The organism is Spirosoma sp. KCTC 42546 (assembly GCF_006965485.1).
Classification (GTDB): domain Bacteria; phylum Bacteroidota; class Bacteroidia; order Cytophagales; family Spirosomataceae; genus Spirosoma.
The window spans coordinates 8,203,200-8,260,870 of the sequence record NZ_CP041360.1; the positions used below are offsets into that span (position 1 = coordinate 8,203,200).

General features: G+C 46.2%; 43 protein-coding genes (2 of these 43 cut by a window edge). 20 read left to right on the forward strand and 23 right to left on the reverse strand.

Going from position 1 to position 57,671, the window contains the following annotated elements; all coding sequences use genetic code 11:
- The 5 genes from EXU85_RS33385 to eno form a co-directional block, all read right to left on the reverse strand.
- A protein-coding gene (locus EXU85_RS33385; protein ID WP_142776223.1) for a glycoside hydrolase family 88 protein crosses the window boundary here: on the reverse strand, nucleotides 1-120 show its 5' portion. 1,278 nt of this gene lie to the left of the window's left edge; 120 of the gene's 1,398 nt are visible here — the first part of the coding sequence; its start codon is at nucleotides 118-120; the stop codon falls past the left edge of the window.
- Between the two features lie 200 nt (nucleotides 121-320).
- Nucleotides 321-1,898 (reverse strand): 2,3-bisphosphoglycerate-independent phosphoglycerate mutase, encoded by a 1,578-nt coding sequence (gene gpmI / locus EXU85_RS33390; RefSeq protein ID WP_142776224.1) that lies wholly within the window; start codon nucleotides 1,896-1,898, stop codon nucleotides 321-323.
- Between the two features lie 62 nt (nucleotides 1,899-1,960).
- Nucleotides 1,961-2,479 carry a low molecular weight protein-tyrosine-phosphatase gene (locus tag EXU85_RS33395; RefSeq protein ID WP_142776225.1) on the reverse strand — a complete coding sequence of 173 codons (519 nt, stop codon included), beginning with the start codon at nucleotides 2,477-2,479 and terminating at the stop codon, nucleotides 1,961-1,963.
- An 81-nt stretch (nucleotides 2,480-2,560) separates the two neighbouring features.
- Complete coding sequence (locus tag EXU85_RS33400) at nucleotides 2,561-2,872, reverse strand: septum formation initiator family protein (protein WP_142776226.1); 312 nt, start codon at nucleotides 2,870-2,872, stop codon at nucleotides 2,561-2,563.
- Between the two features lie 75 nt (nucleotides 2,873-2,947).
- A complete protein-coding gene (gene eno, locus EXU85_RS33405) occupies nucleotides 2,948-4,228 on the reverse strand; it encodes a phosphopyruvate hydratase (protein WP_142776227.1) in 1,281 nt (426 codons plus the stop codon).
- 253 nt (nucleotides 4,229-4,481) lie between these two features.
- On the opposite strand from eno, the gene EXU85_RS33410 reads away from it, so the two are divergent.
- Together EXU85_RS33410 and recA are read left to right on the forward strand one after the other, a co-directional pair.
- Complete coding sequence (locus EXU85_RS33410; protein ID WP_142776228.1) at nucleotides 4,482-4,973, forward strand: hypothetical protein; 492 nt, start codon at nucleotides 4,482-4,484, stop codon at nucleotides 4,971-4,973.
- 177 nt (nucleotides 4,974-5,150) lie between these two features.
- Nucleotides 5,151-6,245 (forward strand): recombinase RecA, encoded by a 1,095-nt coding sequence (gene recA / locus EXU85_RS33415; protein ID WP_142776229.1) that lies wholly within the window; start codon nucleotides 5,151-5,153, stop codon nucleotides 6,243-6,245.
- Nucleotides 6,246-6,333: 88 nt separating this feature from the next.
- Here the strand turns inward: recA and EXU85_RS33420 are convergent, their stop codons facing one another.
- The 4 genes from EXU85_RS33420 to EXU85_RS33435 all read right to left on the reverse strand — a co-directional run bounded on the left by EXU85_RS33420 (nucleotide 6,334) and on the right by EXU85_RS33435 (nucleotide 10,416).
- Nucleotides 6,334-6,723 carry a transposase gene (locus EXU85_RS33420; protein WP_142776230.1) on the reverse strand — a complete coding sequence of 130 codons (390 nt, stop codon included), beginning with the start codon at nucleotides 6,721-6,723 and terminating at the stop codon, nucleotides 6,334-6,336.
- A 408-nt stretch (nucleotides 6,724-7,131) separates the two neighbouring features.
- Entirely contained in the window at nucleotides 7,132-8,418 is a 1,287-nt protein-coding gene (locus EXU85_RS33425) for a citrate synthase (RefSeq protein WP_142776231.1), read from the reverse strand.
- Between the two features lie 222 nt (nucleotides 8,419-8,640).
- Nucleotides 8,641-9,888 (reverse strand): amidohydrolase family protein, encoded by a 1,248-nt coding sequence (locus tag EXU85_RS33430; protein ID WP_142776232.1) that lies wholly within the window; start codon nucleotides 9,886-9,888, stop codon nucleotides 8,641-8,643.
- A 123-nt stretch (nucleotides 9,889-10,011) separates the two neighbouring features.
- Entirely contained in the window at nucleotides 10,012-10,416 is a 405-nt protein-coding gene (locus tag EXU85_RS33435; RefSeq protein WP_142776233.1) for a hypothetical protein, read from the reverse strand.
- Nucleotides 10,417-10,695: 279 nt separating this feature from the next.
- Between EXU85_RS33435 and EXU85_RS33440 the strand changes: the two genes are divergently transcribed.
- Nucleotides 10,696-11,427 (forward strand): hypothetical protein, encoded by a 732-nt coding sequence (locus EXU85_RS33440; RefSeq protein ID WP_142776234.1) that lies wholly within the window; start codon nucleotides 10,696-10,698, stop codon nucleotides 11,425-11,427.
- A 67-nt stretch (nucleotides 11,428-11,494) separates the two neighbouring features.
- Here the strand turns inward: EXU85_RS33440 and uvrA are convergent, their stop codons facing one another.
- Nucleotides 11,495-14,383, reverse strand: coding sequence for an excinuclease ABC subunit UvrA (gene uvrA / locus EXU85_RS33445; protein ID WP_210422423.1), 2,889 nt, complete (start codon nucleotides 14,381-14,383; stop codon nucleotides 11,495-11,497).
- A gap of 114 nt (nucleotides 14,384-14,497) precedes the next feature.
- Here uvrA and EXU85_RS33450 point away from each other — a divergent pair, with 114 nt between their 5' ends.
- The 8 genes from EXU85_RS33450 (at nucleotide 14,498) to EXU85_RS33485 (ending at nucleotide 19,713) form a co-directional block, all read left to right on the forward strand.
- Nucleotides 14,498-14,734 carry a DUF2281 domain-containing protein gene (locus EXU85_RS33450; RefSeq protein ID WP_142776235.1) on the forward strand — a complete coding sequence of 79 codons (237 nt, stop codon included), beginning with the start codon at nucleotides 14,498-14,500 and terminating at the stop codon, nucleotides 14,732-14,734.
- Nucleotides 14,735-14,913: 179 nt separating this feature from the next.
- Nucleotides 14,914-15,138 (forward strand): PIN domain-containing protein, encoded by a 225-nt coding sequence (locus EXU85_RS35920; protein WP_246859662.1) that lies wholly within the window; start codon nucleotides 14,914-14,916, stop codon nucleotides 15,136-15,138.
- A 175-nt stretch (nucleotides 15,139-15,313) separates the two neighbouring features.
- On the forward strand, nucleotides 15,314-15,592 hold the full coding sequence (locus EXU85_RS33460; RefSeq protein ID WP_142776933.1) for a very short patch repair endonuclease: 279 nt from the start codon (nucleotides 15,314-15,316) through the stop codon (nucleotides 15,590-15,592).
- A gap of 60 nt (nucleotides 15,593-15,652) precedes the next feature.
- Complete coding sequence (locus EXU85_RS33465) at nucleotides 15,653-16,837, forward strand: HNH endonuclease (protein ID WP_142776236.1); 1,185 nt, start codon at nucleotides 15,653-15,655, stop codon at nucleotides 16,835-16,837.
- On the forward strand, nucleotides 16,834-17,160 hold the full coding sequence (locus tag EXU85_RS33470) for a hypothetical protein (RefSeq protein WP_142776237.1): 327 nt from the start codon (nucleotides 16,834-16,836) through the stop codon (nucleotides 17,158-17,160). The genes EXU85_RS33465 and EXU85_RS33470 overlap by 4 nt, the downstream gene beginning before the upstream one ends.
- Nucleotides 17,161-17,430: 270 nt before the next feature.
- Nucleotides 17,431-18,480, forward strand: coding sequence for a ribonucleotide-diphosphate reductase subunit beta (locus EXU85_RS33475; RefSeq protein WP_142776238.1), 1,050 nt, complete (start codon nucleotides 17,431-17,433; stop codon nucleotides 18,478-18,480).
- On the forward strand, nucleotides 18,481-18,885 hold the full coding sequence (locus tag EXU85_RS33480; RefSeq protein WP_142776239.1) for a hypothetical protein: 405 nt from the start codon (nucleotides 18,481-18,483) through the stop codon (nucleotides 18,883-18,885).
- A 150-nt stretch (nucleotides 18,886-19,035) separates the two neighbouring features.
- Nucleotides 19,036-19,713, forward strand: coding sequence for a class I SAM-dependent methyltransferase (locus EXU85_RS33485; protein WP_142776240.1), 678 nt, complete (start codon nucleotides 19,036-19,038; stop codon nucleotides 19,711-19,713).
- 97 nt (nucleotides 19,714-19,810) lie between these two features.
- On the opposite strand, the gene EXU85_RS33490 is transcribed toward EXU85_RS33485, so the two are convergent.
- The 4 genes from EXU85_RS33490 to EXU85_RS33505 form a co-directional block, all read right to left on the reverse strand.
- Entirely contained in the window at nucleotides 19,811-20,647 is an 837-nt protein-coding gene (locus tag EXU85_RS33490; protein WP_142776241.1) for an FkbM family methyltransferase, read from the reverse strand.
- Nucleotides 20,648-20,734: 87 nt separating this feature from the next.
- On the reverse strand, nucleotides 20,735-21,670 hold the full coding sequence (locus tag EXU85_RS33495) for a glycosyltransferase family 2 protein (RefSeq protein WP_142776242.1): 936 nt from the start codon (nucleotides 21,668-21,670) through the stop codon (nucleotides 20,735-20,737).
- Nucleotides 21,671-21,767: 97 nt separating this feature from the next.
- Complete coding sequence (locus tag EXU85_RS33500; protein WP_142776243.1) at nucleotides 21,768-22,223, reverse strand: regulatory protein RecX; 456 nt, start codon at nucleotides 22,221-22,223, stop codon at nucleotides 21,768-21,770.
- 86 nt (nucleotides 22,224-22,309) lie between these two features.
- A complete protein-coding gene (locus tag EXU85_RS33505; protein ID WP_142776244.1) occupies nucleotides 22,310-23,308 on the reverse strand; it encodes a nucleoside hydrolase in 999 nt (332 codons plus the stop codon).
- Nucleotides 23,309-23,447: 139 nt separating this feature from the next.
- Here EXU85_RS33505 and EXU85_RS33510 point away from each other — a divergent pair, with 139 nt between their 5' ends.
- From EXU85_RS33510 to EXU85_RS33520, 3 genes are all read left to right on the forward strand, one after another.
- On the forward strand, nucleotides 23,448-24,620 hold the full coding sequence (locus tag EXU85_RS33510; RefSeq protein ID WP_142776245.1) for a glutathionylspermidine synthase family protein: 1,173 nt from the start codon (nucleotides 23,448-23,450) through the stop codon (nucleotides 24,618-24,620).
- Between the two features lie 76 nt (nucleotides 24,621-24,696).
- Nucleotides 24,697-25,044, forward strand: a complete 348-nt coding sequence (locus tag EXU85_RS33515; RefSeq protein ID WP_142776246.1) for a DoxX family protein — start codon at nucleotides 24,697-24,699, stop codon at nucleotides 25,042-25,044.
- A gap of 503 nt (nucleotides 25,045-25,547) precedes the next feature.
- Nucleotides 25,548-26,240: a TetR/AcrR family transcriptional regulator gene (locus tag EXU85_RS33520; protein WP_142776247.1), complete on the forward strand. Its 693-nt coding sequence runs from the start codon at nucleotides 25,548-25,550 to the stop codon at nucleotides 26,238-26,240.
- Nucleotides 26,241-26,354: 114 nt separating this feature from the next.
- Here the strand turns inward: EXU85_RS33520 and EXU85_RS33525 are convergent, their stop codons facing one another.
- From EXU85_RS33525 to EXU85_RS33555, 7 genes are all read right to left on the reverse strand, one after another.
- Entirely contained in the window at nucleotides 26,355-26,882 is a 528-nt protein-coding gene (locus EXU85_RS33525; RefSeq protein ID WP_371731975.1) for a hypothetical protein, read from the reverse strand.
- A 126-nt stretch (nucleotides 26,883-27,008) separates the two neighbouring features.
- Entirely contained in the window at nucleotides 27,009-27,683 is a 675-nt protein-coding gene (locus EXU85_RS33530; RefSeq protein WP_142776248.1) for a hypothetical protein, read from the reverse strand.
- A 93-nt stretch (nucleotides 27,684-27,776) separates the two neighbouring features.
- Nucleotides 27,777-29,132, reverse strand: coding sequence for a vanadium-dependent haloperoxidase (locus EXU85_RS33535; RefSeq protein ID WP_142776249.1), 1,356 nt, complete (start codon nucleotides 29,130-29,132; stop codon nucleotides 27,777-27,779).
- A 102-nt stretch (nucleotides 29,133-29,234) separates the two neighbouring features.
- Nucleotides 29,235-32,648: a VCBS repeat-containing protein gene (locus tag EXU85_RS33540; RefSeq protein ID WP_142776250.1), complete on the reverse strand. Its 3,414-nt coding sequence runs from the start codon at nucleotides 32,646-32,648 to the stop codon at nucleotides 29,235-29,237.
- Nucleotides 32,649-32,739: 91 nt separating this feature from the next.
- Nucleotides 32,740-36,177, reverse strand: a complete 3,438-nt coding sequence (locus EXU85_RS33545) for a VCBS repeat-containing protein (RefSeq protein WP_142776251.1) — start codon at nucleotides 36,175-36,177, stop codon at nucleotides 32,740-32,742.
- Nucleotides 36,178-36,384: 207 nt separating this feature from the next.
- Nucleotides 36,385-37,860, reverse strand: coding sequence for a RagB/SusD family nutrient uptake outer membrane protein (locus EXU85_RS33550; protein ID WP_142776252.1), 1,476 nt, complete (start codon nucleotides 37,858-37,860; stop codon nucleotides 36,385-36,387).
- A 130-nt stretch (nucleotides 37,861-37,990) separates the two neighbouring features.
- A complete protein-coding gene (locus EXU85_RS33555; protein WP_142776253.1) occupies nucleotides 37,991-41,125 on the reverse strand; it encodes a TonB-dependent receptor in 3,135 nt (1,044 codons plus the stop codon).
- 484 nt (nucleotides 41,126-41,609) lie between these two features.
- Here EXU85_RS33555 and EXU85_RS33560 point away from each other — a divergent pair, with 484 nt between their 5' ends.
- Both EXU85_RS33560 and EXU85_RS33565 read left to right on the forward strand, forming a co-directional pair.
- Nucleotides 41,610-44,567: an FAD-binding and (Fe-S)-binding domain-containing protein gene (locus tag EXU85_RS33560; RefSeq protein ID WP_142776254.1), complete on the forward strand. Its 2,958-nt coding sequence runs from the start codon at nucleotides 41,610-41,612 to the stop codon at nucleotides 44,565-44,567.
- Nucleotides 44,568-44,759: 192 nt separating this feature from the next.
- Nucleotides 44,760-47,321 carry a GEVED domain-containing protein gene (locus EXU85_RS33565; RefSeq protein ID WP_142776255.1) on the forward strand — a complete coding sequence of 854 codons (2,562 nt, stop codon included), beginning with the start codon at nucleotides 44,760-44,762 and terminating at the stop codon, nucleotides 47,319-47,321.
- Nucleotides 47,322-47,329: 8 nt separating this feature from the next.
- Here EXU85_RS33565 and EXU85_RS33570 read toward each other — a convergent pair whose 3' ends face one another.
- Together EXU85_RS33570 and EXU85_RS33575 are read right to left on the reverse strand one after the other, a co-directional pair.
- Nucleotides 47,330-48,655, reverse strand: a complete 1,326-nt coding sequence (locus tag EXU85_RS33570; protein ID WP_246859356.1) for an APC family permease — start codon at nucleotides 48,653-48,655, stop codon at nucleotides 47,330-47,332.
- Nucleotides 48,656-48,871: 216 nt separating this feature from the next.
- A complete protein-coding gene (locus EXU85_RS33575) occupies nucleotides 48,872-51,886 on the reverse strand; it encodes a TonB-dependent receptor domain-containing protein (RefSeq protein WP_142776257.1) in 3,015 nt (1,004 codons plus the stop codon).
- Between the two features lie 220 nt (nucleotides 51,887-52,106).
- Here EXU85_RS33575 and EXU85_RS33580 point away from each other — a divergent pair, with 220 nt between their 5' ends.
- From EXU85_RS33580 to EXU85_RS33595, 4 genes are all read left to right on the forward strand, one after another.
- Nucleotides 52,107-53,468 carry a Gfo/Idh/MocA family protein gene (locus EXU85_RS33580; protein WP_142776258.1) on the forward strand — a complete coding sequence of 454 codons (1,362 nt, stop codon included), beginning with the start codon at nucleotides 52,107-52,109 and terminating at the stop codon, nucleotides 53,466-53,468.
- A gap of 197 nt (nucleotides 53,469-53,665) precedes the next feature.
- A complete protein-coding gene (locus tag EXU85_RS33585) occupies nucleotides 53,666-56,662 on the forward strand; it encodes a histidine kinase (protein ID WP_142776259.1) in 2,997 nt (998 codons plus the stop codon).
- Nucleotides 56,663-56,706: 44 nt separating this feature from the next.
- Complete coding sequence (locus EXU85_RS33590) at nucleotides 56,707-57,456, forward strand: response regulator (RefSeq protein ID WP_142776260.1); 750 nt, start codon at nucleotides 56,707-56,709, stop codon at nucleotides 57,454-57,456.
- A 152-nt stretch (nucleotides 57,457-57,608) separates the two neighbouring features.
- A protein-coding gene (locus EXU85_RS33595; RefSeq protein WP_142776261.1) for a LamG-like jellyroll fold domain-containing protein crosses the window boundary here: on the forward strand, nucleotides 57,609-57,671 show its beginning. It continues 2,019 nt past the right edge of the window; the window shows 63 of its 2,082 coding nt (coding positions 1-63); it begins with the start codon at nucleotides 57,609-57,611; its stop codon lies beyond the right edge, outside the window.

A 57,671-nucleotide genomic window follows, 5' to 3' on the forward strand; every position in this document is an offset into this window, starting at 1 on the left:
CGAACCTTTCGTTACGTCGTAGTCTTTGTCAATCAGGTGAATTTTCTGGCCAGAGAGTTCCCAGAAGCGGTTAAGTTTTGCCGATAGATCGGTGGGTTGTAAGGAATGGTCAATCTGCATACTAGGTAAAGGTCCGCGAGGGTTATCGTTTCTCTTTCCTAAAGAGCAAATAGGGTATTGTACTACTATAACTGCTTTGTAAAAGCTTTTTAGCCAGGACCAATCTGGAGCGGTTCGGCGTTCCGATTGGCCCTGACTACATAAAAAAGCCGCGTCCGGTAAAATCGGGCACGGCTTTTTTATGTAGTTCAAGAAACGACTTACTCCTTTATCAAACTCACTCCACCCATTTCGGCTGGTTGTGGTATACCCATCAATTGCAGGATCGTGGGAGCAATATCGGCAAGTTTACCATCATTCATGGCTGGATGATAGTCCTTATCGACCAGAATACAGGGCACTAAGTTAGTTGTATGAGCCGTATTCGGCGTTCCGTCATCATTAGTCATGTATTCGGCGTTACCGTGGTCAGCAATGATAATGGTTGTATACCCATGCGCCAGAGCGGTTTCGGTAACGGCCTGAGCACAGGCATCGGCGGTTTCGGCAGCTTTCACAACAGCCGAAAAAACGCCGGTATGGCCTACCATATCGGTATTGGCAAAGTTCAGGCAAACGAAGTCGACTTCTTCTTTCTCCAGTTCAGGAATAATTGCGTTGCGGATATCATAAGCGGCCATTTCGGGAATCTGATCGTAGGTTTTCACAGGTATGGTAACCTCAACACCTCGATCGTCACGAATCACCATTTCTTTCGGTGAGGGGCAGAGAAGCCGCTTTTCACCCAGGAACGGCTCTTCGCGTCCGCCCGAAAAGAAGAAGGTTACGTGTGGATATTTCTCGGTTTCGGCAATCCGGATCTGCTTCCTGCCTGCTCCAGCAATAACCTCACCCAGCGTGTTTTGTAGATTGTCTTTGTCGAAAATGACTTTTACCCCCACAAACTCATCGTCGTATTTGGTCATGGTGATGTAATCCAGATTGAGCTTTTTCATACCCTGTTCTGGAAAATCTTTCTGCGTCAATGCCTGCGTAATTTCACGGCCCCGGTCGGTACGGAAATTAAAGCAAAGCACCACGTCGCCATCTTCAATAACCGCAACGGGCGAACCATCGGCCTTGGAAACGATAAGCGGCTTAATAAACTCATCCGTTACACCCGCATCATACGACGCCTGCAATGACTTGGTAATATCAGCAGCGGCCACTTTTTCGCCTTCACCGCGTACCATCGCATCGTAGGCAACCTTAACGCGTTCCCAGCGATTATCGCGGTCCATTGCATAATAACGACCGATGACGCTGGCGATCTGGCCCGTTGTAGCAGTCATATGCGCCTGCAAGTCAGTTAGATACCCAACGCCCCCCTTGGGATCTGTATCGCGGCCATCCGTGAAAGCGTGGACGAATACGTCCGTTAAACCGTACGTTTGTGCGATAGATAGTAATCCTTTTACGTGTTCAATATGCGCATGAACGCCCCCATCGGAAACTAAGCCGATAAAATGGACTTTCTTACCGTTGGCTTTCGCATACGTCAGGGCATCGACCAATACAGGCTCTTTATCAAGGGTATGCTCTTCAACCGCTTTATTGACTTTTACCAAATCTTGATAGACAACCCGACCGGCACCGAGGTTCATATGCCCTACTTCGGAGTTACCCATCTGACCCGCAGGTAAACCAACCGCTAATCCCGAAGCCTCCAGCTTACTGTTTGGATATTTGGGATACAACGAATTCATAAACGGTGTGTGCGCCGATTCAATAGCCGACACTTCGGGTTTGAGCGGAATGCCCCAACCGTCGAGAATGATGAGAATGACTTTTTTGTTCATAGGTTCAATGAGTGAATGAGTGAAAGAGCGAAAGGGTGAAAGAGCGAAACCATACGGTAACTTCACTCGTTCACTCCTTCGCTCTTTCGCTCATTAAGATTATGCTGTTGAATTAAGTACGTGAGTAGCTGTCGGCAGCAGCGTAGGGCAATTTGATACACCTCTTCAAAAACCTCTGGGCCTTCATAGTACGGGTCTGGCACATTAGGCTGATCGTTTACATCAGGATCAAACTCACGAAGTAAGAATATGGTGTCGTTGGAGTACAAGCCCGTGCTACGGTAGTTCAGCTTCTCGATGGCTTCGAGGTTAGTTTCATCCATCGCCACAAAGTAATCGAACTGGGCCAGATAGTCGCCAGTTAACCGGCGGGCGCGGTGTGTTAGCGTGAGTCCATGCTCAAGCGCGTTTTCCCGGGTTCTCCTGTCAGAAAGCTGACCAATATGAAAGGATGCTGTCCCGGCCGAATCGGCCTGTATCTGTTTATCGAGCCCTGCGTCGGCGACTAGCTGCCTAAACACACCCTCTGCTACCGGCGACCGGCAGATGTTACCGTAACAGACGAAGAGGACGTTTAGCATGGGGCAGGGAGCGTGGGGCTCGGAGCATGGAGTTCGGAGCTCGGCATGTTACCTACCCTGCTCTATGCTCCTGGCTCCCAGCTATTTTTCAAGTGGTTCATTATGCTCATCGACAATGACGAACACATCTTCACCCGGCTTTTTCATTAGGTATTCTTCACGGGCAAACTTCTCGCGAAGCCGGTCACTACCGAATACTTCCCGGCGCTCTACCTGCAACGCTTTAATTTTATCCTGGTAATAGCTGGTTTCCTCATTCAACTTGTGCAGCTTCCACCAGTTTCGGATTTGTGTTGGCAAGTCGTTCGCATCAAAAAACGTCATCCACAATAAAAGCCCTATGCCAGAAGCGACATAGAAATTACCGAGTTTGCGAAGGATTTTTTGTAGCATGAGAAAAGCGCGGGGCACGGTGCACGGAGCGGGGAATCTAGTAGCTCTTCCCTGCTCCGTGCACCGTGCTCCCTGCTAGAATTTAAGTCCTGGGAAATACGCCGTTTCGCCTAATTCCTCTTCGATACGAAGCAGTTGGTTGTATTTCGCCATCCGGTCTGAGCGCGAAGCTGAACCGGTTTTGATTTGACCTGTATTCAACGCCACTGCTAAATCAGCGATGGTAGCATCTTCGGTTTCGCCCGAGCGGTGCGACATAATGTTCTTGTACGAATTGCGCTTCGCCAGGTTTACGGTATCAATCGTTTCGGTCAACGAACCGATCTGGTTTACTTTCACCAGAATTGCATTGGCAATGCCTTTGTCGATACCTTCCTGCAGGCGGGTTACGTTCGTTACAAACAGGTCATCACCAACCAGTTGAACCTTCGTGCCTTTCAGCTCGTCGGTGTGTAGTTTCCAGCCAGCCCAATCGTCTTCGGCCATACCATCTTCAATGGACAGGATGGGGTATTTAGAAGCCCAATCTTTCCAGAAGCCAGCCATTTCCGCCGAAGTCAGCTTGTCGCCAGTTGATTTTTTGAAATGATAAACACCTGCTTCAGCATCATAGAACTCCGAAGAAGCAGCATCCATAGCAATCCAGACATCTTCACCTGGGCGGTAGCCAGCTTTCTCGATAGCCTGCATAATGGTTTGAATCGCTTCCTCGTTCGACTTGATGTTCGGGGCAAAACCACCTTCATCACCAACGTTGGTAGCCAGACCCATTTTCTTCAATACGCCTTTGAGGGTATGGAAAATTTCGGTTCCCATCCGCAGCGCTTCCGAAAAGCTTGGCGCATTGGCGGGCATAACCATGAACTCCTGGAAGTCAATGGAGTTATCGGCATGCGAACCACCATTCAGGATGTTCATCATGGGCACAGGTAAGGTATTGGCATTAACGCCACCGATGTAACGGTAGAGTGGCAAACCTGCTTCCTGTGCAGCCGCTTTCGAAGCAGCCAGCGATACGCCCAGAATAGCGTTTGCGCCTAAACGGCCTTTGTTTGGCGTGCCATCCAGTTCAAGCATAATTTTATCAATCATGCTCTGCTCAAAAACGGAAATACCGACCAATTCCGGAAAAATAAGTTCGTTGACGTTAGATACGGCTTTCAGAACGCCTTTGCCAACGTAAACCTTTTTGTCATCATCGCGAAGTTCAACGGCTTCGTGAGTGCCTGTCGATGCCCCCGATGGAACGGCAGCACGGCCCAGAAAACCATTTTCGGTGCGGACGTCCACTTCAACAGTCGGGTTACCGCGTGAATCCAGAATCTGTCGGGCATGAATGCTTTGAATGGTACTCATTGCAGAGAATTAAGAAGGGGTTAATAACGAACACGTCTTGGCGTATCGGTATATGGAATTTGACTCCCAAGCCATTAGCCGATTAGCTTACTAGCTGCAAAGTAACGAAATACAGGGCAAAACTTCAGAAAAGGAATGGGATTGGTTCGTTACTTCATGAATAATTAATGGTCTACAGGGTCCCGAAACAGAAGTTATCAGAAAATGTTGTCTATTTGTGTGCTCATAATTCACCACTAAACCAGCCATACCTATGCGAGGGCTCTTATATTTTCTGTTATTTTTATTAGTTGTTTTTGGCGTACTCTACGCACTTACCGGCTGGAGCTATAGCGATGGCGAGCGTGCCGGAACGGTTTCTAAATTCAGTCGGCGGGGTTTTATCTTCAAAACCTACGAAGGTGTTCTGAATGTTGGAGGCTTTTCGGGTGAAACAGGGTCGCTAACGCCCCAATATTTCGATTTTTCGGTAAAGGATGATGCAGTAGCTGCCCAGGTTACAGAGGCCGTTAAAACCGGCCAACGGGTGACATTGCATTACGAAGAAAAGATCCTGAAGTTTCCCTGGAACGGCGAAACTAAGTATTATATCACGGCTGTAGAAATCGTTGGCCCAGCCGCTCGCCCCTATGGCGATGGGTCTGCTTATCCAGGTTATCAGCCTGGGCAAGCCCAACCCGCTCAGCCCCAGGCACAACAGCCTAGCCCGGCTCAGCAACCCGCTACAGCCGACTCAACTCTATAGTTGAACCAATCCCTTAAAAGCCCATCAATCTGCCTGAAAATAAGGCAATTGGCGGGCTTTTTCAGCGTTAAATTTTCTACCTAAATCCGCAGCTAAAAAGCCCCAACTATTTTCAAAAACCGTTTGGTAATCCGGCGATTTTTGGGTAATTTTATCTGTTTAAACAACCATCCTAACATGGCAAAATCAGATACGGCGCAAGCCACAGCATCTGCTAATGACAGTAAATTAAAAGCACTTCAAACCACAATCGAGAAACTTGATAAAGCGTTTGGCAAAGGCACGGTTATGCGCCTGAGCGATACGAAAGTTATCGATGTTCCGGTTATTTCAACTGGCTCGCTGGGGTTGGATTTAGCCCTTGGTATTGGCGGCATGCCACGTGGTCGTGTCGTTGAAATCTACGGGCCAGAATCGTCAGGTAAAACCACCTTAACGATGCACTGCATCGCCGAAGCCCAGAAAGCAGGTGGTCTGGCGGCCTTTATCGACGCTGAACACGCATTTGACCGTGTTTACGCTGAAAAGCTGGGCATCGATACAAAAAATCTTCTTATTTCACAGCCAGACAATGGCGAACAGGCGCTTGAAATCGCTGAGCATCTCATCAGTTCGGGTGCTATTGACATTATCGTTATTGACTCGGTTGCCGCACTGGTGCCAAAAGCTGAGATCGAAGGCGAAATGGGCGAAAGCAAAATGGGCTTACAAGCTCGTCTGATGTCGCAGGCCTTACGGAAACTCACCGGTACCATTAACAAAACGGGTTGCTGCTGTATTTTCATCAACCAGCTTCGTGAAAAGATCGGTGTGATGTTTGGTAACCCCGAAACCACAACGGGCGGTAATGCGCTGAAATTCTACGCATCGGTTCGTCTTGACATCCGCCGGATTGGTCAGATCAAAGAAGGTGCCGATAACATTGTGGGTAACCGTACGAAAGTGAAAGTTGTCAAAAACAAACTGGCAGCCCCTTTCAAAGTTGTTGAGTTCGACATCATGTACGGCCAAGGCATTTCGAAAGTTGGGGAAATCCTGGACTTATCCGTTGAAATGGAGATTGTTAAGAAATCAGGTTCCTGGTTCTCGTATGGCACCAGCCGTTTGGCACAGGGTCGCGATGCGGTGAAAGAACTATTGCTCGACAATCCAGAACTGATGGCCGAAATTGAAGGCAAGATCCGGGCTAAAATCGCAGAAGACGATGACGTTTTACTTGATCCCGTTCTGGCAGCTACCGCGGCCGACGATGAAGGTGAAATCGATGATTAATTTCTTTGTAGTACCGACCGTCCCGGTCGGGTGTGGAAATCGACAGTGATTTGTCTATTCTCACACCCGACCGGGACGGTCGGTTTTACTAGAATTCGTCGTAGATCGGCTTCACATAATTCCATTTCCAAGTCTTCCAATCTTCACATAAACCAGCTTTTACTGGATTCATTAGTACATACCTCACAATACGGCGAAGCTCATCGGTATCTCGAACCAAACGGTCATACGTTTCTTCTTCCCAAAATTCACCATTTAAATTGAGCAATACATTTGCCTTGTGTGCTGTATAGCTTTTGATCGAATGCATTAATCGCTTTAGTGAATTCACTTTTCCTGCTTCAATCTCCTCTCCCGTTAACGTAAAAACGGCATGCACATGATTAGACATAATCGTGTAGGCAATTAAGTTAATACGTTGACCATCCCAGAAATGCAAGGACTCAGCGACTAACTGAGCCACTTCTTGATTCGACAAATAGGCTGGACAATAAGCACATAAATCCAGTAAACCATCAAAACGGCCAAAGTAACGACGGCTTAATTTGTCGGAAACTTTGATTGAATAACTGTCTGACTTGGTTAAACGGAGCTTCTCCGCGTATACTCTTCACGAAGTTGTTGCTTAACAGTAGCTGGTAAAGAGCTATGAAGCCGATAGGTAACGAAGAACGTACTTGATAGTGGCTGAATATGAGGGAGTTTACGGCGATATATCTCTGGTTCCATATCTGTAGTGCCGACCGAGACGGTCGGGTGTGACATAGGACACTGAGACATAGTTATAGTCACCTGCTCGTAAAACGACCGTCCCGATCGAGTGTGAGAATAGACGGATGAATTGCCTAGCTTCACACCCGACCGGGACGGTCGGTACTACAAAAATTTATCGTTTTTCAAGCGGTACGAACTCCCTCAGAGTTTCGCCAGTGTAAATTTGGCGGGGACGACCGATTGGTTCTTTTGTTTCACGCATTTCTTTCCATTGTGCAATCCAGCCCGGCAAACGACCGATAGCGAACATTACCGTAAACATGTTGGTTGGGATGCCCAATGCGCGATAAATAATACCTGAATAGAAATCGACGTTCGGGTATAGTTTGCGCGATACAAAATAATCGTCATGAAGCGCTGCTTCTTCCAGGCCTTTAGCGATTTCAAGTACGGGATCATTAACACCCAGCTTACTCAACACATCGTCGGCAGCCTTTTTGATAATCCGAGCTCGGGGATCAAAGTTCTTATACACACGGTGACCAAAGCCAAATAACCGGAAGCCAGTTGTTTTCGCATTCTTGGCCATTTCTACGTATTTCGACACATCACCCCCGTCGGCTTTGATGTCTTCGAGCATCTCAATGACTTCCTGGTTAGCGCCACCGTGGAGCGGTCCCCACAACGCACTGATGCCCGCCGAAATAGACGAATAAATGTTGGCCTGCGACGAACCAACCAGTCGTACGGTTGAGGTCGAGCAGTTTTGCTCGTGGTCAGCATGCAGAATAAGCAGAACGTTCAGGGCCTCGGCTACTACCGGATCAACTTTATACTCTTCGACTGGCAACGAGAACATCATGTTCAGGAAGTTCGGGATGTAGTCAAGATTATTTTTAGGGTAGTTCATTGGATGACCCAATGCCCGCTTGTACGACCAGGTAGCAATAGTGGGTAGCTTAGCCAGCAGACGGATAATGTGTAAGTCCGTTTTATCTTCTTCTTTCCCAGACTCTAAATCTGGGTAAAACGCACTCATTGCACTCACTAACGACGACAAAACGCCCATCGGGTGTGCTTTGACTGGAAAACCATCGAAGATTTTCCGCATATCTTCGTTAACCAGGGTATGCCGACGAATAGCCGTTTCAAACTGCGTAAACTGTTCCTGGGTTGGCAATTCACCATATATAAGCAGGTAAGCTACTTCCAGAAAGGAAGCCTTTGCAGCCAGGTCTTCAATGGAATAACCCCGATATTGCAAAATACCCTCTTCACCATCTAAAAACGTAATGGCACTTTTTGTAGCACCAGTGTTTTTATAACCCCGGTCTAACGTAACGTAGCCGGTCTGATCACGTAGATTTGAGATGTCGAAGGCTTTTTCATGCTCGGTCCCCTCTAGTGTTGGGAATGAATAGGATTTACCATCGACAGTTAATTCAGCGGTGTTTGCCATACAAAAACGGGGTAGAGTTAATCAGAAGTAACGAATTAGCGGCTTGTTGAGTACCAGGATGAAGTGGCATTAAGTGCGTTGTTCAACGTAGTCCAAACGCCGTAACCAAACTGTCCGGGCGAAATTAGCCCAAAAATCTAAACGACAGATGAAATTGTTGTAAAAAAGCCATGTTACGGTTGTATTAAGCTGTAACATGGCCTCTCAGGGTACAATTTCTCCTTATCGTTTGTAAAAAACGCCCCCTTTCAGCACCGCCCGAACCCGATATAAATCAGCGATTGTTTTTGAGGGATCACCTTCTACTGCCACCAAATCAGCCAGTAAGCCGGGTCGAACGCGTCCCCGGTCGGCCAGGTGAAAAACGTCGGCGTTTACCGACGTAGCCGAACGCAACACATCAATAGGTTTCATGCCATAATCTACCATCATCACCAGCTCACGCGCATTATCGCCGTGACTGAACACGCCTACATCGCCACCAGCGCAGATTGTTACGCCTGCATCTAATGCCTGTTTAAACGTCACACGCTTTTGTTTGATTCGTTCCGGTTCAGATTCCTGCCCTTTTTTCCAGCCTCGATATTGGCTCACGGCATCACCCGCAGCCAGTGTCGGGCAGAGTGCGGTGCCGTGCTGCTTCATAAGCGCGAAGATTTCGGGAGTTCCGGCATCGCCATGTTCAATCGTTTCGCAACCGCCTAAAATAGCCCGGCGCATTCCCTCGGCGGTACCTGCATGCGCAACGACTGCCCGGCCACTACTTTTAGCAACTTCAACAATGAGTTTAATTTCGTCAATGGTGTAGGTTGGACGTGCTTCAGCCATTAAGCCCCAGCGGTAATCGGCGTAGATTTTTATGGCATCGGCCCCTTTACCAATCTGCCGACGGACGGCCAGAATGAGCGCATCATGACCATCGGCCTCTTCAGCGCCTTGTGGTACATCGATGTCTGGACTAAATCCTTTAGGGGCATAACTCCCAGTGGCAATGAGCGCCTTCGTGACAACAATCATGCGCGGACCTTGAATAATGCCTTTATTGATCGCCTGCTTTAAGCCTACATCATCATAATCTGCCCCTTCGGTACCAAGATCACGTACGGTTGTAAAGCCTGCTAACAGCGTTTTCTGCGCATGAACGGTTGCCCTTGCTACCCGTAGCGAGCGAGCTTCTTTCAACACCTGATCATCCCAGGGCGTTTCATTATAGGGATGTAATAATAGATGCGAGTGCCCTTCAATCAGACCGGGAGTTAGCGTTGTTCCTTTCAGGTCAATGACTTCAGCGCCCGTTGCCGATACAGAAGATGCAGGGCCCGCTGTTTCAATTTTATCGTCTTTTACACGTACCACCCAGCCCTCATGCATAGTTTCGCCATCGAAGACGCGGTCGGGTTTAAGAAGATAGGTCGATTGCGCAAAAAGTGATACGGGGAGACAGATTAAGAAGAGATATAGTTTGTTCATGAGGAAGTGAGTGAGCAATCTCAAAAATACGCAAAAAAGAGCCAATTGAGGCTCTTTTTGTGTTGTCAGATGTAAGCATCTGACAACACACTACGGTTGGATATCCAATCAATAACTGATAGGTCAGCTACGCTTGTTTGAAATCACATCCCACACACCTTTCCCAAAAACCAACACCACTAACGCCGGGAGCAAAATAGCCCCTGCCCGGAAACCAGCGCCCGTAAGCTTATAAATGCCTGTATTGTACTGAGAAAAACTCTGAAATAAGTAATAAACAGACCCCACCAGTAGTGCAATAGTAATACCGATCGCTACTGGCTGACTCAACCGACCAGCTAACCAGGTTATCAAGATAGACACACTAATTACTATTGAAACGGTTCCGATAGCTTTAGGGAACGTTTCAATAGCGCTGTAATCAAAAAAGAACACCCCAGCCTGACCAATCAGATTGGGGTGTGCCAATAGCCAGCCGTCCAGAACGACGAGCACAAGGAGCAAAATGTAGAAGAATGGGTTACGCATAAATCAATTAGAAAACTAAAGGCCCAACAAAATGCGGCACGTTGATAACGCACAAAAAGCAGTACTCATTATGTGCCATAAAATAACAAACAAGACACAAAAAAAATGGATCAAGTCACTATATTTGAGCATTGTATCCACACAACTAAATACAATCAAACTGGAAATAATATCCTCCATCTGGGTTGTAAGAGACACTTATATCGCTACAATCCAGAAAAGAGAGGCTCAAGTAACAAACCACAGTAACAGAAATAAGAGCAAAGCATTTTCATTAATATGAACAAAAAAAATTGGTATACTTTTATAGATATAACGCTTTGCTGGAATTTGACACTTTGCTTTATCTTATTTACTATTATTGGTACGCTCTCCCACGAAGCTGGGCATTTACTTATCGCTAAATTAATGGGCTTTAAAGGCGGACGGATTACTTATGGCAGTACTTATACGGGTCATACTTCTGCCACCGATTCTCTTGATTATTATTATAAAAAATTCCGACATGAATTAAAAAATAAAGTTATTTTTCCAGAGAAAACGGATATGAATCATTTAGAAAAAAAAATGATTCATATCCGTTGCTATTTTCAGTGGGGAGGTCCATTACAAACCATGCTTACCGGTACTTTGGGGCTACTAATATTATTTCTTATAAACAGAAAAAAACGTGACTTACAGCTTGACTTATCTAATTCAGACTGGCTATGGGTATTCATCGCTCTATTCTGGCTTAGACAGGTTGCCAATTGTTTTATGATGTTTATGCTCCTAATTTTTAAAGGAGTATACGGCCGTGGAGATGAAACTCGCCTGTCAAAATACTACGATTTACCCCCGTGGACATTAAATGTGGTTACGGGTGCGGTAGGCGCTTTTGTCCTACACTACGTCATTTTTAAGTTCATTCCTCCGCATCAGCGATTTACGTTCGTTGTAGCTGGGCTTGTTGGTGGCGTGTCAGGCTATATCTTGTGGCTACATATGTTAGGGCCTATTGTACTACCCTAATAGCAGAACGGCTAGTAGCCCCATCCGTCGTATGGACATGGGGCGACTAGCCAGTCGTTGTCAACGCCTATGCCTTGCTCGCTGTCAACTCCATCTTCAAAAACTTACCCGTATAGCTTCCTTTCACCTCGGCCACCTTTTCAGGTGAGCCTTCAGCGATGATGTAACCGCCTTTGTTACCACCTTCCGGACCCAAGTCGATGAGGTGGTCGGAGACTTTGATCACGTCTAAGTTGTGCTCGATAATCAAAACCGTATTTCCTTTATCGGCGAGTTTATTTAATACGTCGAGCAAGTGGGCAATGTCCTGAAAATGCAGCCCCGTGGTTGGTTCGTCGAGGATATAGAGCGTTTTGCCGGTGTCTTTTTTGGACAGTTCTTCCGCAAGTTTTACCCGTTGTGCCTCGCCACCCGATAGCGTAGTAGCGTGTTGACCGAGCGTGATATAACCCAATCCTACGTCGTTCAGTGTTGATACTTTCCGCAGGATTTTGGGTTGACTGGCAAAGAAGTCTAACCCTTGCTCAACGGTCATGTCGAGGACATCCGCAATGGATTTTCCTTTGAAACGAACCTCCAGTGTTTCGCGGTTGAAGCGTTTGCCTTTGCAGGTTTCGCACATCACATGCACATCGGGCAGAAATTCCATTTCGATCTTCTTCATGCCCGCGCCCTCGCAATCTTCGCACCGGCCCCCTTTCACGTTGAACGAGAACCGACCAGGTTTGTAACCACGAATTTTAGCTTCGGGAAGTTCGGCAAACAGGGTTCTGATTTCGGAAAACATACCCGTGTAGGTAGCCGGATTCGAGCGGGGTGTACGCCCAATGGGCGACTGATCGACCTCAATCACTTTGTCCAGGTACTCCAGCCCTTCCACCGTTTTAAATGGCAGCGGCTCACGCTTCGACTTATAAAAATGGCGATTCAGTACAGGAAACAAGGTTTCATGAATCAGCGATGATTTACCGCTGCCCGATACGCCCGTAATCGTCACCATCCGACCAAGCGGCAATTTCAGCGTTACGTTTTTCAGATTGTGTCCCGTGGCATTCTTGATGATTAGAAATTTACCGTTACCTTTTCGTCGTTCGGCTGGCACCTCAATAGCGCGTCGGCCGCTTAGGTAATCGGCGGTGGTACTGCTACCAGCCACCCCGGCATATTGGTTTTTCAGGAATTCCTCGGGTGTTCCCTGATTAACAACCTGCCCACCGTGCCGGCCAGCGCCGGGACCGATGTCGAGAATAAAGTCTGATTCGAGCATCATGTCTTTATCATGCTCCACAACTAGAACCGTATTCCCCAAATCGCGCAGATTTTTTAGCGAGTCAATCAGTTTCACGTTATCGCGCTGGTGCAGACCGATACTCGGTTCATCCATGATGTAGAGCACACCCACCAATTGTGTTCCGATTTGCGTGGCTAGTCGGATACGCTGCGCTTCACCACCCGATAAAGTACGTAGCGGACGATCGAGCGTCAGGTAATCGAGGCCAATGTCGAGCAGGAAGCCGATACGCTTGCGAATTTCCTTCAGAATTTCTTTCGCAATGACTTTCTGTCGATCAGTCAGACGACTTTCTACGCCTGTAAACCATTCCGTTAACTCGGATATGTCCATGCGAGCCAGTTCAGAAATATTCTTCTGGTCGATTTTGAAATAGAGCGATTCTTTTTTCAGTCGTGCACCCTGGCATTCCGGGCAGGATTTAATGACCATAAAATCCTTGAGCCACTCCTGAATTTTATCCGTGCTGTTTTCCTGCTGCCGTTTCAGGAAGTTAACAATCCCCTCGAATTTAAAGCTGTAATAATCCTCCCCAACGTATTTTTTCGATGGCACGGTTGCTTCTTCCTCTGTACCATACATCAGCGCATGGAGCAGATCTTCGGGAAACTTGACAACGGGTGTGGTCAGGTTAAGCTTGTATTTCTTCAGGATCGCTTCGATCTCCTTGAAAATCCATAATTCGCGGTATTCGCCCAGGGGAGCAATAGCACCCCGGCTAATACTCAGCGACTTATCCGGGATAACAGATTCTTCCGTGATTTCTTCAACGACACCTAATCCATTACAAACTGGGCAGGCTCCATAAGGTGAGTTGAACGAAAACGAGTTGGGCGATGGCTCATCGTAGCTGATTCCCGATTCGGGGTCCATCAGATTCTGCGAGAAATAGATCAACTGCCCTTTCCCATCCAGCATCTGCATGGCACCTTTGCCCTGTTTAAGTGCTGTCTGGATCGACTGACTCAATCGATAGCGATCATCTGCTTTCGGGACAAGCCGGTCAATAACGATCTCGATGTCGTGAATTTTGTAGCGATCCAGTTGCATCTTCGGTGCAATATCCTGGACCACGCCATCCACCCGTACTTTGGTGTAGCCAGTCTTGGCAATCTGTACGAACAGTTCGCGGTAATGGCCCTTCCGGCTTTTAATAATAGGCGACAGCAGGGTTATTTTCTGTCCGGCATATTGCTCCAGAATGGTGTCAATAATCTGGTCCTGAGATTGACGTTCCATTTTCCGCCCCGTAATGTACGAGAACGCTTCGCCCGCACGAGCGTAGAGCAATCGAAGAAAGTCGTAGATCTCGGTGGTGGTCCCCACCGTTGAGCGGGGGTTTTTGGAGGTTGTCTTTTGCTCAATGGAAATTACCGGACTCAGGCCGTTGATTTTATCCACATCGGGCCGTTCCATGTCGCCAATAAACGAGCGGGCGTAGGCCGAAAAACTCTCCATGTAGCGCCGTTGTCCCTCCGCATAAATTGTATCGAAGGCCAGCGACGATTTACCGCTTCCGCTAATACCTGTTACAACAACCAGCTTATTGCGAGGAATTGTAACATCAATATTTTTGAGATTATGTTCACGGGCACCGAGGACCTCAATCTGGTCGTATCCCGTCAGGTCAATATCAGTTAATTGTGGCTTTTCTTCAGTCGTCACGTTGGATTGGCTTATTCCAAGGAACAACGTAAAACGGGTGGGGGTAGTTTCCGGGAAGACGGCTGGTTTTTGCAACTTGCAAAACTGTTATCTTTACGTAAAAACAGGTTCGCTATGCTAACGGCAGTTAAAGGCACTTTCGGCCACGGTCAAATCATATTACATGAAATACCATCCATTCCAGAAGGAACAGAGGTGATTGTGACGTTTTTAGAGAACGAGACAAAAGAAAAGCCTCAAAAAACTGGTATACACGATAAACAGGGTATTCGCTTCGGCTCGCTAACCGGCAAAGTAAGCGTTCCGGCGGATTTTAATGAGCCACTCGATGACCTTAGCGAATACATGTAGGCATAATGAATGTACTTATTGACACCCAAGTATTGATCTGGATTCAAGAGGATAATCCGTCTATCTCTACGTTGGCCCATGCAGTTCTCACTAATTCGGCAAATCAGATTTAGGTATCTCAATGAAGCTTCATTGAGGTAGCCATTAAACTAAAAATCGGTAAGCTGCCTACCTTTCGGATATCTGTAGATGAACTTATTGCTCAAACCAAGCAGGACGGATTCCATATTATTCAGCTTGATAACAGGCATATCGCAACCTACGACCAAATACCACTGTTTGCCGATCACCGCGATCCTTTTGATAGGCTCATTCTAGCCACAGCTTTAGCTGAAAAAATGCCAATTATTTCCGCCGATGAGAAATTTGGGCGGTATCGGGATGTTGTTGACGTGATTTGGTAGATCGTATTTTTAACTCCTGTACGTTTTACAATTCCAGCATACTCAGTCAGGACAGAGTGGCTCTAAGACAATAGCGTAGCAACGTTGTTATAGGTACATAAACTCAATGTTTCTCAACCTATGACCGATGTTCACACGCCTGCTCAGCCGGAACGCCGGACCGTGCAGCTATAACATGAGCCGCGTGCGAAGCAAAGACACTAAACCAGAGCTAATCGTCCGTAAGTTTCTTCACGCACAAGGATTTCGGTATCGTCTCCACGATAAAAAGCTCCGCGGCAAACCCGACTTGGTGTTGCCCAAATACAAAACCGTTATTTTCTTGCATGGCTGTTTTTTCCATGGCCATGAAGGTTGTCGCTTTTTCATAGTTCCTAAAACCCGAACGGATTGGTGGCTTGACAAAATCAATGGGAATAAACGCAGAGATGTTCGCATTAAAACAAACTTTTAGATACCATTTAGTATAAATAATAAATATATTTGATTGTGATTATATCTTTCTCCTCTTTAAATGCATGTTTCTTTCGATTCTATAAAAATAGGCCAAGAATACTCCCGTAAATTTTTAGCAGAGATTTGGAACTATGCAGCCTACCAAGCCCTTGCTCGCGGTGTAGTAGCGCCAAAAGGAGATTCAAAAATTATTCTATTTGTTACTGCTGAGAAGCAGGGTTCTCTAGAGCAGTATGCAGACAAATTAGTAGATGAATATTTACATTGGGAAGGGCCAAACGACCATTTTGCAGAAAACCGGATAGTGTATGCTCGATCAAATGGAGAAGAAATTCATTTATTTTTCAGAGCAATTCATCATACTAATTTCATATACTTTGGAAAAATTGAGGTTGTTAGCATAGAGTTAGAATCCCAATATCCAAGCAAATTTGTATTTCATTTAAATGAGTACTACGCTGACACAACTTATAAAACAGTATCTGATCATTGGACACGGAAACAGCTACTTGCTGTTTTCAATTTATACCTAAAGTTACCACCTGGCAAGCTCGATCCCAGTAACAAAGAGGTAATAAATTTTGCCAGTTTAATTGGAAAAAGCGCCAGTTCAGCCGCGATGCGATTAAACAATTTTGCTTTTGTTGATCCTTACAATAAGCAACATGGCACAATTGGCTTACAAGAAGGTTCAATGCAAATACAGTCAATATGGAATGAATTTATAGCTAATCAGGAAGATTTAATCTATGAAAGTGAAAGCATAATCGCTGATTATCAACACAAGACACTAGAAGAAACAAATTCTGATTTTGATTTTCAAGTTTCTGATTTAAAAGGTGAATATAAAATCAGATCTATCAAAACTAGAGTTAATCAGAACGTTTTCCGAAAAATGGTTTTAAAAACATATGCGAACCGATGTGCCATTTCGGGGCTAAACCAACCTGAGTTGTTAATAGCTGGGCATATTGTGCCTTGGTCTATCAATAAAGAAGAAAGATTAAACCCCGAAAATGGCATCTGTCTATCATATCTATATGACCGTGCTTACGAAACTGGATTAATTTGCATTGATACAGATTATAAAGTATTAATTTCGAAACAATTAAAGGAAGAGATTTCGAAAGATTTTTTTCAGCGATTCTTTGGTCATTTTGAGCATCAGTCGATTCTAGTTCCTAAAACGTATCAACCAAAGAAGGAATTTCTAGAATATAGGCTAAACCGCTTTGATAAATGAAATACAGCACCTTAACAAACCTTATTTATGCTGAAGGCAAAACCGTTGAGCCAAAAATTGGCGACGGAGCTACATTACTTCAATGGTCAGACCGCCACGCTTATACAGTTATTGAAGTTAAGAAAAATTATATTCTCGTAACTCGTGACATTGCAGAACGTGTTGATCAAAATTTTGAAAAGGGGCCACAAGAATATAAATACCAACTTGATCCTGATGCTGCACCAGTCCGTGCTAATCTGCGCAAAGACGGAAAATACTACATTGGCGATCAAGTCTTAAAAATAGGCTACCGTCACGAACACTACGATTATTCTTTTTAGCCCCATAGCGTCGCTATGCAGTTCGCAGCATTAAGCTAACTCCCCAACACTATACTATTCCAAGAACTTCAAATAAGGCCAACGGCTTAATCCTCTGACTATCTTACCCTTATAAAATTACATCATTTATCTCATACCAGTTATCTAGCCAGTCGGGCTTGCAGAAGCGGGCAGAAAGCTTAATTTTGTTAATCCGATTTCAATGTATAAGTAGCCGATCCGTTCAATTAGATCGACTGACTTTTACGCATAAAACCGCACGCCGATACTATGGTACAGAATGATGTAATTGAACCGATCTTAGAAGAAGACAAAGGTCGCTTTGTGCTGTTCCCCATCAAGCACTGGGACATTTGGGAATATTATAAAACCCACGAAGCGTCGTTCTGGACCGCCGAAGAGATTGATCTCGGGCAGGATATGAAGGACTGGAATAGCCTCAACGATGGCGAACGGCACTTCATCTCGCACGTACTGGCGTTCTTTGCCGCGTCGGATGGGATTGTCAATGAGAACCTGGCTGTCAATTTTCTGTCGGAGGTGCAGTATGCCGAAGCCAAATGTTTCTATGGCTTTCAGGTGATGATGGAGAACATCCACTCCGAAACCTATTCGCTACTGATCGATACCTATATTAAAGATCCTAACGAAAAGGATCGGTTGCTGAATGCAATCGACACCATACCCTGCGTCCAGAAAAAAGCCGAATGGGCGTTGCGCTGGATCGACAATGGCTCGTTTGCCGAACGGCTTATTGCCTTTGCCGTTGTCGAGGGTATTTTCTTTTCGGGTTCGTTCTGCTCTATCTACTGGCTCAAAAAGCGCGGCATGATGCCGGGGCTTACGTTCTCGAATGAGCTTATCTCACGCGATGAAGGCCTGCACCGCGACTTTGCCTGCATGCTCTATACCGATCACATTGTTAATAAGCTACCAGAGTCGGAGATTTACGACATCATCCGCAATGCCGTCGACATTGAGCAGGAATTTGTAGCCGATGCGCTACCGGTATCGCTCATTGGCATGAACGCCGAGCTGATGAAGCAGTACATTGCCTTTGTGGCCGATCACCTGCTGGTGACGCTTGGCTTGAAGAAAATCTACAACGTAACGAACCCATTCGATTTCATGGACATGATTTCGTTACAAGGCAAGACCAATTTCTTCGAGAAACGGGTGGGTGAATACCAGCGTGGCGAAGTAATGTCCAAGTTTAAAGCGATGAAAGCATCCGCCTTACAGCCACAGGATGCTGAGAATCCAACGCCTGTTGTGGTAGCCGAAGAGCCCAAAGGCATTACGTTTGATGCTGATTTTTAAATGAGTCAAGTACATTGGAATGGCCGACGCTGGGTATTATTACTACTCACCGTCGGCCTTTTAGTTGTATCAGTAGGACTGTTCAATTTCTACCGACAGGTTGAGCAGATTAAACGAACCGGGCAGGCAATCCAGGTTCAGGTAATTGGCAAAGAGCGCGGTGGAGGCAAAAACCCGAATAAGGTGATTGCTTTAGTTGGCAAACAACCAGTCCGTATAAGCACGCGTAGTAAATCGTTTTTCAGGAGTAGTGCAGTTGGTCAGGTTGTAACTGTACTAAAGCGCCCCGATAGTGATCTATATGTGCCTCCAGGTGAGCCAACAACGTTCAGTCTTGTTATGATGGTAGTCATATGGGGCGTAGTGATTATGTTGCTGTACCAGATTTTTACGAAAAAACTCTAACAGAGTAGCCAGATTCAGGCCTGTTGGTCAGAAACTACCTCCTTTTTAGGTATAACTACTCCGTTTATTAGAAAAGTCCCGGTTCTGAGCCGGGACTTTTCTAATTTTAGACAATATCTCCTCCTTTATACCACTACTCTTACTTTCCGAATGAATCGACTAGACGTTATCCAGGCCCTGATGCGCCAGAAAGGTCTCAAGAATTACCTCGAAATTGGGGTTGAGAACGGTCATATTTTCTTTCGCATCAAGAGCTCCTTTAAAGTTGCTGTCGACCCGAAGTTTATTTTCGATGCCAGTCGCCGATTCGGGAAGGCCATCCTTAACCCGTATAATCTGACCAATAAGTATTTCGAGAAAACGAGTGATGATTTCTTTGCGCAGGATGCCCAGCAGGTTTTTGCGGGCATAACGCTTCAGTTAGCGCTGGTTGATGGCATGCACGAGTATCTGTTTGCCCTTCGCGATGTAGAAAATACGCTTACCTATATGGGCGATGATGGTGTGATTATTATGCACGACTGCAATCCGCAAACGGCTGGCGCGGCCGGGCGATTTGAGGATTGGGAAGTGGGCGAGTGGAATGGTGACGTCTGGAAAACGATTATTCACCTTCGTAGTCAGCGTCCCGACCTGAACATATTTGTGCTCGACTGCGACCAGGGCCTTGGGATTGTGACCCGAAGAAAGCCAGAATCAAAGCTAGATTTTACGCCTGCTCAAATACAGTCCTTAACCTATGACGATTTGGTCAAGGACCGTAAAAAGTTGATTAACCTAAAACCAGCTGACTATTTCTACGAGTATTTTGGCTTGAAAGCACAGTAAGTTAATGAACACAGAGCCACAGAGGACACAAAATTTATGACGTTAAGTTTACCTCCTTTGTGTCCTCTGTGGCTCTGTGTTCATTAAATCTGTCTGATTATTTCTTACTGTTTGGAATAGCGTAAAAATTGAAGTTCTTCCAACGATTCATATCATGCGGACTGAGTTGGATGATCTCGGTGTTCTCATCAAAATCACCGAAATAATAGAGCGTGTAATCATGGTCGGCCACGATCTGGTACAGTTCGAAACGCTCATCTAGTGTCGCTTCACTAAAACACTCAGCAATTAAGGTGGGCTTATATTGATCGATAAGCGATGAGATCGAACGCAGCACGTCTTTATCATGGCCTTCAACGTCTACCTTGATAAGCGACAATTTAGGTAGATACGCTTTATAGTTCTCATTGAGGTATTTACTTAGATTAATACCCTTCACCTTTTCAGGAAGCTTAAACTTACCATGTGTATCGGCTTCACTCACACTGGCGGATACCCCCCCATTACCGAATGACGCTTCGGACGAGGAATAGATAAATTCGCCTTCTTCCTCCGTAATTGCATAGCGCAACGGCACAATATGAGCGCTTCCTTTATTCAATCCAGCATTGGCTTCCAGGATCTCATACGTCATGGGATTGGGCTCAAAACCAAGCGTTAAGCCTTCTTTTCCAACAGCAATAGCCATTGGTACGGTCGTATCGCCAATGTTAGCCCCTACATCAATACTAAAACTCCCCGGTGTAGCAAACCGACGAAAAAAATTGATTTCAGACTGCGTAATTGTTTTGGGAGGAATCAGTGGATTTTTCCAGTTGGCAAACTGAACAGTACCTTCCTTTGCCAATTGAAATGAGTCTACCTCATACGGATATTTAGCTGTAACCCGTCGTGCCTTTTTTCGGGCAAATGATTCTTTTAGATACTTGAACATGCTATGATGTGTTTTCGGCCACAAAGTTAGCCTGTAACTTCCAAAGCGGCTCAATCTAGTACGAAACCTATTTGTAGTTAACCAATTTTAAGAAGTGCTGTTATCTGAGCGGATGGTTTGTCGATACCGCAGGCTTTCGCGCATAGGGCTACCACGTCCAATAAACCAGGCTAGTTGACCATAAATCGGGTCCCGGCGAAATTTTCGGCCATTCTTGATAAAATAATAGGCCCGGAATAAAGCGCGCGCTGGCCAAGAATGGTATTTTCGGAAGTAATGAAAGAGTGAAATGTAATACTCTTTATCAACGTCGTAGTTACGGACAGTGCTCTGGCCCGTAAAGTGAACGTACTCAGCCTCAGGCACTAAATAAGCCTTGAAACCCGCTAACTGTAGCCGTTTCGCTAAATCTTCTTCTTCAACGTACAGGAAGTGAGCAATATCAAAACCACCAATCTGATTAAAGGCAGATGCCCGTAAAAACAGGGTACTACCCATTACAAACGGCACACGCACTGGTTCTGTATACACCTGCCGGGTAGATGGGTAAATGGAGGGATTGAGTGCTCGCACAAAGCTATGGCCAAGGAGTTTGCTACCAAGCGTAGGGAGATATCCAAACGTTATTTGCCAGGAACCATCACCAGCAAACATTTGTGCCCCGCATAGACCCGCGTCAGGAGTTATCTCCATAAATGCGGTAAGTTGGCTGCATACGTCTGTACGTACTACGCAATCGTTGTTCAGGAAATAATAGTAATCAGCCTGAGGATCGGCGAATTGTACACCCAGCATATTCCCACCCGAAAAGCCAAGGTTAATCCGGCTACGAATGAGTTGAACCCTGGGTTGATCTACAATTGGTCTCAGTGCTTCGTAATCCGCATTTTTTGAGTCATTATCAACAATAATTACCTCATAATCAACCCCTTTTGTCTTCTCAATTAGTGAATTAACACAGTCGTAGGTAAACTGGTGAGAGTTGTAGTTGATAAGAATAATGGAAACTTTTCGCGGATTCATGCGCACAAAGAACCGAGAATTGTGTGGCGAAAACAACAGTAACACCGTAGGAGGGCCGCACCCAATCAATCTTTATTAGCACGGCTTTCCAGCCACGCTACTCGTTTCCCAGCACCGTAAAAATTAAATCGGTTTCGTAGCCTTTACTTAGGGCATAGCGAACAAGCTTTTGTTTAATAACCAATGGATTCTCATCCCGGAGGCTCTGCCGCTTTTTGGTCAGCAATTCTTGAAGTGTAGCCTGATAATCATCAGGAGCGATCTCCTTCATAGCCTGATCGAGGTTATAGCCCGAAATACCACGCTGTTGCAGATGCTGTTTGATCTTACGTCGGCCCCAACCTTTTACCCGAAATTTCCCTCCGGCAAAGGATTTGGCAAATCGCTCTTCGTTCAGGTAGTTTTGCTGGATCAGTTCAGCGATGACCTCCTCGGCATCGTCGCCCAAAACGCCCCAGTCTTTCAGTCGTTCGCGAACTTCCTGTTGCGTGCGTTCCTGATACGCACAAAACATGGCGGCCTTACGAAGCGCATCTTTTAGTAAATCTGTCATGGTACGTGCCGATATGCAGTAATCTGTTAATTGGTTCTTAGAAAGCCCTTTTCTACCGATAACCAAGTAATAGATTAACTAATTTACTACTTCCTGGGTTGATGCTGCATTAACTTATTTATCAATGCTTCAACCTCCAAAGCAGGCAGCTTTTCTACTAAATACTGATGCCCTTTACCAGTATCATCCCATCCATTTGAGCCGTCGTCGTTCATTGTTAGTCGACCGGATTTAACGGTGTAATAAGGCGCGTAGCCCCGCACACCAACCAGTACGGCGGTTTGGTCCCAACTCATACGTCCGTTTTTATCTTCTGCCGCTTTAGGCAATGAAATGGTAAACACGTCTTTTATTGGACTATGATGAATAGACGCATTTTGAGTGAGGGGTAAACCCGAGTGAATTTTCTGGCCAATTTCAAACCCACTCATCAAAATGGGCGTTGGCCAGTCGGCAAAGACGATTTTTGACGACTTTGTATCTCTAAATACATTGTATTCCCGACCATTCGGAAACTTCCCTGCCATACTCACCAGATTCTTTACCTTCAGAGCCACTAATTCTTTGCCCGATAGCTTTGAGTAGGTATCCGGTTTAGAGGCCATCAGATTTGCCAAATTGGTAACGAAGCCAACCGTAATGATTGTTACGCTATGATCAGGCTGCTTAGACAAAATTTGCCGATACAATGCAATGGCATCAGGCACTTCGTCATTTGATTGAATATGATGCGGGTAGCGGGCTACGATCGTATCAGACCAGTGCTGCGTGTCTTTATCGCTCACAGCCTCCCCTTTCGGTACGCCAATAGGGACATTCGGACGTTTAAAGTACGTATTCAGGACGCTGAGCACCTGCGTTACTTTCGGGTAATTAGTACTGGCAATGGTTGCCAGAATGTTTGCCTGCCCTTCATCGGCAAAGGCGTGGAGCAGGGTGATGGCCCCAACATCGTCGTAATCGGGGCCCATATCGGTGTCGAAAATGACGGGGACAGCGGCTTGCTTTCTAGCCGACTGTCCAGAAACCAGACCGACTGTCAGGGCCAGTAACACACTAATTGAAAATAAGGCAATTCGGATCATAGGAATAAGCGAGATTTACAGCACGATACTGCAAGGAATAATAAGCGATTTTCTAATTGGATTCTCGCCTTGCCTTGCAGTACGAATTACGAATTGTTTTCGTAAGAATCGTAATTCGTACTCTGTAAATCTCGAAAACATGATTTCTCTCCAAAAACTCGCCACTCCACCCGATACTCAACTTCGCAATCTGGGCTGGGACTGGATGCTCGGCCAGGATACCCTACCCTATTTGGCCAACGAGGTGGTAGTCATTCAGCCCGCAGAAGCCGATGCTTATTATGAAGCGGCCAATGAACTATTTGATATGTTTGTGGCAGCTGGTCAGCACATAATTGATAAAAATCGATTTGCCGAAATGGGAATTCCGGCAAATCTGGTTGAACTTATCAAGCTCTCGTGGGAGGATGATCGGCATATTCATCTCTACGGCCGTTTCGATCTGGCTGGCGGAATTGATGGAAAAGGGATTAAACTCATTGAATTCAACGCCGATACCGCTACGTGCTTACCCGAAACAGCCGTTGTGCAATATGCCCACCTTAAAGCCAATGGGTTCGACGAAAACCTACAGTTTAATGCGGTATTTGAAACGCTAACGGGTCAATTTGAGGAACTTCTGGCGATGAACCCTGACCTGCAACCTACGTTGCTGGTATCGGCCATGCGAGGCTTTCCGGAAGACGATGCCAACGTAGCCCTCATTGGCGAAGCAGCACGCGAAGCGGGTTTTGATATTGAGTTCGATTTCGTAGAGAACGTCGATTTCTCGGCGGAGGAAGGCATTTTCTGGCAAAATCCCAAAAACGGCCAATTTGAGAAATTAGACTTCTGGTTTAAGTTGGTCCCTTGGGAATCCATTGCCGAAGATGAACCTGAACTGGTTAAACTACTCACTGAAATCGTTAGAAAAAGGCTGGCGGTTATATTGAATCCCGCCTATACGCTACTCTTCCAATCGAAATACATATTAAAAATACTCTGGGAGCTTTATCCGTATCACCCCCTACTTCTCGAAACCAGCACCCGCCCCCTTCCCGGTAAAGAGTGTGTTGAGAAGGTCTTATTCGGTCGGGAAGGTGCTAACGTTCGGATATTGAACGTAGATGGCAGCGAACAGCAGGCTGTGGAAGGAGATTACGGAGATTATCCAAAAATATACCAACAGTATGTTGAGTTCCCTCAAGATTCAGCCGGTTACACCTATCAGGCGGGTGTTTTTTACGCGGGCGAAGCCTGCGGATTGGGTTTCCGGCGTGGTGGCCTCATTTTGGACAATAGCGCGGGGTTTGTAGGGCACATAATCAAGTGAGTTTGATCCTACCAGTTCATCGTTATATTATTGGGGCCTACCTAATTCGTTACTCTATCCAAACACCCCACCCCACATGTCTTATTTATTACTTTGGCTTCAAGCCTTAATTTACATTGCCGGGGGGGTGAATCATTTCATTAATCCGAAAAGTTACTTAGCCATAATGCCGCCTTATATTCCAGCGCATAGCCTGATGGTAACGCTGAGTGGTATAGCCGAACTAATTTTAGGGATTGGCTTATTGTTTCCAGCTACTCGTTCGCTGTCGGCCTGGGGTATCATGCTGTTACTGATTGCCATATTTCCGGCCAACGTTTATATGGCTACGTCGAACCGCTTCCGTAAATTCCCGGCCTGGTTACGATGGGCTAGATTGCCCCTACAAGGTCTTCTGATTTGGTGGGCTTATCAGTATACATAAACGCGTCATTTTTTATATACTGAACACAAATAGCCAATCCTTTCATCAAACTACGCTGCCCGCCCAAATAGTAAAAAGGTAGGCGTTTTTTTAGGATTTGGGCGGGCAGCGTAGTTGTGTTTAAAATCTACGCGTCTGCATAGTTAAGTTTCCACAAAAAAAGTTTACAAGTTACATCGTGGCCCAAGCCTTTTTTATAATTATTAATTTTTGCATTTTTTTGATAAATTCAGATTAAAAATTATTGCCCGAAATGATGATAAAAGTTATTGAAGAACTAAAAAATAGCCCTTAGTCAACTCAAAATGCGTTTTTGGCGACTATAACTCGCCCTTCACCCCAACTGGTAGTACAATCGAATTATTTAACTAATTATATTCTTAAATACCCTGATCGACGTTAGTATATACCCATCAATATTAATTGACTGACAGATAATAGTTTACTAAAGTGACTTTCATTGTAGATTATAGTCAAAGGGGGTGACATATATGTGAATTGTAATGAATGCTATTATTATGGAGAAAGATGAGAAAATCAGGCGTAATCGCTCGAAAACCACTCAGCGTATTGTTGAAGCGCTAGAAGATGTAATAGCAGAGCGCGGTTTAGAGGGTGTCGGTGTAAACCGGGTCGCCGAAAAAGCTAATGTCAGTAAAGTATTGATTTATAGGTATTTTGGTGGCATGGAAGGCTTATTAGAATACTATGTAAAGATGGGAAAATTATTCCCTGTTTTTACCCCCGCCGTATTAGATCAAATTCGCCCATTACATGAATCAGACGTTGCCCGTATTTGGTATCGTCAGGTTATTCAAACCTACCGTTATTTCCGTACGTTCAAAGCAGCACGCGAAGTTCTGAAGGCAAGTGTCATTGAGAATGACTCGATTGCCGAAACGACAGCGCGGGCACAGGATGAAGAAATGACACGATTGGTCAGTCAGTTATCATTTGTAAAAGGTGCTGATACGCAAGCCATTTCGGCCGTTGTGCTTGGGGCTATGACGTATTTGACAATTATGGCTCAAAACGACCGTACCATGATTAGTATTGATCTACGAAGCGAGGAAGGTTGGGAACGTATTGAAAATGCGGTAAAAGCCATTTATATCGCCTTAAATAAAATGGCCATTGGGTCAAAAGATGTTGAACTGGAACTTCAGTCAGCTCATCTACCCGTTGCCCAGTGGTAAAATATAGTAAGTAGTTTCAAAGGCCAGGATAGCATGCTGCTTATCCTGGTCTTTGATTTTATATTGAATCTGAATGGTCTTCAATTGTGGACCAACTCCTTTAATTGTCAGAGATTACCATTTTTTCGGGAGTTTCGTTTTGAGCTGTATAATGCCACTATCTTTACTATCCAGTCCTCCAAATCCATTCAATACAGCCTTTAACATGCCCTCTGCACCTGTTGCAACATAAGGATTCGTTTCACTAGTCGTCTCTGATAAAACTCCGAAAGAAGGCACTTCATTTGGTTTATAGCTCTTCACAAACCAGTCGTAGGCTTTATCTGATTCGCCAAGTCGGGCATGCAATGTTGACAATACCGACCAGCCCATAGCCGGGCCTTCGGGCGAATAGCGAGGCTCATAATACGCTAAATCCTTTTTAACGCCCGCTTCATCTTTTACAATCGTAAGTGGATAAACCAGTAGATTTACATCAGCCTGCTTGATCATAACCCCGTCGTAAGTACGATTTTCTTTCGTTACACCATCCGGAAATTTTAGTATCGGACTATTGTCTGCCACAAGCTTCCAGTCGGGGTTAGACCCTATACCCAGTTCCTGAGCCGCTTGGATGGCATAGTGTAACGACGTTTTGGCCAACCAATGGTTCCAACGTTAACAGCAATCCAAGCAGAAGATATTTTCTGTTCACAACCAAGTCACAGGTTAAATACTTTCTAAAAATAATACTATTTTAGAAAGACCTAACTCATTACGACCTAGTCTTTATCGCCCATGCCGGTGTGGCCGGCCAACTCGGACAGGGCGTCCCCGACCACGACTACTTCCACCTAGTAAACCGCCTGAGTCGGTTCGTAAGAGGCCAAAACGCAGGTAAATACCATAAAAAGTTTTCGAACTGTCTGTTGTCTCGCTGCTGAAATCGTAGTAGCCCGTTGTCAGGCCGATACCTACCCGTGGTGCAATCTGTGCCATAATGCTATAGGTCAATTCGAGCATCAGGCTACCTTGTTTATCGAAAACCCGGCCGGCTCCTATAGTCATTTCGTTCGCAAAAATGCCATAGTTGGCCACATCCATGGTAACTCTCCCCTCCAGAAAAAGTGATGTATCAGGCCGTAATGAATTCCGGCCAAAAGCAATCCCTAAGTCAATGACATTAAATGACTTGCCTAGTTCAATACTTTGCGCAATACGGTCTTTGGGGCTGCCTGCGCCGGTATAAATTGAAAATGGAGTTGTGCGAACGTAGATAGGAGCGGCCTTAAAATTAAAGATGGAACGGCTCGAATCTTCTGAGGAACGGCTTATGGAATGATAGGTTTGCTGACCTTTAGCGGGCTGATTTTGAGTCGTATCTGAGCCTGTTGATTGAGCCTGTAAATCTGCACTAGTAATAAGCACTATAATTAATACCAATGGTAGTAAACGAATCTTCATAGCTGATGGATTTAGAGCCGTGATTTCTGACTGCTACTTACAAAAAAAGTCCCTACCTCTGAAAAGCAGGGACTCTATGGTTATTCGTATTACTCATCGACTAGCGACAGCACCTTTCCGGGTACGGATTTTTTCAACTACCCATTTACCTACTTTTTCGCCTTCTAACTGGCCATTTACTAAGGCTGCCCGATAGTGAATACCACCATACAGGCGACTGATTGAGGCTTCATCGGCTGCATTCCGAAATGAAGTGAACGATCGAACACCATGTCCATACTTAAACTCCGTCGAATCTGTAAAGGCGATGTTATCACCCATTAGATTGGTAAGCACCGTTGCGGCCGCAGTCGAAATAACGCTGTGCCCGCTGGGGTATTCCGGAAAAGGGGGAGTTTGTAAAAACGGTGTCCACTTCGGATCAATAGATTTGTTTATTACTGTTTCAGGCCGCACTGTTTTAGTCCGGTATTTTTCATCCCAGCAGGAGATGAAGCCATCACTAAGCGCAAAGGATGTAAGCGCATACGCTTCGACAGTTTGCATCATGCTTAGTTTTTTCTGACGGGCAACTGTTTGGGCAATAGCGAGCCAATGACCACCCGGTGTCATTTTTTTGCTGGCATACATAACATGGCCTGCTACGTTCATCACAAACGCGTTGTCGTCCCAGAAATAGGCAATATCTTGTTTCTGTTTATCAAGGTTTTTACCAATTTGGTACACCTCATCGAGTTCTTTTTCATAGGGGCTTCCTTTGACCAGGCTATATGGGAATGGGCGAGGAGGCATAAATTGGTTGCAGGTATCCATTGCCCAGCAACGCAATTTATTCCATTGCGGCTCGGCAGCATCCATATAGGCCGGAGGTGTTGGTACCCAAGAGCCTTCTTCATTGGTTACCGTGTGTTTGAAACCCCGCGTTTGTTTGTAAGTGTCCTTAGCCGCATAATCCAGCACATGTTTGGCAACGGCTTCACCGTAGGCCATCGAACGGTCAAATACCTCATCGGGAACGCCATCTTTCTTGAACTGTTCGTAAAATGGCTTTTCAAATTCATCATAAAAATTGACCGAGAAAGTTAGAGCGCGGGCAACCGTCAGAAAGGCACGTGTGCTAGCCAGGGGGAAACAATACTCTTTCCCCGCTTCGGGCTGCGGCCCCGTCTGAAACCGCTTCAACTTACCACCCAACGACTCGTACTGGCTGTTGAACGGCACGAGTGCTTCGTAACCCGCCAGGTTAGCATACGAATAAATTCGACTGGCAACGGGGGGCGAAAAAATATCATGAATAACTACTTCTGTCAGTTTATTCAGAGCTGCATTATAATATTCAGCGTTAGCAGTTTTGGCGTTGTATTCGGCCGGTGACGCGGGTTTACGACAGCTAGCAAAACCAACCAGTACTAGCACCAGCAGATAGCCAAAATGAAGCGAAGATTTCATAATAACAAAGACAAGTTAGAAAACACAAAGCCTTAACAGGCTATTGATTACGTACAAAATTAGCGGAAAATAAGGGTCAAAATCACGTGTTCATTCAGTTGCTTATTTCAGAAATAGGGATTTAAATACCTGCAAACCCGCATTATTTCTGGCTACAACAAGTAACAAACCCCGACCCGTTCGCACTGGTCGAATGTCGCGAATTTCACCGTTGAGCAGGAAGCCACAGTCTATCGGCGACAGAGCGGTGAAGCCTCCTTTCCCATCGTTACGCATCACTAATCCATAACTGGCATCGTAACGACCCTGATAAGTGCTTACGCCGTAGAAATTCCCACCACCCAATACGTCGAGGTCGCCATCCTGGTCAATATCAATGGCTTGCAGTGCAAATAACTTCGACACCTGCGCCATCATGGGTAGTTCATGTACAACGAACTTACCGTTTTGATTCTCCAGATAAATCGACGCGAATTGATCGACGGTAAATTCCTCGGCACCTTTTAGTTCATCGTCGTTCAGCACTTCATTCAAGGGCTTTCCGGCAAATGATACATAGTCCGTGAATCGCTTGTTGATAATACTTGGTATCTGCTTGCCCAGTTCGTCTTTAAAGGCCAGTGGGTACCACTCTTTACCCCCGCCCGGACTGACACGGTTATAGGCAATAATTTGCTCCGGGCTCTGATTCTTGTCCACATCTTTCACCCACATCCGAAGTTGCGAATCAGGCGCTTTACGAAACTTAGTATTCGTACCCAGATTAGCTGCCATCAGGTCAATATCACCATCCCGGTCGAAGTCAGCTGCAATAATGCGTTGGTAAAAGCCTGATAATGGCGTATCGTCTGTTGTAATGGATTTTACCTCGGTAAATTTACCATCATTGTTGGCGAAAACCCGTATTGGCATCCAATCTCCCGCCAAAACCAGATCGAGGTCTTTGTCATTATCGTAGTCGGCCCAGACAGCATCGGTAACCATGCCCGCTTTTCGTAAACCGTCTGCTCGCTTTTCGGTCTGATCTGAGAAATGGCCTTTCCCATCGTTGATGAGCAGATACGAATTTGGTGATTTACCATAACCAAAACCTACAACACGGCCACCCACAAATAAATCGAGGTCGCCATCGTTGTCAACATCGCAGGGACGAACACAGCTCTTGTTATCGAACATAGAGGGCAATGAATTGGCCGAGCGGCTGAAATTACCGTGCCCATCGTTCAGGTAAAGACGGTCGAACTGCTCTGTCATCTGGTTGTAGAACTCATTCCCCCCCGATACGACATACAAATCCAGGTCTTTATCACCATCGGCATCGAAGAAAGCCGCGTCGACATCTTCGTAGGTAGAGTCTTTAACAAAGTCTGGCTGACTAGCCCCTTTAAATTTCCCGTCAGGCTGCTGAATCAGTAAGCTTCCAGCTTTCCACTTGGCACCACCAGCGTAGATATCTTCCAGTCCATCGCCATTCACATCAGCTACCGCCAGATGTGGGCCTTCTGTAGACACCTGGAAAGGCATTAGGGGTTCGCGGACATAATCGAAGTATTCTTTATTTTCCTGATGTTTATAAGGAATCGAATCTGTGTTTGTGACATCAGTAAAGAGTGGTGAAATGCTCGGAGTTGTATAGCGGTAATTGGTGCCATCCAGTTGGGCATCGGCCTGCTTTAGCGTCAATGACTGGTTAGCTTTCACCTTTGTGCGAATTTCCATCCGTTGATTAGGCCAAATCACAATCAGCGAATCAATCACCTCTCGTTTACCTAAACCAAACAGTAATTCGGGTGCTACCGACGACTCGAAGCCCCGAGTGAGCATCATTTGTTGCACCTGTATACTATCTCCGTGTGATGAACCTCCATATTTAATAATTACTTTTCCGCCTACGCCAAACGTATTTGGAGCATCGCCTTTCAATTTCACCGTCAGGTGTCTGTTATCAGGGAAAATAGTGTTTGCCTCATTCCGATACAGGCCAGCAGGGTCATCGATATTGTTGGTAATCAAATCCAGGTCGCCATCGTTATCAAGATCTGCATAGGCAGCCCCATTGGAGTAATTGAGTGCAGTAAATCCCCAGGCTGCTGACTTATCATCGAAATGCATCGAGGATGTTCCGCGATACATATAGTTATGAACCTTGCCCTCTGGCATCAATTTAATAGCGCGATCATCGAGCGCTTTCGATGTTTCCATGGCATACCGGAGCGAGTCATCGGCGGCAAATTTCACGTAGTCAAGGTTATTTGGCCGGTGAACAATACCATTCGTGATGAACAAATCCTTTATGCCATCGTTATCGTAATCGGCCAGTAAAGGAGACCAGCTCCAGTCCGTTGCCGCTACGCCTGCCATGGCACCAACGTCCATAAACTTCTTGCCCGACAAGTTCAGTTGCAGGCAATTCCGACTGTACTGGTTCATATAGCCATACGCCAGCTTGTACAGGTAGATATCCAGCGGGTCTTCTCCCAAAGAAGATTTTTCGACCGTTTCATCTTCTGGATACATGTCAAGTGTTACCACATCGGCAAAGCCATCGTTGTTTACATCGGCCACGTCGTTGCCCATTGAAAAGCGGCTGGTATGCTGAAATGCCTTCTTTACACTTTCGGTAAATGTGCCGTTGTGATTGTTTACGTAGTAGTAATCGTCTTCGTGAAAATCGTTTGATATATAGAGATCTTCCCAGCCATCATTATTCAGGTCGGCCACCGAAATACCTAATCCATACCCCATTGCAGCGCCGAAAATACCCGCCTGTTCACTAACGTTTATAAACCGCCTGGAGCGTTGAGCAGGGAGCTTGGCGCTTGTAGACACTTTGTTCCCTGCCCCCTGCTCAACACTCATATTTTTATACAAATAATCACCCGATTCATTATGGCGCAGGTTTCGGGCTGTTACACGGTCGTAACTACGCGATGTATGTACAGCATGGTTGAGTAAGTAGCAGTCCAGGTCTCCGTCGTGGTCATAGTCGAAGAAAGCGGCCTGCGTTGAGAAACCGGTGAAATCCAGTCCATAATCAGCTGCTTTTTCAGTAAACGTCCCATCGCCGTTGTTAATATACAACTCATTGGCCCCCTCCAAACCCCGAAAGTTGCCAACCGCACAAACATAAATATCCAGAAAGCCATCGCCATTCACATCGGCCATAGTTGAGCCGGTCTGCCAGTCTGAAAAACCCGCAACACCGGCTTTTTCGGTGATGTCCTCGAACTTAAAATTGCCTTTATTGAGGTAGAGTTTATTCTTCCCCTGGTTCGACACAAAATACAAATCGGTCAGGCCATCGTTGTTGATATCCCCCGCCGAAACTCCTCCCCCATTATAGAAATAGAGGTAATCCAGAATGTTAACTTTTTCGGTTGGAACAAGGTGGTTAATAAAGCCAATGCCTGTTTGCGTAGAATCGAGGGTTTGAAAGAGTTGTTTCTCGGACTTAAATAAGTTGCAACCTGCCAATGTCAATAAGCCAGTGGTCAGGAAGAAAGCAATACGTTTCATGGGTAACATGAGTGAAGAGTGAAAAGTGAAAAGTGATGAATAGTGGTTTATAGCGAATGTGGATACCAACACACTCATTATTCTTCACTCTTCATTTTTCACTCTTCATTAAAAATACTTGTGCACGGTCGTTGTTTTTTGCCAGAACGAGTTGTCCTTGGGCCAGCTGCGCCATGCGACGAACCTGACCACGAACAAAGAAACCAGACGCAGCCGGATTAATTGATTCGTAAGCAATGGTACCGTCCATTGCTTTGCCTCTATTGCGTAGCACAACGCCATAACTCGCATCGTAGCGACCAATTTCGGGCAGTACGTCCAGGAAATTTCCACCTAATACGAGGTCTGTTCGACCGTCGTGGTCGTAGTCGGTAAAGATCACACCACAAACGGGCGATAGTTGTGCTGAAATGGGTAAGGGTTGAAATACCAATGTTCGATCGCCATTTTTCCCATCGTTCCGAAGTATTGCAGTTTGGCCAGTGAAAGCCTGCTTAACAACGGCTTGTTTTAGCTGGTCTTCGTCCAGTATTTCGTTGATTTTTTTACCCGCATAATCGCCAAACTTTACGAATTTTTTCTTGATGGTCGGCATTTCTTTCTGCAAATCACTTTTCAGAACCATCGGATATAATTCTCCTGTTTCATCAGCGCAATTTATAATCTGTTCGATAGTTCCGTTATGATCAAAATCACCCACGTAGATTTCCGCAGGGGTGGTTTGTGTAGCGCGTATACGCGAGTTCGTCCCTAAATTTCCGACTACTAAATCCAGATCACCATCTCCATCAGCATCACCTGCCGTTACACAATTCCACCAGCCATTAGTTTTGAGCGGTTGTCCCTGTGCATCTTTAATAGTCAGTTCTGGATTTTGAGTCAATTTACCCCGTTTGTTTTCAAATACACGGATTGGCTCCCAATCCCCTACTACGATCAATTCAGGATATTTATCCCCGTTCAGATCGGCCCAGGTTGCGCCTGTTACCATGCCTAACTGATCCACATCTTCCAGGAACCGTTTCGTATAGTTTTTAAAATTACCGGTACCATCGTTCGTGAGCAGGTAACTGGCAGGATTACGTCCGTACTGGCTTGGAATGAGCCGGGAACCAACAAACAGGTCTATATCACCGTCCTGATCAAAATCAGCTGCCGTAACACATGACCCACTGGCCTTCAGGTTAGGCAGGCCCGTTTCGGAGCGGGAAAACCCTCCTTTTCCATCGTTCAGATAGAGCCGATCCAGCAACTCCTCTGCTTCTGCACTGAATTCATTACTACCCGAAACAACGTATAAGTCCAGATCCTTATCGCCATCGGCGTCAAACAGCACCGCATCTACGGCTTCATAGGTCGTGTCCTGTTTCATAATTGGTGGCGTTTTGTCGACAAAACGACCACCGGTGGCCTGCTGAATAAACAATCGACCCGAATGCCCGCTAGCCGATCCTAAAAAGACGTCATCCAAGCCATCCCCATTTACGTCTCCCGTGGCTAAAGCCGGACCTTGCGTTGAAAACTGTTGTTTTAATAATGCATCCCGGTTATAATCAACAAAGCTGCTTTCGGTATGCAGATAATTCAGTCCAGAAGCAACCGTGTTATCCTGAAAAATTGGTTTGGGTTCACTCACTGTAGGTTTCCACAGCTGTTTTGCATCAGCCCAACGGAGCGTCATTAGTTGGTTGGCTTTCGGCTGACGTATCGTCTGCATCTTATCATCAGGCCAAATGATAACCATCGAATCAATCTTTGGCGAGGACCCTAATCCAAATACCATGTTCAAGTCCACAGATGATTGAAAGCCCCGATTAGGCATCTGCTGCAATAATTGCGTTTGGCCGGGTTGGTACACAAATACCTTGGCACCAATGGCATTTCGATTCAGTCCGATACCCTCCAGTTTTATCTTCAGGTAGTTTGTCTGATGCTTTTCTATGGATAGATTCTGGTAAATCGCAACGGGCGCATTGGCGTTGTTAACAACCAGCTCCAGGTCTCCATCATTATCTAAATCACCATACGCAGCCCCGTTCGAGAAGTCTGGTTCCGAAAGCCCCCAGTCAACTGCCTTGTTTGTAAAGTGCAGGTTACCATCATTGTGAAACGCATAATTGGGAACGGCTTCAGAAGGTGCTTTATCCAGGAATTCCTTGAAATTGAATTTCCGCTGACGGGCTATCTGGGCCATATTCTCCCCATCGGCCATGAAGTTCACAAAGTCCTGATCGGTTACATCTTTGGCTATCCCATTCGCCACAAATATGTCTTTCTGCCCATCATTGTCCATGTCGAAAATCAATGCGCCCCAGCTCCAGTCCGTTGCCTGAACGCCCGAAAAGCGCGCGATATCGCTAAAGGTTGGCAAGCTATTATTACCAGGTTGATTTCCCTGATTCAGATGCAGCATGTTCTGCATGAACTGATAATGAAAATCACGCCCTACCTTTATCTGCTCCAGATCGTGGCCTTCGTAACTCGATGTCCGTTTCAACCGCTTGTCGTTACCAGGCAACATATCGGTTATAAAAATATCCAGCTTACCATCGTTATTGACATCCGCCACATCTGCCCCCATAGATGACAGGCTTGTATGTGGCATCGATTCTTTGATCGACTCCCGAAACGCCGGGCCGCCGGACCGTCCATCATGATTGTTGATATAGAGGTAATCGCGCTCGTAGAAGTCGTTGGAAATGTAAATATCCAGCCAGTTGTCGTCATTTACATCGCCGATCGTAATCCCCAGCCCGAATCCAATCAGACTACCATAAATACCCGCTTCTTCACTGACATCGACAAAGTGTTTACCTTTCTCCTGGTCGTTCCTGAAGAGCTTATGTCCACCCAGAGAATCACGTTGCGCCCGTAAGTTTGCATAGGCTAGTTTCCCAACCGGCATAAAGCTGTTGTTGAGCAGATACATGTCCAGGTCTCCGTCGCGGTCATAATCGAAAAAAGCCGCGTGGGTCGAGTAACCCCGATCGGCTAACCCATACTCAACAGCCCGTTCTGTGAACGTAGGAATACCGTTAGCGTCATTACCATTATTAATGAAGAGTTCGTTGGCGCGGTCATCTCCATCCCGATTACCCGCATTACAAACGTACAGATCAAGTCGTCCATCACCGTTTACATCGGCAAAGGTGGCTCCTGTACTCCAGGCTTTTGTCCCACCCACCCCAGCTTTTGCGGTAACATCTGCAAACTCTATCTTGCCCTTGTCGGAAGTTGATTTACCAAGCACGGTCCGATTCAGATACAGCTTATTCTCGCCCATATTGGCGATTAGAAACACGTCAGACAAACCATCATTATTCACATCGCCGATAGCTACGCCCCCGCCGTTGTAAAAATTCCGGTAATTGAAGATGTTGAAATCCTTATCGTCAGTAACGGTATTAGCAAAATTGACGTGCGTTTCGTCGGGCGACAACTTTTGAAACAGCGGATCGGATGGCGTCTGCTGTTTTGACTGACAACTGGCGAATAAGCCTATTGACAGAACGAGTAAAGGGATACGCATTAGTACAAGTACATGAAAAACAAATCGTATTCGTAAAGAGAAGGTCAAGAATTTATAAAGACGATTTTAGTTTTTAAAGGGCTACAAATATAACGAATTATGAAGGTTGATTAGGTATTTCTAACCAATTAATTGGCTTTTAATCAGCCTGTAAAACAAAAGAGCAAGCCCAGATGAGCCTGCTCTTTTATTCTCATGTATTGACGATTAATAACCTGGATTTTGCTTCAGGTTCGGGTTCAACGACAGCTGATCCTTTGGAATTGGGAACAATTGACGGAAGTCCTGTGAGGCAGGCTTCAGGCGCCATGCTTTTGTAAACTGACCAAAACGGATTAAATCCTGACGACGGTGTTGCTCCCAGGCTAACTCACGGCCACGCTCAGCCAATAACTCATCCAACGTAATGGTTGTATAAGCAGGCATACCGGCACGGGCACGAATGACGTTTAAATCAGGCAGTGCGATAGCTGTATTACCTAACCGTATATTGGCTTCGGCCCGCATTAGATATACGTCTGCCAAACGATAGATAACAAAGTCGTTATCCTGATCGGTGAATGTGTTATTTGCCTGAATTTGATATTTCTGGCTACGAGCGCCTGCCAGACGGCCATTAGCACCCGCATCAAAAACGAATGATTCAACTTCGGGTCTGAACACCATTGGTAACGCGTCATCCATCAGCGGTTTACCAGCAGCATCGTATTGCTGCCCAACAATCCATTGCTTTTTTCGCAGATCTTTATCATCAAATGAATTGTAAAACTCTGTTACTGTTGCCCAGCCATTCCAGGGAGCCGTTCCCAGGTTGTAGGTCAACTGGCTCAGGTAGTGAAGTGTTTTCATTTGTACGTTCATCCCTCCCCGTTTTGATTTATCAAAAGGAGTTGCCAGAATCGTTTCCTGAGAGTTCTGATTCTGCGTAGCGAAATTACTGAGGTAGTCTCCGGAAATCTGGAATTTACCAGATGAGATGATATTCGTGCAACGGGTAATGCAATCAGCCCAACGAGGAGTACCTGTGTACACTTGTGCATTCAGGTACAATTTAGCCAGAATCATATCGGCCACGTATTTATTCATGCGGCCATAATAAGCACCTCTTGGTGCATCGCTCAGGTTTGGATATACGGCCAGTAGCTCTTTCTCAACAAAAGCGAATACCTCTGCCCGCGTGTTTTGCTTCGGTGTAGCAGCAGTTACGGCATCAGAGATAATTACATTACCAAACAAATCCATTGCCTGGTAGTGGAAAAATGCCCGCAGCGCCCGTAACTCAGCCTTGGTGTTAGCATCCGTAATGGTACCTAACTGCTGGTTGATACTGGTGATGTTATTGTAACACCAGGTCCAGGGACCATTGAACTGGCCGTTATCCGTAACGGGGTCCCAGGTATGTTGATATAACCGTTTCCAGTTATCACTATCTTTCCAGTCACCACCCCGTGTCGGTACGATCTGCTCGTCCGTTACTGTGTTCAGGTTGGACATGTTCCCATAATAGTCGCCCAGACCATTATATAGCGGCCCAATCAGGGCTGCCTGCTGGCCGGCTGTACTACCAAACGTACCGCTGGTAGGAATGACGTCATAGGTCGTTTCGGTCAGATCGGTACAAGCCTGGCTTGCCAGCACCAGTGCCGAGCAGCCCAGAAGCAATTTTATATTTATTTGTTTCATAGAAGTTTTTGATAATTAACCAGTTACAGCGTTTACTTTCCAATGAATCATGTACGCTGTGTTAACTAAAAAAGTTTTCACAAACCGGATATTTTTTTGCACTATATCCGGTTTGTGAACTAAAACCAGTTTAGAAGGTCAGGTTGAGGCCTAACTGGAACGTACGTGTTTTAGGGTAAACAACGTTTCCGTAGCCACCCCCATCTAAACCAACAGCGTTAGGTGCCTGCTGAATCTGACTACCGTTCGTTTGCAGGTCAGCTTTGACCTGTAGTTCAGGATCGATACCTTTGTATTTGGTAATGATAAACAGGTTATTACCACCAGCATAAATCCGTGCATTTGTGATGTACTTGCTGGCTGGCAGTGGGATGTTGTAGCCAATCTGCCAGTTATCAAACCGCACAAATGAACCACTTTCCAGCCAGTTTGACGTCAATACGTTCACACCGTAGTTTTTAGGATAGTCCGTTACACCTTTCAGCATATTGGTTTCCAGAATCGAACCTGGAATTAACAGGTTCGACCGTATGGCATTCAGGATGGTGTTGCCAAACGTTCCACGTAACTGGAAATAGACATCGAATCCTTTATAACGGAATGTATTGATAAACGAGGCATTCAGGAATGGCTGTGGATTGCCCTGTTTTACATAGTTTCCTGAAGCAACCCCAGCAGCAGCATCTGCCTTACCCACCTCCGTTACCGGCGTGTCACCAGAGCCCGCTTTCAATAATGGCTGACCGTCAGATGAGTAGCTACCCGTAAACGTAGGCACATTATTAAATTCTCCCAATGGCTGACCAGGTACCAGGTAAGATGCAAATACGTCGGACAGACCACGACCATTAAACGCGTTGAAACGCACCTGACCATTGCTAAACTGATCATTTGACAGCGTAACTATCGTGTTTTTGTTATAAGCACCAACAACCCGTGAATTCCAGGAGAAATTACCTTTCTGGATTACATCACCACCAAAGGATAATTCAAACCCGCTGTTACGCATCGAGCCTACGTTGGCCAGAATCGTGTTGGTAAAGTACGTAATACCATCGGCAGGTACTGAGTAGGGATACAACATGTCTTTGGTTAACTTGTTATAATACTCTACTGTACCCGAGAAACGACCACCGATGAGTTGGAAATCCAAACCAATGTTCGATGTAGTCAGTACTTCCCATTTCAGGTTTGGATTCGCGTTCTGCGTGATACCATAGCCTGGCAGGAAATCACCCAGCGTACCATCGTAGTAGGTACCTTTCTGACCATATAACTGAATGGAGTTGTAGGCCGAGATACCTTCCGAGTTACCTGTTTGGCCATAACCAACGCGCAGTTTCAGGAAGTTAAGTGTATTGCTCTTTGGGAAGAATGACTCATTGGTAATGGTCCAGCCAGCACCCACCGATGGGAATACGCCCCATTTGTTGTTGGCGCCAAATTTAGAACTACCATCCCGGCGCACAGTAGCCGTTACGTTGTACTTGTCATTCAGGTTCAACGTAGCCCGGCCAAAGAAGGAGATCAACTTCGCGTTATTGCGGTAGGATGTAGCATAGTTGTTAGCAGGACTAACCAATGTACCTGAGCCTAAACCCAGGTTACTATAATTGATATCAGGCGTCGCAAAACCGTTGTTAGCTGCAGTGAAACCATCGTTATCAAAGCTCTGGTACGAATAACCGCCCAATAACGAGTAATTGCTGTTCTGAGTGCCGAATCCTTTGGTGTAATTAGCCGTCAATTCCAACAATTTCGTATTCTTCTCCTCAAAGCTTCGGCTAGCACGACCATTATTAGCGGCATAGGCTTTGATGTTTGGATTGGTGTAGAAGTTATTGACGGTGTTATCCCGTTGTAACTGACCACTAACGCCAACTGTTAATCCGTCCAGGATCTCATAGCGCAGGTTCATACCACCCTGCAAATACCGCTGTACACCGTTATTGATAACGTTCTCCAGCATAGCAACCGGATTGAAGAGGTCAAAACTACCACCTACTTCATAATATGATCCGTCAGCGTTGCGTACCGGCAATGTTGGCAGGAACGTAACGGCGCGTCCGATGATACCACTGTCATACTTTTTGTTCGTTTCGGAGTACGACAGATTATACTGAATGTTCAGTCGGTTGTCAAACGCTTTCTGATCGAGGTTAATACGAGCCGTTACACGATCCAGACCAGTTTTTTTAATAATACCGTTCTGGTTGATATAATTGAGCGAGCCCCGATAGCTGAACGTTGGTGAGCCCCCCGCAATGGAAAGATCGTGGTTGTTGACGGTTCCAGTCTGCGTGACTTCCTTCGTCCAGTCCGTATTATAATTTCCAGCAGGGAAACGCTGTAAATCATTTAATGCCGAAGCTCCTTTAATTTGAGTAACGGCATCCCGATAACCTTGTGCGTCCAGCATATCATACTGCCTGGAAATAGTCGATACACCAACGTAGTTATTAAATGCTACTGTTGTTTTTCCCGACTTACCACGCTTGGTGGTAATCAGGATAACGCCATTAGCTGCCCGTGAACCATAAATAGCAGCAGCAGAGGCATCTTTCAATACATCCATCGACTCAATGTCGGAAGGAGAAATGGTGTTGATTGGAACACCAATCATACCGTCGACTACATATAGAGGGTCAGAACCACCGGCCAGCGAGGTGTAACCACGCAAACGAACCGTTGGTTGTTGGTTAGGATCGCCCGAAGGAGCCGTAATAACCAGACCGGCTACTTTACCTTGAATGGCTTGCAGTGGGTTTGGGTTTACCCCAGCGTTAAAATCTTTAGCGGATACCTGCACAACAGAACCAGTCAAATCTTTACGTTTTGACGTACCATATCCTACTACCACAACCTCATCCAATGCTTTCGTGTCATCAGACAATTTCACGTCTACCGTCGAACGGTTCCCTACGACTACTTCCTGCGAAGTATAGCCAATAAAGCTCAATACCAGCGTTGCGTTGTCTGGCACATTGGCCAGCGAATACTTACCATCAGCATCAGTGTTTGTTCCACGCTGGGTACCTTTAATTTGTACACTCACACCGGGCAGAGAGGATCCCGACGGGTCCTTTACAGTGCCCGTTACAGTACGGCCCTGTGCCCAGGCCACTGAATTGCCCAGTAGCAGTATCATTGCCAACATGGCCACAAAGCTTAGTGAAGCTTTTTGACCAAATGACTGTGATCGGGAAACCCCAATCTGACCTACGTAGCCACCGAAGCGGTTCATTTTGTAGGATTTGTTCATCATAGGTTTACAGTAAAAATTGGAGATAGGTTATTTTTCTGGTTAACGTTTATTATTCTATTAAGTCCTTGTCTATTGACATGTAAACACGTGTATAAAAAATGCCTATATTTCACCACAATTGTAGCAACTTGGCAGGAATTTATAGAATCTAAACCTGAACCATTTGGCGAATTACATCATGTTGCGAATAAAATACAAATACTGCTAGGTTAAAATTTGAGTAGTTGACGTCAAAATTGTATCATAATATTTGTTAAATAAATATAACAAAACTGTATTATTTCAATAATATAATCTTTTAAAGAATATTCTCACCCTATGTGTCAAGCATTTAGCTCTACCCTCTTAAGAATATTTATATAAATTTTCCAATAAATTATCGTCATTATTTTTTGTGGGCTCAGCGAAAAAAATGTGGTATTTACCAGTAATTTTGCCTAAGTTTTTTTTGGGCTGATCATAACTAAGCAGTCCGTACGCTTTTATGAGTGTGGAATCTCTCAAAAATTTAGCCAGCCAACTAACTGGCGACCTCTTCGATGACGTTACACAACGGACTTTATACGCAACCGATGCGTCTGCATACCGGGAAATGCCCACTGCCGTTGCCATCCCTAAAACCATTGATGACCTAAAGGCACTCATCGCGTATGCCAGGCAGTATAAAACCTCATTGATTCCACGGACTGCCGGAACATCCCTGGCGGGCCAGGTTGTTGGTAACGGTATTGTCGTAGATGTATCGAAACACTTCACGAAAATCCTGGAAATCAACCCAGAGGAACGCTGGGTACGTGTACAGCCAGGCGTTATTCGGGATGAACTGAATCAGTTTCTGAAACCATACGGACTGTATTTTGGCCCTGAAACCTCCACCGCCAATCGGGCTATGATTGGTGGTATGGTTGGTAATAACTCCTGCGGTTCAAATTCGGTAGTTTACCGTTCTACACGGGAGCACACCCTATCAGTAAAGGCATTACTTGCCGATGGCACCGAAGCTGAGTTTGGCCCTACCAGTAACTGGGAATTGACAAAACAATTGAGTGAAGCCAGTCGTCAAAATGGCTCTGCAACCCGGATTGGAAAAATTCTGCTCAAGACAAACTCGATTTTATCCGATACTGCTAATCAGGAAGAAATTAGACGGAACTTCCCTAAAAAAACCATCGAGCGTCGAAATACAGGCTATGCGCTGGATTCGCTGCTCGATATGGAACCCTTTACAGCTGGCGGAGAGTCGTTTAATCTTGCCAAATTCATTGCCGGTTCAGAAGGTACTCTCTGTTTCCTGACCGAAATTAAGCTGAATCTGGTCCCTTTGCCTCCCAAAGAAAGCGGCCTTGTTTGTGTTCACTGCCATTCCATTGATGAAGCACTACGGGCTACGTTAATTGCATTGAAGTACAAGCCGTATGCGGTCGAATTAATTGATGATATTATTCTTGAACGGGCCGATACAAACCCGGAACAACGTAAAAACAGCTTTTTTGTCCAAAAAACCCCCACCGATCATTTCCCGATTATACTGGTTGTAGATCTTTCCCGCGAGACAAGAGCTGAAATCGAAGCGTTGGCCGCAGAAATGGAAGCCGATATGCGATCAGCAGGCATGGGCTATCATTTTCCGCTCTTGTTTGGCGAGGATAGTAAAAAAATCTGGACGCTACGCAAAGCCGGATTGGGCTTATTGGGCAATCTTCCCGGCGATGCTAAAGCGGTAGCCGTCATTGAAGACACAACCGTTGACGTGGCCGATCTGCCAGAGTATATTCGTGACTTCAACGAAATTCTAGCCAAGCATAACATGCATGCCGTTCACTATGCCCATGCGGGTTCGGGTGAGTTGCATTTGCGCCCTATTATAAATCTCAAAACGGAAGAAGGGCATCGACAATACCGAATGATTGCGGAAGAAATTGCCACTTTGGTTAAAAAATACGATGGCTCACTCTCGGGAGAACATGGCGATGGACGATTACGAGGGGAGTTTATTCCGCAAATGGTAGGCGCGCACAACTACGAGTTGATGCGCGAGCTTAAGCATACCTGGGACCCTGAGGGTATTTTCAATCCCGGAAAAATTGTGGAAACACCCCCGATGGATACCTTCCTTCGGTACGAAGCAGGGCAAAAAACACCCGATTTTCAAACTTATTTTCGGTATAAAGATCAAACGGTGCTGCAACACGCCGAGCAGTGCAATGGTTCGGGCGATTGCCGAAAAACACAGGCTTCGGGCGGAACCATGTGTCCGAGTTATATGGCTACCCGAAACGAAAAGGACACCACTCGGGCAAGGGCGAATATCCTGCGTGAGATGCTGACCCATTCACCTAAAGAAAATCGGTTCGATCATAAAGAAATTAAGGAGGTTTATGACCTCTGCTTATCCTGCAAAGGCTGTAAAAATGAATGCCCATCGAATGTGGACGTGGCCAAGCTCAAAGCAGAGTTTTTACAACACTACTATGATACCAATGGTGTTCCTATCCGTTCTAGACTTATTGCCAATTTTGCTCGGCTATCAAGTTTGGCATCGCTGGTTCCCTGGGCCTGGAATGGTGTATTGGGCACCCCCTCACTCCGGCGAATGGCGAACAAACTGGTGGGCTTCCACCCCGACCGGACTATGCCATTGATGGGCAAAACGACGTTGAATCGTTGGGTTAATGGCAGAGAGCGAGGAACAGGGAGCAGGGAGCAGGGCCGCATGCGTGTTTACCTTTTCTGTGATGAATTTACCAATTACAACGACGTTGAAGTAGGTCAGAAAGCGATCCAGCTCTTTGAACGATTAGGCTATGAAGTAATCATTCCTGAGCATGGTGAAAGCGGTCGTGCCGCGCTCTCGAAGGGCATGCTGAAATACGCAAAAACACTGGCGGAGAAGAATATACGCTTATTAAAAGATGTTATAACGGCCGAAACACCCTTGATGGGGCTAGAGCCATCTGCTATTCTGACCTTCCGGGATGAGTATCCTGATTTGGTTGATGAATCACTCGTGGCAACGGCAAAGCAATTGGCCGAAAATACCTTGACATTTGAAGAGTTTATTGCCCGGGAATTAGATGCGGGACGCATTAGGGCGGATCAATTTACGGACGAAAAACGGTTGATTAAACTACACGGGCATTGTCAGCAAAAAGCGGTATCATCATTAGTGCCGGGAAAAAAAGCCTTATCCTTACCTAAAAACTATACCGTACAACTGATTCCATCAGGTTGCTGCGGAATGGCCGGTTCATTCGGATACGAAGCTGAACATTATGAGGTATCAATGAAAGTTGGCGAATTAGTTCTCTTTCCAACGGTTCGTCAGCAGCCCGACGATGTCATCATTGCAGCTCCCGGGACCTCCTGCCGTCATCAAATTAAGGACGGTACCAGCCGTAAGGCTAAACATCCGGCAGAGATTTTGTATGAGGCTTTAAAGTAGTTCAGTTGCTCAATCAGTTACACAAAAACGCATATAACTAATTGTTTTTCACCCCTTTAAATAAATAAACGACCGTTTTTTTATTTAAAACTACAATAGGCATGTGTCAAAAGTATACTTGGCATAGATGCTGTTTAGTTACTACCCCAATAACGGATTTATAGGTAGTTAGGCTACTAACTAGTATTTCGCATGGGGAAATGTTTACGATTGCTGTTAAGTCTGTTTCTACTAATCCACTTCCCTGTATTTGGCCAGCAAAGCAATCCACCGGTTGTGGGTTGTGCCGTGTCTGAACTTACACCTACTGAACGAAAATCGTTAGAGCAGGAAGCCGCATTTGCTTTACGCATGAAAATGGCTACGAACGCGGCATTTACAGCCATTACGTATGTACCCATCCGGCCCCACATTTTACGCCGGAGTGACGGAACAGGAGGCATGTCGCTAGCCAGTATGAATCAGGTGATGGCTATCACTAATAGCTATTTCCTACTCAATGGGTACGGTATTCAATTCTATTTCTGCGGCACATCGCCTGATTACGTCGATAACGATGCCCAGTATACCAGTTTCAGTGATGAAACCCTCGTTACCCAAGGTCATGATGTTGCCAATGCACTAAATCAGTATTATGTCAATTCATTCGCGTCGGGTGCAGGTGGATATGCCTACTATCCGGGGAATAACCCCATTACAACCCGATCATTTATCCTGAACGAAGTTGGCTATGAGGATGATATGGGGAATCGGCTGATTCCCCACGAGCTAGGCCATAACTTTAACCTTGTCCATACGTTTGGAGAAAGATCCGGGAATGGAACACTGGGATCAGGTACAAGTCTCGAGTTAGTGACGCGGGGGGCAGGCGCAAATTGTACTACAGAAGGAGACTATATCTGCGATACGCCCGCTGATCCTTATAACATGGCTGGAGCCTATCTTACTTATGTGAACAGTTGTCCTCAGTATGATACAGGAAGTATCGCCCGGGACGCAAATAACCAGCCTTATTCCCCATCGATATCGAATATCATGTCATACTATTTTCCATGTACGAGCGACTTTACGCCTGGTCAGTATGATCGTATGCAGGCTGGACTAGCCCTCCGCCAGTCACACACAGCTTACACACTAAATTATCCGCCTACCGCTGTTATAGCGCCAAGTAATGTAGTCGTTTCTATGGGAAATAATCAGGTGATCCTGAACTGGAAGGACAATGGCACGAACGAAATGGGCTATTTTATTGAACGATCTACCGCGCCCTCATCAGGCTTTGTCATGATCGGTGGCGTAGGGCCAAATTCTACAACATTTACGGATACCAAAATAGCCAGTTTAACCACCTATTACTACCGAATAAAACCATCGAACTCTACTACATCGGGAATTAGCCCGACGGTCAGTATTACAACCCCTACATGCCATCCGTCGTATTTGTACCCGTGCCTATACCCGGTAGGGCTAGCTAGCGTAGCTGTTAACGGCGTTTTACTAAGTCAGAACTCAGGTTGTTCGCCCAATGGATATGGCGTATTTCTACCATCGGCAACCGTTTATGCGGGCTTGTCTCATCCCGTATCAGCCACGCTTTTGTACGCGCAGTACACGCAAGGGGTAACTATCTGGGCCGACCTGAATCGTAATGGTTCTTACGACACCAATCTAGGTGAACGTATATTTCAAACACCAACTATCGTAACAGGCCAGTTTTCCGGTACACTGACGTTTCCGGCCAGCCTGACTGCGGGGGCATTACCCATCCGGGTTGTCACAATCTATAATGGAATTCCGAATGAGCCTTGTGGGGCCTATACGTTTGGTGAGACCGAAGATTATGTGCTAACTGTCATTAATTCGGCAGATCTTAGTTTATCACTAAAAACCAGTGCCCGAACCGCAGTCGTTAACCAACCTATTACCTATTCGCTAACGATGCATAACGACGGGCCACTTACCGCAACGGGTATTCAATGGCAAAACCGGCTTCCCGCTGGTTTAACCTACGTAAGCAGTGGAACGGATATAATCGGCTCGTCAACAGCCGTAAGCGGAACAAGTAGTATATCCCTGGCTACGGGGCAGGATATCATCTTCACCTATCAACTTCGGGCTACGCAGCCAGGTATTTATGTAAATGCAGCGCAAATTATCCGTAGCGATCAGGCTGATCCCGATAGCCAGCCGGGTTCAGGCACCGGCGATGGCCAGGATGATACCGCATCTGTAGACATACGTACAAATCCCGATAGTAGTGTGGTTTACATATCTCCAAATCCGAATCAGACGCCCTTACCTCCTGTTCTGCCGAACCAACCCTCTCCCAACCCAACTAAAGCCGATCTGTCGCTACGAATGGCGATAAGCAATCATACAGCCCGAGTTGGGAAGCCCGTAACGTTTAGTATAATCGTTAGTAATGCAGGAGGTCTATCCGCTTCAACCATTACCATACGCGATACCTTACGAGGCCTAACATTCAGTTCCTCCCCTACCGGAATGAGTGTTGTAAGTAGTGGCAACGGCTTCTCAGTTATTGAAGGGAAAGTGAATTCCCTGACAGCAGGAGGGTCAGCTCAATTGGTTTTTATAGGCCTGCCGCTCTCAATTGGGTATGTGAAAAATGCAGCTCAGATATGGTCGGCAGGAACCCTGGATCCAGATTCAACACCAGGGTCGGTAACTCCAACAGCGAATAATCTCAATGGGGAGGATGACGTTGCCTGGGTTGATATGCGCGTGGACTCATGAGTAGATGATTACTCACCAAATGGCCACTGCTTGCGTACACCTGACGAAATCAGAAAGGTGATAATGCCTAACCCAATGACCGTTAGTCCAGACACCATAAAGGTCAAGCCCGTTGAGAAGAAAATAAAGAGCCATATGCCAATGGCGAGTATCACTGGCAGTGGATACAAGGGCATTCGGAAGGGAAACTCAACGGCCGTACGTCGGCGATGCAGCAGCAGCAATCCAATGGCCTGGCCAACAAACTGGATCACAATACGCATAGCCAGTATGGCCATAATCACATCCCCAAGCCGAAATAAAAGACTGAACAAAAAACCCAGACCGCCCAGAAAAAGCAGCGACATATACGGAAACTGACGGGTTGGATGAAGCCTGGCAAAAATTCCAAAAAACTGGCCATCTACGGCAGCCGCATACGGCACACGCGAATAGCCTAACAATACGGCAAACAGGGATGAAAACGCGACTAACAATACCAGTACCGTTGCCAATTGGGCCGCGCCAGAGCCATAGAGTGTTTCAACAAATGTGCTGACAATGAATTCACTGTTCTGGGCAATCTGCCAGGGCACCACGCTGACTACACTCAAATTCATGAGTAAGTATAAACCTGCAATTCCCACAATTGAGATAAACATGCTTGCCGGAATATTACGACCTGGACGTTGAATTTCTCCGCCCAGGTGACAAACATTATAATAGCCCAGATAGCAGTAAATTGTCTTGACCGATGCCTGTCCTAATCCCGCGGCCAATAGCCCACCGCTTACCGAACCCATTGACTGAAGTGTTTCCGATAATGGAATCCGGGCGTTACTCAATCCACCAATGATAATCCAGCCCAAGGTGAGCAGCACAGCCCCCCACATAATCAGGCCAATCTTACCGATAGAGTCGATTTTTCGATACAGTAACGCAATGATAATCAACACAACGCCACCCGAAACAGCTTTTCGTTGCCATTCGTCCAGCGGCATGAGATAAGAGGCATATTGAGCAAATCCGATTGCTCCGGATGCCACAACTAAGGGTGCCTGAATAAGCGTTTGCCAGACATACAGAAACGAGAGTAGCTTACCCCATCGTTGTTCACCATAAGAAATTTTCAGGAAGTTGTAGCTCCCTCCTGCCTGTGGAAAAGCGGCCCCTAATTCAGCCCAAACGAATGCATCGATCAGCGACACAACAGCACCCAACACCCAGGCCCACAAGAAAAGCGGCCCACCCAAGGTTTTAATAACCAGCGGCAACACGACAAATGGCCCAATACCGACCATGTCGATCATGTTCAGCGCCGTGCCTTGCAGAAGCGTAAGACGGCGAGGCAACATGGTTGATGCCGTATCAGAAGATTGATCAGGAGGTATAGCGTTACTCAATAGCGTATTGGATAACAAACTAAGTTAAGAAAAAGGTATTCCTTTGACAAAGGATAGAATGAACCTAAAAGTTCGATCAAAATCGAACTTATGAAGACGAAAAAGCCCTGCGGGTGATGTTAGGCTGACTAACACCTCCACAGGGCTTTTTTACAACTATATTTATCTTTAGTTCATTAACTGATCAAATGTCAGACTAACGTAATACATCGAGCCAACACTGGGGTTACCCCACGACTGCGTATAGAGTTTACCCGTTAGATTTGTGCCGCCCACTTTCAGAATTGACTTGATACCTGAAAGTTTCTTACTAACCTGTGCATCTAAGGTACTGTACGCTGGAATAATGGTTTGCTGACGGCCCGTAGCTTCCGTATTCGCAAAGCTTGACTCCCACAAGAATGAATCCTGTGCACGATAAACCACATTGAAGCCAATGCCCGTACCGGCTACGTTCCGATTACCAAACGTTATATTATACCGATACTTCGGTGTGTTGAAAAACGTAACAAAACCAGTCGGAATCTTATCCTGATCGATCAAATAGTTTGATGATACGTTAGCCCCAATCATATAATGGCCAGGTAACGCATAATCTAACCCAATAGCCCATCCTGCGTTTTTCAATTGCGTTGGTGAGTTAACCGGATAGGAATACACGTTGCGCGTTGAGCCACTGATGAGTTGCAGGGTAGAAGCTGGATCAGTTAGCGTAACTGGCGATTTACCCTGAACCACAATTTCACTACCCAGGAAATTCAGGAAGCGATTGTAGTAATAGTAGGCGTCAATAAATAATTTATTCCCCAGTAAGCCCTTATAGCCAACTTCGTAGGTTTCTACACGCTCAGGATCATAGCCGGGATTGCTTGATGTTTTCAACAGACCAAGTGCCTGAGGTAACGCTGCGGCCCCACCCTGTTGCAAGGTTGCCCCAAACGCCTGCACCGACTGAAGTGTATATACCGGGCTACCGCTGAAATTGTATTTCTGTTTGAAAAATGGCAAACCGCCAATCAGGCGGGCACTTGGAGTGTTTAGATCAATGTACTGATCCTGCGTGGTTGGAATCCGGAAACCCTGCTGAAACGATGCCCGGAAATTATGCACTTTAGCAACCGTTAATACCGCTGAGAATCTCGGACTTACCTGAGCCTTAAAGTTTTGATTCTTGTCGTACCGTAATGATCCTGTCAGTTTCAGCACGTCGGCCAGCGTTTTCGATGCCTGCACGTAAGCTCCGTACTCATCGATGGTAAATTCTTTGCCGTTTTCGTCACGCGCAAACAGCGTGCCTTCTGAGTTAAGCGCATACCGACGGACGTTACCTCCCACAATCAACTCAACCGTTTTAGGATTGATCAGTTTGCTGAAGTTGTACATAACCTCTCCATGGTAAAGATTGGTTTTGTCCAGGAACCGTGCCCCTACACCTGTAGCATCGCCCGGAATTGGCTTCCCGGTAACGGCATCAAACGCCTGCTGAAAACCAGGTGTACCCGGCAGCAACCGATTTTTATCAGCAGCCCCACGAGCCTGATTCAACAGCGTTGATTGCTGACTGGTTGCATATGCCTGAGCCGCAGCCAATGCAGCCGCAGGTGTTTGCCCAGCCCCCAGAGCCGTTAAGTAAGCGCCAGCATAGCCTGTAAGGGCCGATTGTGCATAGGTACCAAAATAGGTAGGAAACCAGGTAGATGCACTGCCACTCCAGGCTTCATTGATTCCCTGTCCCAATATAGACGTAGCATACGCATCACCCGACCGCTCCTGTGTGGTATAGGCCCGCACGAAGAAGTTAGACCCGCGTAGCTCAAGTTTGTACTGACCCAGTTTAAAACCTTTAATGTAATAGCGGTCAGCACCCGTGTACACAGTTGTACCCGTTCCCCAGTTTGCCTGAACAATAGCTTCAACATTATCATTCAGCCGATAATGCAACGCACCGTTCAGTTTTAGGTTAGAAGCATTATACTGTACCAGATCGCTTTCCTGATAACCCGTCCGTGAAATATTCAGGTTAGGGATAATGTTATTAAAAATCTGCTGGGGTGTCAGGCCTGTCAATTGTGGCAAGGTTGCATTTCCAGCCTGTGGAATCGGGGTAGTAGCAATGGCACCTAAAATCGCCGAAGTACCGTTTGCCCCGGTTCCAGGTACGCCATTACCATACAGATTCGAATAGAGGTTAGCACTGGCATCGCCATAAATATTAATACCATCATACCCTGAGTTATTCGTACGATTCCCGTTATCGAGTGTAAAGCCATTGGAATAACTTTGGTCACGATAATCCGTTGCCTGCCAGTCTTTAGCGGTTAGATAGGATACTCCAACTTTAAAGGCAAACTTGTTATTAAATGCTTTGGCGTAGCGAAACGCGGCATCATAAAATGGCGTTGTTGCTGTTGACCGATTGCTGGCGCTCATCACCCCTGCTTTAGCATACGCACTCAGCCCCTGATACAGAAATGGGCTTTTCGAGTTCATAAGCAACAAGCCATTGATGGCATTGGGCCCATATAGTGCAGAAGCCGCGCCCGGAAGTAATTCAACACTCTCCAGATCCAGCTCCGATACGCCCGCAATATTACCTACTGAGAAGTTTAGTCCCGGCGCCTGGTTGTCCATGCCATCCAGCAATTGCACGACCCGTGTATTACCATTTGCACCAAAGCCCCGTACGTTAACCGATTTAAACGTCAGACTTTGCGTACTCATGTCTACACCCTTAATGTTCTGCAGTGCATCGTAGAATGTAGCCGACGGTGTAGCCTGAAACGAGCGGATGTCCAATCGCTCAACCGAGACCGGCGACTTCAGTACGCTTTCCTCTACCCGCGAGGCCGAAACGACAACCTCCTGACCTATCATGACCTGTTCTTTCAGAACAACGTTAACATCACTACGGTCCCCATTGATCGTAAACTCCTGTGTTTGGAAGCCAACACCTGTTACAGCAATGACGAATGGAGTTGGCGTATTGGTTGTCAGGGAGAAATTACCTTTTTGATCAGTAATTGTTCCAATAACCTTACCTTTTACAGCAATGCTGATTCCGGCGAGCTCATCGTGTTTCGCATCGTCGGTCACTTTTCCAGAAACGCGCGTCTGGGCAAACACAGTCAAGCTTAATAAGCTAACCAGCCCGGAAAGCAGGGAATAAGTAATTATTTTTCTCATAAGTAGCTAGTAAGAATTCAGTTATGTAACTGCGGGTTACTTTCGGCTAAAAGTACGGACAACCCTACCTTTTGTACAAATTTTTCTTGACATTGATTAATTTATTTTAATGTGCATGCAAGGTAAAGCGAACATGTTTAGATAGCCAATAGTAAATTCAATGTTAAGCGTTCTTTTTTACCTGACAACTTTCTCAACCGATATTTTTCCTAGATAATACATGGCACAAGAATCAAATCAGGATCGCCGGGAGTTTTTAAAAACATCTGGCTTGCTTACGGGTGGCGCCATTTTGAGCAGCTTGCCCTTTAGTGCACAGGCAATTGAACGGCCAACTTCACGCTTCCATTTTTCGGTAAACGATACCATTAAAGTGGCACTCATTGGTTGTGGCGGGCGTGGTACAGGTGCGGCTCAGCAGGCACTTAACACCAAGCAAAACATCAAAATTGTTGCGATGGCCGATGCATTCCGCGATCGACTTGATGATGCCTACAAAGCACTGACGGAACGAGGCCTGAAAGCAGCTGATGGTTCGCCAAAAGTAGATGTGCCTGAAGACCACAAGTTCGTGGGTTTCGACGCCTATAAACAAGCGATGGCCTTAGCTGACGTAGTTATTCTGGCCACACCACCGGGTTTCCGGCCAAGCCATTTTGAAGAAGCCATCCGGCAGAACAAACAGGTATTTATGGAGAAACCCGTTGCTACAGATGCGCCAGGTGTTCGACGTGTATTAGCAGCTGCCGAAGAAGCAAAACGAAAAAAACTAAACGTAGTCGTTGGCTTACAACGACGCTACCAGCCCAGTTATCGTGATATGATTAAGCGCATTCACGATGGTGCCATAGGCGATATTGTGGGCGGGCAGGTATACTGGGTTAGCGGAGGTGTTTGGCAAAAGCCCCGCAAACCGGGTCAAACCGAAATGGACTACCAGATGCGCAACTGGTATTACTTTAACTGGCTCTGTGGCGATCATATCAACGAACAGCACGTTCACAATATCGACGTAGCAAACTGGGTGAAAGATAGTTACCCGGTTTCCTGCCAGGGAACAGGCGGTCGGCAGGTTCGGACAGGTAAAGACTACGGCGAAATTTTTGATCACCATATCGTTGATTACGTGTATGCCGATGGCACGACCATTAACAGCCAGTGCCGCCACTACGAAGGTACATACAGCCGGGTAGACGAAATGTTCCTGGGTACAAAAGGTAAGATTGAAGGCATGGAAAAGAAAAGCAGTGCCTTGATGGGCTATAATGGCCAAGCCATTTATACGCACAACGCGAAAGCCGACGGCAATCCGTACCAGATTGAGCACGATGAACTGTTCGAAGCCATCGCCAAAAACGAATATAAATTTGCGGATGCCGAACGCGTAGCCAAAAGCACGATGACAGCCCTTATGGGTCGTATGGCTACCTATTCGGGCAAAGTTGTGAAATGGGACGAAGCCCTGAATTCGCAAATTGACTTGTTCCCAACTACACTGTCCTGGGACGCAATGCCTAAGACCCTGCCCGATAAAGACGGCTGGTATCAGATAGCGGTACCTGGTAAGACTATAGCCGTATAATTCTAGAGAGACACTAGCCAGCATCTTACTTGCGTCAGTAATATGGCGCATCAGAGCTGGATAAGTATACCACATCAATATATTATATATCATTAGGCCCGACTACCATAGCCGTAGTCGGGCTTGTTGTTTTTTCTAATCATTGGTTTGGTAAACCTTCCTTAAGCGTACATATTTGAGACCTTGTACGTGCAGACATGAAAGGTCAGCTTCTGCTTCTATTTCTATTATTAGGTTGGTTGATAACGACTGTTCAGGCACAACAGCCTTACATTCGTGCCTTTACCGAAAAAGATGGCCTGCCCGATGGTGTCTTGTATTCGCCGTTTCAAGATTCAAAAGGGTATATCTGGCTAACATCTACCCAGGGTCTTGCCCGGTATAATGGCCGAAGCTTTCAGCCGTTTCGGACACAGGAAGGCTTGGCTCATAACGACATATGGGGACTGTTTGAGGATCAATGCGGTCACCTGTTTTTTGAAACCTATTTTAACGATAGCCTTACGATTCAGTATTTTGACCTGCGAACCGACCGAATTCGGCAGGTTCGGGTAGCACCCGAGCATATTCTTTATCAAAAAAAAATCAGTACCCTTTCCTTCTCAACCGCTTTTCTTCAATACCAAACCATTGGCCCCGACACGGTTCTGGTGTATCTCAACCACTTTAATGACAGTCAAAATTTCTTTGCACTCTTACTGCACTGCTCGGCAGACGGGGTCAACGTTATTGCCCCGCCCCAAACCATGCGTCAGGGTATGCCACTGGGCAATGTCTTTCTGGCGGGTAATGTAGCTATGCAAGTCGCCCACCAGAAAACGGTGATCTGGCGGTTTAAACACAATACATGGCAGCGCTTTGCCTCCGTTGACAATCCGAATAACACCCCTATTGATATTGACAACATGCTGCTACTGACAGACAGCACATTTCTGGTTGGCACCAACAAGGGCATTGAGTTGTATCATCGCTCAGGTCGAAAACTGGCCTCGCACCCTATCCAAACGGATCGCTTGTTTGGCTATCAACAGCTTCCGAATGGCTATATCTCCTACGAAACCAGCGAGAAGAAACGAGAAGTAATGTCCCCACAACTCAAACGGCTACCGTTTTCAGATTTCCTACAATCACTCCAGATCAAAAGTCTGACCGTTGACCGGCAAAAAAATTGGTGGTTTACCACAGTCAATAATGATTTTTTAATGGTGCCCGAACAGGCCTTAGCCAACTCGCGCACCTGGTCTTTCGGAGAAGCTCTTCGTTATATCGCCAAAGACCGCCAGGGCAGATACTGGGTTGGCACCGAAACCGGACGGTTGCTGTACCGCCCAGCCAATGCACCAACCTGGCAACCACTTAGGTTCTCTCCCCCCTTCAATGATTACATCCGGGGCCTGGCCTGTACGCCTACGGGCCATTTGCTCATTGCCAACAACAGGCAGTTGGCTATTACCTATATCGATAAGCCGACACTACCTAACTACATTCCACTCAAAATCAGCCGTTATTTCAGCGACACAGTGCCCATGCAGATTCCGCTGCGGATACCCCTGTCCATTACAGCCGCCCCCAAATCCATTACCAACGGCCCCACGGTCTATATTGCCGAAGGGAGCCGAACCTGGCAGGCCTCTTTCCGGCCCAACCAGATTCGCTTTTTGCCGGTGGCCGTTGGGAAATCCTATACCGCGGTTCCGGTTGGAAAGTGGCTGTACCTGGGTCGGCCCGATGGCCTTTACCGGGTTCCGCTCGGCCATATCAATGCATCGCCACAAACGGTGTCTGGCTTTCCGGCCAGTTCGGTGACTACACTGGCTGCCGATTCAGCCGGTTTGTTATATGTAGCCTACGAAGCGGGCGGTTTGTGGCTGCATAAACCACAAACCGGGCACTTGCGGGAGTTGCCTCAATTTACTGGCACGGTCGTGAATCGGGTTGTGACCGACCGACCGGGCCATGCCTGGGCCTGCACGCAGTCGGAAGGGCTGGTTGAATTACTTGATGGTCGAACAATACGAACCATTGACCAGGCAGATGGCCTGCCATCCAATCAGGTTCTGGATGTATGGCCCGAAGCCAGGCAGCTCGCTGTTGCCACCGCCGGGGGCTTTACCGAACTAAATAGGGCACAGCAGTTAGCCTGGCCCTCGCATCGGTCGCAATTGCGGATAAAAAGCGTCACATTTCCGGTCGATCGTCAGGATTCGACCCTTCTGTATCCACAAGCTGGCCAAGATTTATTACTTGACAATCAAGACAATACAATTCGATTGATGCTCGAAAATCTGGATTTTCAGGCGACTGGTACCATGATGTATACATACCAGTTACTGAAAGCAGACGATACGGTGGCGGTGGTTCGAAAACCTGATCTTACGTATGAGCTTCACTACCTGCAACCAGGCCCCTACAGGCTGCTCGTGAGCAGCAGCGATGGCGCTCATGTTCAGTTTGCGTTTCGTATCCGACGCCCCATCTGGCAGCAATGGTGGTTCTGGCTATTAATCGGTGGCGTTGTTGGGCTGGCTATTTTCTACCAGTTCCAGCTTCGGATAAAACGGGCTACGCTGGAGCTTCGGGCTTTGCAGGGCCAGGTAAATGCCCATTTTGCCGCTAATTTTATTGAAGTTATCAAGAATCTAACCCTGCGCGAAGAAAAGTTCAAAGCCTTTGATATGCTGAGTCTATTCGGGAGTCTAATGCGTAGTTTTGTGGTAGCCTCCCGCCAAAAACATATCCGACTGGAAGACGAAATCAGCTTTATTCAACGCTATATTCATCTCACCAAACAGGTCTACTACCTTCAGAAAGAAACCGAACTGACTGAAAGTATCAGTATTTCGGAGGCCCTGGACCCTAAAACCCTGATTCAGCCACTGCTTGTGCAACCGATTGTGGAGAATGCCATTAAGTATGGTATTTTTCATAAAGGGTCGGCTAGTCGGCTGATAGTCCGGTTTGATCCTTACCAACCCGGTATTATTCGGTGTATAGTAGAAGACGATGGCGTTGGGCGGCAACGCGTGGCCGATATTCAGGAGCAGGAACAACAGGCCCTGGCGTCGCTCGGTCAGAAAATCAGCAAGTCCAAAGGGTCGATTGAGGTGATGCGCGAGGCTGGTATTTCGGTTCAATTTATTGACTTAGAACAGGGAACCCGCGTCGAACTGATGCTGAAGGTTATCAAATCCTAATTTCACCCGTTTGTCTTTCAGGCTACACACCCCACTTTCTGCCTATGTTTACCTGCCTTCTGATTGACGATATCCCAAATATTCTGGATACGCACCAGCTTATTTTCCAGACGTTCTTTGCCGATAAAGTACGTGTGCTGGCAACGGGCCAAAGTGCACAGGAAGGACTTAACCTCATTGCTCAACACCGGCCCGACGTGTTACTCCTGGATGCCCACATGCCAAATATGAGCGGGTCATCGCTGGTGAGCTACCTCTACAATAATCGAATTTATAACGGCCTTGAAACCCTTAAGATTATTCTGTATACCGGACGAACGGAAGTCTACGAATCCATTTCCGGCTCCGAATTTAAATACCCCGTCCGTATTCTTGATAAAGGAACGCTAACCGTCGAAGGCTACGGTAAGCTCATTGAAGACCTGAATCAATGGATACTCAACGACCGCCTTGCCAAAACCCTCCGCATTGATAACCAGATGGTTTATGCCGGAGATATTGTTTACCTGAAATCGATTGCCCCCGTTACTGAAATCCGAATCAGCAACCGTCAACTTCCGCTGATAAGCGGCTACCCACTAGCCCACTACAAAGCCCGTATCGACATCCTGTCGACTGGGCGACAACCGTTGCCTTCGTATTTTTTCTTTGCCACCAACGATTACGTTCTGAACCGGCTCTATATCGACTCTTACGCAGCCGAAGAGGTTTTTTTGAAAACCGCACCGGTGCAAACTATCCGAATTTCGCGCACGCATCGAGCCGCCTTTGAATCCTGGTGGTTCGACCACTGAGCCTCACCCGCCACATTCCAATCGTTGGATTGGCAGCCTGATTAGCCCTGTATAAACTTGTGAACGAAAGAGGTTACTTCTTACGGAGTACCCACTTGTATCCACACCAATTTATTTATCTGAAACAGGCGCTCTCTTTTTCTCTTATTCGTATGCTTACGTGGCAAAAATGGCTGTTACTACTAGGCTGTACAGGCTTAGTTATCTATGGATGT

What these genes read in the sequence shown, in the direction of transcription:
- gpmI (WP_142776224.1), bottom strand. Translation starts at nt 1,898, where the DNA reads ATGAACAAAAAAGTCATTCTCATCATTCTCGACGGTTGGGGCATTCCG.
- EXU85_RS33395 (WP_142776225.1), bottom strand. Translation starts at nt 2,479, where the DNA reads ATGCTAAACGTCCTCTTCGTCTGTTACGGTAACATCTGCCGGTCGCCG.
- EXU85_RS33400 (WP_142776226.1), bottom strand. Translation starts at nt 2,872, where the DNA reads ATGCTACAAAAAATCCTTCGCAAACTCGGTAATTTCTATGTCGCTTCT.
- eno (WP_142776227.1), bottom strand. Translation starts at nt 4,228, where the DNA reads ATGAGTACCATTCAAAGCATTCATGCCCGACAGATTCTGGATTCACGC.
- EXU85_RS33410 (WP_142776228.1), top strand. Translation starts at nt 4,482, where the DNA reads ATGCGAGGGCTCTTATATTTTCTGTTATTTTTATTAGTTGTTTTTGGC.
- recA (WP_142776229.1), top strand. Translation starts at nt 5,151, where the DNA reads ATGGCAAAATCAGATACGGCGCAAGCCACAGCATCTGCTAATGACAGT.
- EXU85_RS33425 (WP_142776231.1), bottom strand. Translation starts at nt 8,418, where the DNA reads ATGGCAAACACCGCTGAATTAACTGTCGATGGTAAATCCTATTCATTC.
- EXU85_RS33430 (WP_142776232.1), bottom strand. Translation starts at nt 9,888, where the DNA reads ATGAACAAACTATATCTCTTCTTAATCTGTCTCCCCGTATCACTTTTT.
- EXU85_RS33435 (WP_142776233.1), bottom strand. Translation starts at nt 10,416, where the DNA reads ATGCGTAACCCATTCTTCTACATTTTGCTCCTTGTGCTCGTCGTTCTG.
- EXU85_RS33440 (WP_142776234.1), top strand. Translation starts at nt 10,696, where the DNA reads ATGAACAAAAAAAATTGGTATACTTTTATAGATATAACGCTTTGCTGG.
- EXU85_RS33450 (WP_142776235.1), top strand. Translation starts at nt 14,498, where the DNA reads ATGCTAACGGCAGTTAAAGGCACTTTCGGCCACGGTCAAATCATATTA.
- EXU85_RS33460 (WP_142776933.1), top strand. Translation starts at nt 15,314, where the DNA reads ATGAGCCGCGTGCGAAGCAAAGACACTAAACCAGAGCTAATCGTCCGT.
- EXU85_RS33465 (WP_142776236.1), top strand. Translation starts at nt 15,653, where the DNA reads ATGCATGTTTCTTTCGATTCTATAAAAATAGGCCAAGAATACTCCCGT.
- EXU85_RS33470 (WP_142776237.1), top strand. Translation starts at nt 16,834, where the DNA reads ATGAAATACAGCACCTTAACAAACCTTATTTATGCTGAAGGCAAAACC.
- EXU85_RS33475 (WP_142776238.1), top strand. Translation starts at nt 17,431, where the DNA reads ATGGTACAGAATGATGTAATTGAACCGATCTTAGAAGAAGACAAAGGT.
- EXU85_RS33480 (WP_142776239.1), top strand. Translation starts at nt 18,481, where the DNA reads ATGAGTCAAGTACATTGGAATGGCCGACGCTGGGTATTATTACTACTC.
- EXU85_RS33485 (WP_142776240.1), top strand. Translation starts at nt 19,036, where the DNA reads ATGAATCGACTAGACGTTATCCAGGCCCTGATGCGCCAGAAAGGTCTC.
- EXU85_RS33490 (WP_142776241.1), bottom strand. Translation starts at nt 20,647, where the DNA reads ATGTTCAAGTATCTAAAAGAATCATTTGCCCGAAAAAAGGCACGACGG.
- EXU85_RS33495 (WP_142776242.1), bottom strand. Translation starts at nt 21,670, where the DNA reads ATGAATCCGCGAAAAGTTTCCATTATTCTTATCAACTACAACTCTCAC.
- EXU85_RS33500 (WP_142776243.1), bottom strand. Translation starts at nt 22,223, where the DNA reads ATGACAGATTTACTAAAAGATGCGCTTCGTAAGGCCGCCATGTTTTGT.
- EXU85_RS33505 (WP_142776244.1), bottom strand. Translation starts at nt 23,308, where the DNA reads ATGATCCGAATTGCCTTATTTTCAATTAGTGTGTTACTGGCCCTGACA.
- EXU85_RS33510 (WP_142776245.1), top strand. Translation starts at nt 23,448, where the DNA reads ATGATTTCTCTCCAAAAACTCGCCACTCCACCCGATACTCAACTTCGC.
- EXU85_RS33515 (WP_142776246.1), top strand. Translation starts at nt 24,697, where the DNA reads ATGTCTTATTTATTACTTTGGCTTCAAGCCTTAATTTACATTGCCGGG.
- EXU85_RS33520 (WP_142776247.1), top strand. Translation starts at nt 25,548, where the DNA reads ATGAATGCTATTATTATGGAGAAAGATGAGAAAATCAGGCGTAATCGC.
- EXU85_RS33530 (WP_142776248.1), bottom strand. Translation starts at nt 27,683, where the DNA reads ATGAAGATTCGTTTACTACCATTGGTATTAATTATAGTGCTTATTACT.
- EXU85_RS33535 (WP_142776249.1), bottom strand. Translation starts at nt 29,132, where the DNA reads ATGAAATCTTCGCTTCATTTTGGCTATCTGCTGGTGCTAGTACTGGTT.
- EXU85_RS33540 (WP_142776250.1), bottom strand. Translation starts at nt 32,648, where the DNA reads ATGAAACGTATTGCTTTCTTCCTGACCACTGGCTTATTGACATTGGCA.
- EXU85_RS33545 (WP_142776251.1), bottom strand. Translation starts at nt 36,177, where the DNA reads ATGCGTATCCCTTTACTCGTTCTGTCAATAGGCTTATTCGCCAGTTGT.
- EXU85_RS33550 (WP_142776252.1), bottom strand. Translation starts at nt 37,860, where the DNA reads ATGAAACAAATAAATATAAAATTGCTTCTGGGCTGCTCGGCACTGGTG.
- EXU85_RS33555 (WP_142776253.1), bottom strand. Translation starts at nt 41,125, where the DNA reads ATGATGAACAAATCCTACAAAATGAACCGCTTCGGTGGCTACGTAGGT.
- EXU85_RS33560 (WP_142776254.1), top strand. Translation starts at nt 41,610, where the DNA reads ATGAGTGTGGAATCTCTCAAAAATTTAGCCAGCCAACTAACTGGCGAC.
- EXU85_RS33565 (WP_142776255.1), top strand. Translation starts at nt 44,760, where the DNA reads ATGGGGAAATGTTTACGATTGCTGTTAAGTCTGTTTCTACTAATCCAC.
- EXU85_RS33570 (WP_246859356.1), bottom strand. Translation starts at nt 48,655, where the DNA reads ATGTTGCCTCGCCGTCTTACGCTTCTGCAAGGCACGGCGCTGAACATG.
- EXU85_RS33575 (WP_142776257.1), bottom strand. Translation starts at nt 51,886, where the DNA reads ATGAGAAAAATAATTACTTATTCCCTGCTTTCCGGGCTGGTTAGCTTA.
- EXU85_RS33580 (WP_142776258.1), top strand. Translation starts at nt 52,107, where the DNA reads ATGGCACAAGAATCAAATCAGGATCGCCGGGAGTTTTTAAAAACATCT.
- EXU85_RS33585 (WP_142776259.1), top strand. Translation starts at nt 53,666, where the DNA reads ATGAAAGGTCAGCTTCTGCTTCTATTTCTATTATTAGGTTGGTTGATA.
- EXU85_RS33590 (WP_142776260.1), top strand. Translation starts at nt 56,707, where the DNA reads ATGTTTACCTGCCTTCTGATTGACGATATCCCAAATATTCTGGATACG.